55 protein-coding genes, 2 pseudogenes and 1 other annotated feature (1 of these 58 only partly in view) are annotated in these 56,244 nt (G+C 56.2%); of the genes and pseudogenes, 19 read left to right on the top strand and 38 right to left on the bottom strand.

All coding sequences use genetic code 11. The features are described from left to right. Together ACN9MQ_RS00285 and ACN9MQ_RS00280 are read left to right on the top strand one after the other, a co-directional pair. Window positions 1–1,322, top strand: partial view of an efflux transporter outer membrane subunit gene (locus tag ACN9MQ_RS00285; RefSeq protein WP_426021501.1) — the 3' portion only. The gene continues 43 nt to the left of window position 1, outside the view; the window shows 1,322 of its 1,365 coding nt (coding positions 44–1,365); its start codon lies off the left edge, out of view; its stop codon occupies window positions 1,320–1,322. A 131-nt stretch (window positions 1,323–1,453) separates the two neighbouring features. Beyond that, on the top strand, window positions 1,454–1,750 hold the full coding sequence (locus ACN9MQ_RS00280) for a YicS family protein (protein ID WP_020882719.1): 297 nt from the start codon (window positions 1,454–1,456) through the stop codon (window positions 1,748–1,750). 27 nt (window positions 1,751–1,777) lie between these two features. Here ACN9MQ_RS00280 and ACN9MQ_RS00275 read toward each other — a convergent pair whose 3' ends face one another. Continuing rightward, entirely contained in the window at window positions 1,778–2,728 is a 951-nt protein-coding gene (locus tag ACN9MQ_RS00275) for a LacI family DNA-binding transcriptional regulator (RefSeq protein WP_014168010.1), read from the bottom strand. A gap of 293 nt (window positions 2,729–3,021) precedes the next feature. On the opposite strand from ACN9MQ_RS00275, the gene ACN9MQ_RS00270 reads away from it, so the two are divergent. From ACN9MQ_RS00270 to ACN9MQ_RS00245, 6 genes are all read left to right on the top strand, one after another. Next, window positions 3,022–3,336: a PTS sugar transporter subunit IIB gene (locus tag ACN9MQ_RS00270; RefSeq protein ID WP_014830072.1), complete on the top strand. Its 315-nt coding sequence runs from the start codon at window positions 3,022–3,024 to the stop codon at window positions 3,334–3,336. Window positions 3,337–3,347: 11 nt separating this feature from the next. Beyond that, window positions 3,348–4,673 carry a PTS cellobiose transporter subunit IIC gene (locus ACN9MQ_RS00265; RefSeq protein WP_014168008.1) on the top strand — a complete coding sequence of 442 codons (1,326 nt, stop codon included), beginning with the start codon at window positions 3,348–3,350 and terminating at the stop codon, window positions 4,671–4,673. Between the two features lie 17 nt (window positions 4,674–4,690). Beyond that, the gene (locus ACN9MQ_RS00260; protein WP_426262672.1) at window positions 4,691–6,073 is read left to right on the top strand and encodes a glycoside hydrolase family 1 protein; all 1,383 of its coding nucleotides are present in this window, start codon (window positions 4,691–4,693) and stop codon (window positions 6,071–6,073) included. Then, complete coding sequence (locus tag ACN9MQ_RS00255) at window positions 6,073–6,375, top strand: PTS lactose/cellobiose transporter subunit IIA (protein WP_014168006.1); 303 nt, start codon at window positions 6,073–6,075, stop codon at window positions 6,373–6,375. Before ACN9MQ_RS00260 ends, ACN9MQ_RS00255 begins: the two co-directional genes overlap by 1 nt. A gap of 138 nt (window positions 6,376–6,513) precedes the next feature. After that, window positions 6,514–7,893, top strand: coding sequence for a carbohydrate porin (locus ACN9MQ_RS00250; protein WP_014168005.1), 1,380 nt, complete (start codon window positions 6,514–6,516; stop codon window positions 7,891–7,893). 152 nt (window positions 7,894–8,045) lie between these two features. After that, entirely contained in the window at window positions 8,046–8,951 is a 906-nt protein-coding gene (locus ACN9MQ_RS00245; RefSeq protein ID WP_020882723.1) for a DMT family transporter, read from the top strand. Window positions 8,952–8,999: 48 nt separating this feature from the next. On the opposite strand, the gene nepI is transcribed toward ACN9MQ_RS00245, so the two are convergent. After that, window positions 9,000–10,190 carry a purine ribonucleoside efflux pump NepI gene (gene nepI / locus ACN9MQ_RS00240; protein ID WP_073397515.1) on the bottom strand — a complete coding sequence of 397 codons (1,191 nt, stop codon included), beginning with the start codon at window positions 10,188–10,190 and terminating at the stop codon, window positions 9,000–9,002. Between the two features lie 207 nt (window positions 10,191–10,397). Here nepI and ACN9MQ_RS00235 point away from each other — a divergent pair, with 207 nt between their 5' ends. Beyond that, window positions 10,398–11,396 carry an aldo/keto reductase gene (locus ACN9MQ_RS00235; RefSeq protein ID WP_020882725.1) on the top strand — a complete coding sequence of 333 codons (999 nt, stop codon included), beginning with the start codon at window positions 10,398–10,400 and terminating at the stop codon, window positions 11,394–11,396. Window positions 11,397–11,461: 65 nt separating this feature from the next. Here ACN9MQ_RS00235 and ACN9MQ_RS00230 read toward each other — a convergent pair. From ACN9MQ_RS00230 to ACN9MQ_RS00205, 6 genes and pseudogenes are all read right to left on the bottom strand, one after another. Then, window positions 11,462–11,587: pseudogene (locus tag ACN9MQ_RS00230) on the bottom strand (acetyl-CoA C-acetyltransferase); the annotation flags it as partial. After that, window positions 11,581–11,760 (bottom strand): annotated as a pseudogene (locus ACN9MQ_RS00225) (acetyl-CoA acetyltransferase); the annotation flags it as partial. The pseudogenes ACN9MQ_RS00230 and ACN9MQ_RS00225, both read right to left, overlap by 7 nt. Next, window positions 11,757–12,170, bottom strand: coding sequence for a carboxymuconolactone decarboxylase family protein (locus tag ACN9MQ_RS00220; protein WP_025206518.1), 414 nt, complete (start codon window positions 12,168–12,170; stop codon window positions 11,757–11,759). The pseudogene ACN9MQ_RS00225 and the gene ACN9MQ_RS00220, both read right to left, overlap by 4 nt. Beyond that, the gene (locus ACN9MQ_RS00215) at window positions 12,157–13,377 is read right to left on the bottom strand and encodes an MFS transporter (protein ID WP_025206519.1); all 1,221 of its coding nucleotides are present in this window, start codon (window positions 13,375–13,377) and stop codon (window positions 12,157–12,159) included. The genes ACN9MQ_RS00220 and ACN9MQ_RS00215 overlap by 14 nt, the downstream gene beginning before the upstream one ends. Before the next feature lie 21 nt (window positions 13,378–13,398). Continuing rightward, entirely contained in the window at window positions 13,399–13,992 is a 594-nt protein-coding gene (locus ACN9MQ_RS00210) for an HAD family hydrolase (protein ID WP_426021502.1), read from the bottom strand. Between the two features lie 14 nt (window positions 13,993–14,006). Beyond that, a complete protein-coding gene (locus tag ACN9MQ_RS00205) occupies window positions 14,007–14,225 on the bottom strand; it encodes a hypothetical protein (RefSeq protein WP_063157086.1) in 219 nt (72 codons plus the stop codon). A gap of 372 nt (window positions 14,226–14,597) precedes the next feature. Between ACN9MQ_RS00205 and ACN9MQ_RS00200 the strand changes: the two genes are divergently transcribed. Further along, complete coding sequence (locus ACN9MQ_RS00200) at window positions 14,598–15,518, top strand: LysR family transcriptional regulator (RefSeq protein ID WP_063925788.1); 921 nt, start codon at window positions 14,598–14,600, stop codon at window positions 15,516–15,518. On the opposite strand, the gene ACN9MQ_RS00195 is transcribed toward ACN9MQ_RS00200, so the two are convergent. The 9 genes from ACN9MQ_RS00195 to ivbL form a co-directional block, all read right to left on the bottom strand. Then, window positions 15,515–15,967, bottom strand: a complete 453-nt coding sequence (locus ACN9MQ_RS00195; protein ID WP_014167992.1) for a DUF1198 domain-containing protein — start codon at window positions 15,965–15,967, stop codon at window positions 15,515–15,517. The two genes, ACN9MQ_RS00200 and ACN9MQ_RS00195, sit on opposite strands and share 4 nt — an antisense overlap. A 186-nt stretch (window positions 15,968–16,153) precedes the next feature. Then, complete coding sequence (locus tag ACN9MQ_RS00190; RefSeq protein WP_020882732.1) at window positions 16,154–17,158, bottom strand: alpha/beta fold hydrolase; 1,005 nt, start codon at window positions 17,156–17,158, stop codon at window positions 16,154–16,156. Window positions 17,159–17,311: 153 nt separating this feature from the next. Further along, complete coding sequence (gene uhpT, locus ACN9MQ_RS00185) at window positions 17,312–18,703, bottom strand: hexose-6-phosphate:phosphate antiporter (protein WP_020882733.1); 1,392 nt, start codon at window positions 18,701–18,703, stop codon at window positions 17,312–17,314. A 132-nt stretch (window positions 18,704–18,835) separates the two neighbouring features. Continuing rightward, window positions 18,836–20,155, bottom strand: coding sequence for an MFS transporter (locus ACN9MQ_RS00180; protein WP_014167989.1), 1,320 nt, complete (start codon window positions 20,153–20,155; stop codon window positions 18,836–18,838). Then, entirely contained in the window at window positions 20,148–21,653 is a 1,506-nt protein-coding gene (gene uhpB / locus ACN9MQ_RS00175; protein WP_426021503.1) for a signal transduction histidine-protein kinase/phosphatase UhpB, read from the bottom strand. The genes ACN9MQ_RS00180 and uhpB overlap by 8 nt, the downstream gene beginning before the upstream one ends. Then, window positions 21,650–22,243 (bottom strand): transcriptional regulator UhpA, encoded by a 594-nt coding sequence (gene uhpA, locus ACN9MQ_RS00170; protein ID WP_014167987.1) that lies wholly within the window; start codon window positions 22,241–22,243, stop codon window positions 21,650–21,652. The genes uhpB and uhpA overlap by 4 nt, the downstream gene beginning before the upstream one ends. 73 nt (window positions 22,244–22,316) lie before the next feature. Continuing rightward, complete coding sequence (gene ilvN, locus ACN9MQ_RS00165) at window positions 22,317–22,604, bottom strand: acetolactate synthase small subunit (protein WP_014167986.1); 288 nt, start codon at window positions 22,602–22,604, stop codon at window positions 22,317–22,319. Between the two features lie 3 nt (window positions 22,605–22,607). Beyond that, on the bottom strand, window positions 22,608–24,296 hold the full coding sequence (ilvB, locus tag ACN9MQ_RS00160) for an acetolactate synthase large subunit (RefSeq protein WP_020882735.1): 1,689 nt from the start codon (window positions 24,294–24,296) through the stop codon (window positions 22,608–22,610). Between the two features lie 107 nt (window positions 24,297–24,403). Continuing rightward, window positions 24,404–24,502 (bottom strand): ilvB operon leader peptide IvbL, encoded by a 99-nt coding sequence (gene ivbL / locus ACN9MQ_RS00155; RefSeq protein WP_071605430.1) that lies wholly within the window; start codon window positions 24,500–24,502, stop codon window positions 24,404–24,406. 526 nt (window positions 24,503–25,028) lie between these two features. Here ivbL and tisB point away from each other — a divergent pair. The 4 genes from tisB (at window position 25,029) to emrD (ending at window position 27,885) form a co-directional block, all read left to right on the top strand. Beyond that, the gene (gene tisB / locus ACN9MQ_RS00150) at window positions 25,029–25,118 is read left to right on the top strand and encodes a type I toxin-antitoxin system toxin TisB (RefSeq protein WP_020684667.1); all 90 of its coding nucleotides are present in this window, start codon (window positions 25,029–25,031) and stop codon (window positions 25,116–25,118) included. Window positions 25,119–25,182: 64 nt separating this feature from the next. Further along, a complete protein-coding gene (locus ACN9MQ_RS00145; RefSeq protein ID WP_014167984.1) occupies window positions 25,183–25,629 on the top strand; it encodes a GNAT family N-acetyltransferase in 447 nt (148 codons plus the stop codon). Window positions 25,630–25,691: 62 nt separating this feature from the next. Then, entirely contained in the window at window positions 25,692–26,525 is an 834-nt protein-coding gene (locus tag ACN9MQ_RS00140) for an EamA family transporter (protein ID WP_020882736.1), read from the top strand. Window positions 26,526–26,700: 175 nt separating this feature from the next. Continuing rightward, entirely contained in the window at window positions 26,701–27,885 is a 1,185-nt protein-coding gene (gene emrD / locus ACN9MQ_RS00135) for a multidrug efflux MFS transporter EmrD (RefSeq protein ID WP_020882737.1), read from the top strand. Here the strand turns inward: emrD and ACN9MQ_RS00130 are convergent. Beyond that, window positions 27,788–28,876, bottom strand: coding sequence for a cellulase family glycosylhydrolase (locus tag ACN9MQ_RS00130; protein WP_244047562.1), 1,089 nt, complete (start codon window positions 28,874–28,876; stop codon window positions 27,788–27,790). The two genes, emrD and ACN9MQ_RS00130, sit on opposite strands and share 98 nt — an antisense overlap. Window positions 28,877–28,961: 85 nt before the next feature. Next, a complete protein-coding gene (gene dsdC / locus ACN9MQ_RS00125; protein ID WP_025206531.1) occupies window positions 28,962–29,888 on the bottom strand; it encodes a DNA-binding transcriptional regulator DsdC in 927 nt (308 codons plus the stop codon). A gap of 204 nt (window positions 29,889–30,092) precedes the next feature. Here dsdC and dsdX point away from each other — a divergent pair, with 204 nt between their 5' ends. Together dsdX and dsdA are read left to right on the top strand one after the other, a co-directional pair. Continuing rightward, a complete protein-coding gene (dsdX, locus tag ACN9MQ_RS00120; RefSeq protein ID WP_014167979.1) occupies window positions 30,093–31,430 on the top strand; it encodes a D-serine transporter DsdX in 1,338 nt (445 codons plus the stop codon). A 17-nt stretch (window positions 31,431–31,447) separates the two neighbouring features. Next, a complete protein-coding gene (dsdA, locus tag ACN9MQ_RS00115) occupies window positions 31,448–32,740 on the top strand; it encodes a D-serine ammonia-lyase (protein ID WP_032680040.1) in 1,293 nt (430 codons plus the stop codon). Here the strand turns inward: dsdA and ACN9MQ_RS00110 are convergent. The 4 genes from ACN9MQ_RS00110 to ACN9MQ_RS00095 form a co-directional block, all read right to left on the bottom strand. After that, the gene (locus tag ACN9MQ_RS00110) at window positions 32,724–33,071 is read right to left on the bottom strand and encodes a DUF202 domain-containing protein (protein ID WP_014167977.1); all 348 of its coding nucleotides are present in this window, start codon (window positions 33,069–33,071) and stop codon (window positions 32,724–32,726) included. The genes dsdA and ACN9MQ_RS00110 overlap by 17 nt on opposite strands. Continuing rightward, the gene (locus ACN9MQ_RS00105) at window positions 33,061–33,408 is read right to left on the bottom strand and encodes a YidH family protein (RefSeq protein ID WP_020882741.1); all 348 of its coding nucleotides are present in this window, start codon (window positions 33,406–33,408) and stop codon (window positions 33,061–33,063) included. Before ACN9MQ_RS00105 ends, ACN9MQ_RS00110 begins: the two co-directional genes overlap by 11 nt. A gap of 91 nt (window positions 33,409–33,499) precedes the next feature. Then, a complete protein-coding gene (locus ACN9MQ_RS00100) occupies window positions 33,500–34,822 on the bottom strand; it encodes a 6-phospho-alpha-glucosidase (RefSeq protein WP_151712494.1) in 1,323 nt (440 codons plus the stop codon). After that, on the bottom strand, window positions 34,819–36,441 hold the full coding sequence (locus ACN9MQ_RS00095) for an alpha-glucoside-specific PTS transporter subunit IIBC (RefSeq protein WP_426021506.1): 1,623 nt from the start codon (window positions 36,439–36,441) through the stop codon (window positions 34,819–34,821). Before ACN9MQ_RS00095 ends, ACN9MQ_RS00100 begins: the two co-directional genes overlap by 4 nt. Window positions 36,442–36,664: 223 nt before the next feature. Between ACN9MQ_RS00095 and ACN9MQ_RS00090 the strand changes: the two genes are divergently transcribed. Beyond that, a complete protein-coding gene (locus ACN9MQ_RS00090) occupies window positions 36,665–37,411 on the top strand; it encodes a GntR family transcriptional regulator (protein ID WP_014167973.1) in 747 nt (248 codons plus the stop codon). On the opposite strand, the gene ACN9MQ_RS00085 is transcribed toward ACN9MQ_RS00090, so the two are convergent. From ACN9MQ_RS00085 to ibpA, 3 genes are all read right to left on the bottom strand, one after another. Then, the gene (locus ACN9MQ_RS00085; RefSeq protein WP_020882744.1) at window positions 37,379–39,040 is read right to left on the bottom strand and encodes a putative transporter; all 1,662 of its coding nucleotides are present in this window, start codon (window positions 39,038–39,040) and stop codon (window positions 37,379–37,381) included. The genes ACN9MQ_RS00090 and ACN9MQ_RS00085 overlap by 33 nt on opposite strands. Before the next feature lie 152 nt (window positions 39,041–39,192). Beyond that, window positions 39,193–39,621 (bottom strand): small heat shock chaperone IbpB, encoded by a 429-nt coding sequence (gene ibpB, locus ACN9MQ_RS00080; RefSeq protein ID WP_025202652.1) that lies wholly within the window; start codon window positions 39,619–39,621, stop codon window positions 39,193–39,195. A gap of 136 nt (window positions 39,622–39,757) precedes the next feature. Continuing rightward, on the bottom strand, window positions 39,758–40,168 hold the full coding sequence (ibpA, locus tag ACN9MQ_RS00075; protein WP_008500162.1) for a small heat shock chaperone IbpA: 411 nt from the start codon (window positions 40,166–40,168) through the stop codon (window positions 39,758–39,760). Continuing rightward, window positions 40,162–40,234: a sequence feature (ROSE (Repression Of Heat Shock gene Expression) occurs in the 5'-region of heat shock genes and acts as an RNA thermometer to modulate expression.), on the bottom strand. (Overlaps the previous gene by 7 nt.) A gap of 248 nt (window positions 40,235–40,482) precedes the next feature. Between ibpA and ACN9MQ_RS00070 the strand changes: the two genes are divergently transcribed. Further along, window positions 40,483–40,800 (top strand): YceK/YidQ family lipoprotein, encoded by a 318-nt coding sequence (locus ACN9MQ_RS00070; RefSeq protein WP_025202651.1) that lies wholly within the window; start codon window positions 40,483–40,485, stop codon window positions 40,798–40,800. A 10-nt stretch (window positions 40,801–40,810) separates the two neighbouring features. Here the strand turns inward: ACN9MQ_RS00070 and ACN9MQ_RS00065 are convergent, their stop codons facing one another. The 8 genes from ACN9MQ_RS00065 to ACN9MQ_RS00030 form a co-directional block, all read right to left on the bottom strand. Next, window positions 40,811–42,040, bottom strand: coding sequence for a DUF3748 domain-containing protein (locus ACN9MQ_RS00065; protein ID WP_073397608.1), 1,230 nt, complete (start codon window positions 42,038–42,040; stop codon window positions 40,811–40,813). Between the two features lie 51 nt (window positions 42,041–42,091). Continuing rightward, window positions 42,092–43,429, bottom strand: a complete 1,338-nt coding sequence (locus ACN9MQ_RS00060) for an MFS transporter (RefSeq protein WP_080271857.1) — start codon at window positions 43,427–43,429, stop codon at window positions 42,092–42,094. Window positions 43,430–43,501: 72 nt separating this feature from the next. After that, complete coding sequence (gene dgoD, locus ACN9MQ_RS00055) at window positions 43,502–44,650, bottom strand: galactonate dehydratase (protein ID WP_014167964.1); 1,149 nt, start codon at window positions 44,648–44,650, stop codon at window positions 43,502–43,504. Next, on the bottom strand, window positions 44,647–45,264 hold the full coding sequence (locus tag ACN9MQ_RS00050) for a 2-dehydro-3-deoxy-6-phosphogalactonate aldolase (protein WP_014167963.1): 618 nt from the start codon (window positions 45,262–45,264) through the stop codon (window positions 44,647–44,649). The genes dgoD and ACN9MQ_RS00050 overlap by 4 nt, the downstream gene beginning before the upstream one ends. After that, on the bottom strand, window positions 45,248–46,126 hold the full coding sequence (locus ACN9MQ_RS00045; RefSeq protein ID WP_063157093.1) for a 2-dehydro-3-deoxygalactonokinase: 879 nt from the start codon (window positions 46,124–46,126) through the stop codon (window positions 45,248–45,250). Before ACN9MQ_RS00045 ends, ACN9MQ_RS00050 begins: the two co-directional genes overlap by 17 nt. Next, entirely contained in the window at window positions 46,123–46,812 is a 690-nt protein-coding gene (dgoR, locus tag ACN9MQ_RS00040; RefSeq protein WP_006177594.1) for a D-galactonate utilization transcriptional regulator DgoR, read from the bottom strand. The genes ACN9MQ_RS00045 and dgoR overlap by 4 nt, the downstream gene beginning before the upstream one ends. Before the next feature lie 226 nt (window positions 46,813–47,038). Then, the gene (yidA, locus tag ACN9MQ_RS00035) at window positions 47,039–47,851 is read right to left on the bottom strand and encodes a sugar-phosphatase (protein ID WP_032679289.1); all 813 of its coding nucleotides are present in this window, start codon (window positions 47,849–47,851) and stop codon (window positions 47,039–47,041) included. 113 nt (window positions 47,852–47,964) lie between these two features. Next, the gene (locus ACN9MQ_RS00030) at window positions 47,965–48,990 is read right to left on the bottom strand and encodes a zinc-dependent alcohol dehydrogenase family protein (protein ID WP_014167960.1); all 1,026 of its coding nucleotides are present in this window, start codon (window positions 48,988–48,990) and stop codon (window positions 47,965–47,967) included. 109 nt (window positions 48,991–49,099) lie between these two features. Here ACN9MQ_RS00030 and ACN9MQ_RS00025 point away from each other — a divergent pair, with 109 nt between their 5' ends. Further along, entirely contained in the window at window positions 49,100–50,047 is a 948-nt protein-coding gene (locus ACN9MQ_RS00025) for a LysR family transcriptional regulator (protein ID WP_050737667.1), read from the top strand. Between the two features lie 33 nt (window positions 50,048–50,080). Here the strand turns inward: ACN9MQ_RS00025 and gyrB are convergent, their stop codons facing one another. The 4 genes from gyrB to dnaA form a co-directional block, all read right to left on the bottom strand. Continuing rightward, complete coding sequence (gene gyrB / locus ACN9MQ_RS00020) at window positions 50,081–52,492, bottom strand: DNA topoisomerase (ATP-hydrolyzing) subunit B (protein WP_020882753.1); 2,412 nt, start codon at window positions 52,490–52,492, stop codon at window positions 50,081–50,083. 28 nt (window positions 52,493–52,520) lie between these two features. After that, window positions 52,521–53,594, bottom strand: coding sequence for a DNA replication/repair protein RecF (recF, locus tag ACN9MQ_RS00015; protein ID WP_050737668.1), 1,074 nt, complete (start codon window positions 53,592–53,594; stop codon window positions 52,521–52,523). A 147-nt stretch (window positions 53,595–53,741) separates the two neighbouring features. Continuing rightward, window positions 53,742–54,842 carry a DNA polymerase III subunit beta gene (dnaN, locus tag ACN9MQ_RS00010; RefSeq protein WP_014167956.1) on the bottom strand — a complete coding sequence of 367 codons (1,101 nt, stop codon included), beginning with the start codon at window positions 54,840–54,842 and terminating at the stop codon, window positions 53,742–53,744. A gap of 4 nt (window positions 54,843–54,846) precedes the next feature. Beyond that, entirely contained in the window at window positions 54,847–56,244 is a 1,398-nt protein-coding gene (gene dnaA, locus ACN9MQ_RS00005) for a chromosomal replication initiator protein DnaA (RefSeq protein WP_020882755.1), read from the bottom strand.

The raw sequence follows: 56,244 nt of genomic DNA, 5'->3' as shown, positions 1-56,244 counted from the left end.
GCTGTGTTTCGTTAGACCCTACCTACCAGCGTCCTGACGCGCCCGTCCCGGCCACGTTGCCGGGCACCCACGGCGAAGCCACCGCCGTGGTCAGCCAGTGGCAGCAGGTGATGAACGATCACCGCCTGAACAGGGTGGTAACAATGGCACTCACCGGCAACCGCGATGTGCAAAAAGCGATTGCTGATATCGACGCCGCTCGCGCCCAGTATGGTGAGACGCGCTCGTCTCTGTTCCCGTCGGTGGATGCCAGCCTGAGCCATACCCGCAGCCGCACGCTGGCCAGCGGCGTGAGCACCAGCGATGAGGCTAACGGCACCGTCTCCAGCTTCGAGCTGGATCTGTTTGGTCGTAACCAGAGCCTCTCGCGCGCCGCGCGTGAAACCTGGCTTGCCAGCGAGTTCACGGCGCAGAACACGCGCCTGACAATGGTCAGCGAGCTGACTACCGCCTGGATTACTCTGGCGGCAGATAACAGCAATCTGGCGCTGGCAAAATCCACTCAGGAGAGCGCAGCGAACTCGCTCAAGATTGTGCAGCGTCAGCAGGACGTCGGGGTCGCCGCCGCAACGGATGTCAGCGAAGCAATGGCGGTTTATCAGCAGGCCCGCGCCAGCGTCGCCAGCTATCAGACGCTGGTGATGCAGGACAAAAACGCCCTGAATTTGCTGGCGGGCGAGACGGTACCGGAAAACCTGCTACCCGGTACGCTGGAGAGCCTGAGCGATAACGCCATCACCCTGATCCCGGCGGGCGTTAGCTCCGCCACGCTGCTGCGTCGCCCGGATATTCAGGAGGCTGAACATAACCTGTTGAGCGCTAATGCCAACATCGGTGCTGCGCGCGCCAACTTCTTCCCGACGATTTCGCTTACCGCCAGCGCCGGGGTCGGCAGCGATTCGCTCTCGTCTTTGTTCAGCCACGGCATGAAGGTCTGGTCGTTCGCGCCGTCCATCTCCCTGCCGCTGTTCAGCGGCGGCAATAACATGGCGCAACTGCGCTATGCCGAAGCGGAGAAAAAAGGGCTGATTGCCACCTATGAGAAAGCCATCCAGAGCGCGTTCAAAGATGTAGCCGATGCGCTGGCGCGCCGCGAAACCCTGAGTGAAGAGCTTGATGCGCAACGTGAATACGTGGCGGCAGAGCAAAAAACGCTGGATGTGGCAACGCGCAGCTATCAGGTGGGGGCGGGTGATTACCTGACCGTTCTCACCGCGCAGCGCGCCCTGTGGTCGGCACGGGCATCATTGATTGCCCTGCAGCAGACCGACTTTGAAAACCGTATTACGCTGTGGCAGTCGCTGGGCGGAGGGATTCAATAACCGCCGGTGCCGGTCCGGGTGCAGGGTTCTCATACGCAGGAAGACAAAAATTCATACTTTCGGCTGGCGTCGCTACACTGAATGTAACGATATATTTCATGGGAAGCCTGTGACGTCTAAAGGGGATTTTGATGAAAGCTGCACACCTGGTTTGCCTGCTCGTTTGTCTGCTCTTCGCCGCGTTTGTCCATGCCCAGGAAAAAGACGATCCCGTGAAAGAGGCCCAGATAAAGCAGCAGATCCTTAAAGATGTGAAGAAGGCCTGCACGCCACAGAAAAAACAGAGCGATAAGGCCTGGCAGGCGATGATTTTGTCGTCTGAGGCCAATCAACTGTTGATCAAAAACGCCATCACGGCCGTGAAGCGCGACAATCTGGATGCTTACTGGGACGCGGTCAGTCAGGTAGATTGTATGGAAGATTATTAAGCGTGAAGCCGGGCTTCACGCTTTTTTTTAGCGCTTTCGTACATCCGGAATAATCAAATCCCCGCGCAGAACATAGGACCCCAGCATCTGCGTTTTCTCCGTCAGCCAGCCCACAATACGTGCCGCCATAGCATCCATCGAGTATTCAATGGCCGGGATCACCGGGATACCCGGCAGATGCAGCGATCCGGCAAGGCTAAAGACCATAATGTCGTCCGGCACGGATTTATTAAACGCCTGCAGCTGCGGGATCACCCGCTGAGCTTCCTGTTCGTCCGCCACCAGCAGCGCGTTAAAATTCAGCGTGCTCGCATTGTTAAGCAACTCCTGCAGCGCAACGGATGAGGAGGTGGCATCCATAAAGACGAGGTTGCGATTAAAGGGCAGGAAATTTTTCTCCAGCGCGTGTTTATAGCCCAGCAACACCTGGTCGGCGAAACCGCTGCCTTGCGGATGGATCAGGGCTATCTGGCGTCGCCCCTGGCTGGTCAGATAGTTACAGGCGGTTTCGGCGGCAAAGGCGTGATCGAACTGGATGCTGTTGGAATTATCGGACTCCATACAGTCAACGAGAATGACATTGTCCATCTCGACGTCCAGCGGGAAACGCGCGCCAATCACCAGGATGTCATCACATAACCCACAGGAAAGTTCTTCCAGGGCGTGCATCACTTCCGCTTTGGTATGCGCGAAGCGCAACAGCAGATGTTTTTGATGCTGGCTGAGGTGCTTTTCCAGCGCGTAAAGATAACCGGTGGTCTGGTTAATATTCTCCTGCGCGCAAATCACCCCAATACACCCCGTCGACTGGCTCAGCAGCGACTGCGCAATTACATTGGGCCGGTAGTTCAGTTCATCAACCGCTTTTAAAACGGCCTGGCGGCTGGCTTCCTTTACGCCACGCGACCCACTCAACACTCGCGATACCGTGGCTTTAGACACCCCGGCAAGACGTGATACATCATTGATTGTCGACATCTCTTTCCCCTGGCAGGCTTACTTCGCACCTGCAAATTCCATCACCGCTACGGCTCATATTATAGCCAGAATGGAGTATATCCTTTTCCGTTTTTCATGGAAACCGATTTTCCATTTCAACTCAAAATGATGTCAAAACGCGCAAATTATGTGACATGCATCTGGTTAATTAGCGTCATAAGTAGTGGATCTTGATGGTTGTCACACTTCTGTCTTTTATAAATGGAAACCGGTTTCCGTATAATGTCCAATCATCCTCGCAATAACTTTTTACATTTAGAGGATGGTTGTCGATGTTCAAGATTATGCTGTGTTGCTCTGCCGGGATGTCCACCAGCCTGCTGGTCAGCAAAATGGTCGATGTCGCGAAAGAGCGCGGGTTGCCGGTAAAAATAGACGCGTATGGCGTTTCCGAATTTGATACGCAGTTTCCGCAGTACCAGGTTGTCCTTCTCGGACCCCAGGTGAAGTACATGTTACAGACACTCTCAGACAAGGCGGCTACAAAGGGCATCCCGGTCCAACCCATCGACATGATGGATTACGGTATGCAACGTGGCGATAAAGTACTGGACTATGCTCTGTCGCTCATCGAAGCGGCACACTAAAAGGTGTTCACATGAGTTCGTTATATCAATCAATGGTCGCGGTTATTGAGCAGTCAATTACCCCGCTGGCCGCGAAGCTCGGCCAGCAAAAGTATGTGATTGCCATCCGCGACGGCTTTACCGCCGCGCTGCCGTTTATGATCATCGGCTCGTTTATGCTGGTGTTCATCTTCCCGCCCTTCTCCGCGGATACGACAAACAGCTTTGCCCGCGGCTGGCTGGATTTCTCCCAGACTTACCGTGAACAGCTGATGCTGCCGTTCAACCTCAGCATGGGCGTGATGACGTTTTTCATTTCGGTGGGGATTGGTGCAAGCCTGGGGCGTCAGTTTAACCTCGATCCGGTGATGTCCGGTCTGCTAGCCTTTATGGCCTTCCTGCTGGTGGCGGCTCCGTATGCCGACGGCAAGATCTCGACCCAGTACCTCTCCGGCCAGGGGATTTTCACCGCGCTGATTACCGCCATCTACTCCACCCGCGTGTATGCGTGGCTGAAGCAGAACAACGTGACCATCCGTCTGCCGAAAGAAGTGCCGACCGGTGTGGCGCGTTCGTTTGAGATCCTGATCCCGGTCATGGTGGTGATCGGTACCCTGCACCCGCTGAACCTGTTTATCGAAGCACAAACCGGGATGATTATCCCGCAGGCGATTATGCACCTGCTGGAACCGCTGGTCTCTGCATCTGACTCCCTGCCTGCCATTCTGCTCTCCGTGCTGCTGTGCCAGATCTTCTGGTTTGCCGGTATCCACGGCTCGCTGATTGTCACCGGCATCATGAACCCGTTCTGGATGGCCAACCTGTCCGCAAACCAGGCGGCACTGGCGGCTGGCGCGGCGCTGCCACACGTTTACCTGCAGGGTTTCTGGGACCACTACCTGCTGATTGGCGGCGTCGGCTCCACGCTTCCGCTGGCCTTCCTGCTGCTGCGCAGCCGCGTCACGCACCTGCGCACCATCGGCAAAATGGGCGTTGTGCCCAGCTTCTTTAACATCAACGAACCGATTCTGTTCGGCGCGCCAATCATCATGAACCCGATGCTGTTTATCCCGTTCGTGTTTGTTCCGCTGGTGAACGCCTGCCTGGCGTACGGCGCCACCAAAATGGGCTGGCTGGCACAGGTGGTGTCGTTAACCCCGTGGACGACCCCGGCCCCTATTGGCGCATCGTGGGCGGCAAACTGGGCGTTGAGCCCGGTGGTGATGTGTCTGGTGTGTATGGTGATGTCAGCGCTGATGTACCTGCCGTTCCTGCGTGCTTACGAGCGTACGTTGATGAAAAACGAAGAGCAGAAAGCCCAGGCAACCGTCGGTGCCGCTGAAACAGCAAGTCATTAAGTCAAAGAGGAAAGGTCATGAAATACGCATTTCCCGATAATTTCTGGTGGGGCAGCGCAAGCTCCGCCCTCCAGACCGAAGGGACACGAGCGGGTGAAACCACCTGGGATTACTGGTTTACCCGCGAGCCGAACCGTTTTCATAATGGCGTGGGACCGCAGCACACCTCCACGTTTTATCAACACTGGAAAACGGACATTCAGCTGTTAAAGCAGCTGAACCACAACAGCTTTCGCACCTCGATTAGCTGGGCGCGCCTGATCCCCGACGGTATCGGTGAAGTGAACCCGGAAGCGGTCGATTTTTATCATCAGGTCATTGATGAGCTGATTGAACAGGGTATTACCCCGTTTATCACCCTGTTCCACTTCGACATGCCGATGGCGATGCAGGAGATTGGCGGCTGGGAAAACCGCAACGTGGTGGACGCTTACGCCCGCTATGCGCAGATTTGCTTCGATCTGTTTGGCGATCGCGTGCTGCACTGGTTTACCTTCAACGAGCCGATTGTGCCGGTGGAAGGCGGCTATCTGTACGATTTCCACTATCCCAACGTGGTGGATTTTCGTCGTGCGGCCACCGTGGCGTATCACACCGTGCTGGCGCATGCGCAGGCGGTACGCGCTTACCGTGCCGGGCACTACGCCGGGGAGATCGGTATCGTACTGAACCTGACGCCGTCCTATCCGCGCTCGCAAAACCCGGCTGACGTCAAAGCGGCACACATTGCGGACCTGATGTTTAACCGCAGCTTCCTTGACCCCGTCCTGCGCGGCGAATACCCGGCGGATCTGGTGGCGTTGCTGAAATCTTACGATCAGCTCCCCGCCTGCAAACCGGAAGACAGTTTCCTGATTGCGGAAGGAAAAATCGACCTGCTCGGCATTAACTATTATCAGCCGCGTCGCGTGAAATGCCGTGACAGTGCGGTGAACCCACAGGCCCCGTTTATGCCGGAGTGGTTCTTTGATAATTACGAAATGCCTGGCCGCAAGATGAATCCATACCGTGGCTGGGAAATTTATGAGCCGGGTATTTACGATATTCTGATTAACCTGCGCGACAATTACGGTAACCCACGCTGTTTTATTTCTGAGAACGGTATGGGTGTCGAAAATGAACAGCGCTTTATTGAGAATGGTCAGATAAACGATCAATACCGCATCGATTTTATTTCCGAACATTTGGCCTGGCTGCATAAAGGTATTAGCGAAGGGTGCCAGTGTCTTGGCTACCATATGTGGACCTTTATTGATAACTGGTCGTGGTGTAATGCGTATAAAAATCGCTACGGATTTATCCAGCTCGATTTAACTACCCAGCGGCGCACCATCAAGAAAAGCGGCGAGTGGTTTGCCGCCACCGCATTAAATAACAGTTTTGACAGAGAGTCAGTGTAATGATCGCATTAGAAGAAGCCGTAATGGAAATTATCGTCAACGCCGGTCAGTCGCGTAGCCTGTGCTTTGAAGCCCTGCACGCGGCGCGTCAGGGCAACCTTGACGAAGCCAAAAGCCTGCTGCGCGAAGCCGATGGCTACGCGCGCCAGGCGCACAAAATGCAGACCAAACTGATCGAACAGGATGCGGGCGAAGCCCGCCAGCCGATGACCTTAATAATGGTTCACGCGCAGGATCATTTAATGAATTCCCTGCTGGCACGTGAATTATCCGAAGAAATAATCCATTTATATCAGAGATAATGTATGGCGAAAAAACGTTAATGTAATCACTCTGTACCTAAAATAGAAATCCACTTGTTCTGATGATAGCGACAAACTCTGTCAGATCGGAGCGGGATGGTTATTGTCTGAATAAAATTAAACTATATTGAGATAACCATGAATTATATTAAAAAACTTCCATTAACCATGGCGGTTGTCGCCGCGCTTTGCCCAATTTCTGTACTCGCACAAGAATTTACGCAAGAGCAAATCGACGCCATCGTGGCGAAAGCGGTAGACAAAGCGCTGGCCGAACGGCAGGCCAAAATGGACGCCGCCGTCGCGAAAAAAGCGGACGTGGTCACCGAACCGCAAAGCGCGGCGCAATCACCGGACCTCGCGATTCCGTTTGGGGTTAAATTTACCGGCTATGCCCGCTACGGCGCGCACTTCCAGGCAGCCGATCAGAAATACGTGGCGGTAGACGGTTCCTATAACGGCGCATCCGCGATTGGTCGTCTGGGTAACGAAGGCAACGGCGGTGAATTCCAGCTCTCCAAAGCCTTCAAGGGCGACAACGGTGCCATCTGGGACATCAACGTGATGATCGACCACTGGGGCGACGAGGTTAACCTGAAAAAAGCCTATGCCGGTGTGACCAACATTATGGCCTCCAACCCGAACGCCTACTTCTGGGCCGGCCGTGACTTCCACCAGCGTCCACAGCAGGGTATCAACGATTACTTCTGGATGAACCACGACGGCCAGGGTGCCGGGGTGAAGAACTTCGACATCGGCGGCGTGCAGTTTGACGTTGCCGCGGTGGCCGCGGTGGAATCCTGTAGCCCGGAAGTGATGGAAGATGAGGCGAACCCGTCGCGCATTACCTGTACCGGCGGTTCCGGCACGGGCGACAAAGGTAACTACGCTGCGACCTCAAAAATCCACGGCATGAAAGTCGGCCCGCTGGATCTGGAGCTGTACGCGAACTACGGTTTTGACTCCAAAGCCATTGAGAGTGAAGAGCGTCTGAAGGCCTGGCAGGGCGGCGTGGTGCTGAGCCACACCAACGACAGCGGCGTGAATAAGGTGATTGCCCGTTATTCTGATAACGCGGACAACAGCGTATTCAACAAAACCGAAGATCTGACCACGGTCTACGCCAGCTTCGAAGGGCTGTACAAATTCACCCAGGCCACGCAGGTGGAGTACATCCTCGCCTTCCACGACTACGACAACAGCCGCGATAAAACCGACAACCGTAAGAACTACAACGCCATCGTGCGTCCGATGCACTGGTGGAACGACGTTCACTCCACCTGGCTGGAAGCAGGCTGGCAGCACGTGGATTACGACAATGGCGGTGATAACAAAGGCTGGAAGCTGACCCTGTCGCAGAACATGTCTATCGCCATGGGGCCAGAGTTCCGCCCAATGCTGCGCTTCTACGTGACCGGCGGCAAAGTGGATAACGAACGCACCGCCCGTGTGAACGGTACAAAAGATGAGACGCTGGATGATTTCAACGTCGGCGCGATGTGGGAAGCGTGGTTCTAAGCAAGGTAAAAGCAAAACGGCAACGCACGTTGCCGTTTTTCGTGTTTGCACCCTCTCCCTGTGGGAGAGGGTCGGGGTGAGGGCATCAGGCCACACCGCACCCGGCAAGACCCATGTTATGCTACACAAAAACCAACATAACAGGGGAGAACATGGGTTCCACACGTAAAGGAATGCTCAACGTTCTGATCGCCGCCGTTTTATGGGGCAGCTCAGGGGTTTGCGCACAGTACATCATGGAGAAAAGCCAGATCTCGTCCCCTTACCTGACGATGATTCGCCTGCTGTTTACCGGCGTCATCTTGCTGACCCTCTCCTTCGTTCATGGCGACAAGATTTTCTCAGTCATCAAACATCGTAAAGACGCCCTCAGCCTGCTGTTTTTCTCGCTGGTTGGTGCGCTCACCGTCCAGCTCACCTTCCTGCTGACGATTGAAAAATCCAACGCGGCGACGGCCACCGTGCTGCAGTTTCTCTCGCCAACGATCATCGTCGCCTGGTTCGCGCTGGCGAGGAAAAAACGTCCCGGCGTGTTTGTTTTATCCGCCATTTTGACGTCACTTGTCGGCACCTTCCTGCTGGTCACCCACGGCGATCCGACCTCGCTCTCCATCTCCCCTGCCGCCCTGTTCTTCGGTATCGCCTCGGCCTTTGCCGCCGCGTTTTATACAACCTACCCGTCGACGCTTATCGCCCGCTACGGCACGCTGCCGATTGTTGGCTGGAGTATGTTAATCGCGGGGGTCGTGCTGACGCCGTTCTACGCCGGACGCGGGACCACCTTTGTGATTGATGGCAGCCTGCTGCTGGCGTTTTTCTATCTGGTGGTGATTGGCACGGCGCTGACGTTCAGCCTGTATCTGAAAGGCGCGCAGATGATTGGCGGGCCGAAGGCGAGCATTCTGAGCTGTGCCGAGCCGCTGAGCAGCGCCCTGCTGTCGGTGATTTTGCTTGGGGTGGCGTTTACGCTGCCGGACTGGCTGGGCACGCTGCTGATTGTGTCGTCGGTGGTGCTGATTTCGATGGATTCGAGAAGACGGGTTCAGACATCGGCGTAGCCTGATGCCCTCACCCCATCCCTCTCCCACGGGAGAGGGAGAAAAGCATTACTTCGCCTTAACCTTCCCCGCCACCAGCAGCGCCGTCAGCAGCATCAGGGTTCCTGAAATCACCAGCGGTGACGTCAGCCCCAGATGGTCCAGCGCAACGCCGCCGATCGCCGCACCGCAGGTGTTCGCCAGCTGGATCACCGCGACCTGAATCGACCCGGCTTTTTCCGCCTGATCGGCGAGCGAGCGGGTGATCCACGTCGACCAGCCCACCGGCACCAGCGCAAAAGCAAAGCCCCAGATAATCGCAATCGCCGACGCAACCCACTTATCGCTGCCCCACAGCACCAGCACCGCAGCGCTAATTGCCAGCACCAGCGGCGCGCCCGCCAGCGCCACTTTCAGAGAACGCTTCAGGAACGCGGACGACAGCGAGGTGCCGACAAAGCTGGCGATACCGAAGCTCAGGAGCACCAGCGTCAGGCCATCCACATCAAACCCGGCCATGTTCATGAATACCGGGCGGATATAGGTGAAGAAGGCAAACTGTCCGGCAAATGCCATAAAGATGGCGGTCATCCCCGCCAGCACGCCCGGGCGCTTCAGCAGGCTGAACATATTCTGTTTATGGTGTGCCGCTTCCCCCGGTAAGGACGGCAGCGCTTTCCAGACCCAGAGAATGCAAAGCACCCCCATCACCGCGGCAGCGTTAAAGACGTTACGCCAGCCGATGATCCCGCCAAGGAAACTGCCCAACGGCGCAGCAATGACCAGCGCGATCGAAACAGCACCAAAGATCACGGAGAGGGCTTTCGGCACGGTGCGCGCGGGAACCAGACGCATGGTGAGCGAGGCCGACATCGCCCAGAAGCCGCCTAATCCCAGCCCCAGACAGGCGCGACCCAGCAGCAACAGGGTGAAGTTATTGGCAAAAGAGACCAGCAGGCAGGAGAGCGTCAGCAGCACGCTGAACAGAATGACCACTTTGCGGCGGTCGATGGCGCCGATCACCTGGGTAATAAACAGGCTCGCGAACATCGCCACAAAGGCGGTCACGGTGACGGACTGCCCCGCCACGCCTTCGGAAATGCCCAGATCCTGCGCCATCGGCGTCAGCAGGCTCACCGGCAGAAACTCAACGGTAATCAGGCAGGCAACGCAAAATGCCACGGAGAAAACCGCCGACCAGTTGGGGCGAGTGACCTCCTGGGTCTGCGGTCTGGGTGTGGGCTGAATGTGTTCTGTCATGGCGTCACCTGAAGATAAAAACGTGCGGAAAAGTCGCGCAGTTTATCATCAAAAGTGTGACGGATTTAACGATTTGACAACTTTTGTCGTTTTTAATGAGCCTGGAGAGAGCGCGTCGTCGACTGATACCTTTTCTGCATAACGAAAATGAAAATTCAGTATCCACATTTGAGGTGAAACAATCATAGCGTCTGAAAAGGAGAAACTATGAAAACACGTAATTTATCTCAAAATCTTACCGTCAGTGCCGTCGGCTACGGTGCCATGGGGCTGAGTGAATTTTATGGCCAGACTGATGACAACGCCTCGCTGCGGGTATTGCATAGCCTCATCGATCTGAACGTGACGTTTATTGATACCGCAAATTTATATGGCCGTGGTCATAATGAAAGACTAATCGGTCATTTTCTTGCCGGGCTGGATAAAAGCACTCGCGAGCAGTTCAAAATAGCCACGAAATGCGGCATCGATCGCTCTCCCGACGAGTCTTATGCCCGCACCATCAACAATACGCCTGACTATATCATCCGCTGCTGTAATGAGTCCCTCAAGCGGCTTGGCGTGGAGCGAATCGACCTCTTTTATCTACACAGACTGAGTAACACCACCCCGGTCGAAGAGAGTATGGATTGTCTGCGCACCCTTGTGAAAGAGGGCAAGATCAACCACATAGGCCTTTGCGAAGTGTCGGCGTCAACGCTGCAACGGGCCCATGCGGTACATCCGGTCACCGCGCTGCAAACGGAATATTCTCTGTGGACACGCGATATCGAGGAAAGCATTCTGCCGGTCGTGAAAGCGTTAGGCATTGGTCTGGTGCCCTACTCGCCTCTTGGCAGAGGCTTCCTGACGGGAAAATACCTGAACAATAGCGAATTTGCAGAGGGTGATTTCCGTAAAAATAACGAGCGCTTTATGCAGTCCAGCCTCGATCATAATCGCCAGCTGCTCGATGTCATCCACCCGCTGGCGGCGAAATACGGCTGTACCGCGGGTCAGATTGCCCTTGCCTGGCTGTTAGCGCAATACGATCGGCTGGTTCCCATCCCGGGCACTAAGCACACCGGCTATCTGGCCGAGAACGCGCGCGCTGCCAACATTGAGCTTGAGAAGAGCGATATTGAATCATTGAACAACCTGCATCGCCGGATAGCGATTAAAGGCGATCGCTATTCTGCCGAGGGTATGAAGGGCGTGAACGCCTGATACCTCATCAAGAAAATAAAAAAACCGGGTTTTCCCGGTTTTTTTATATCGGATACGCCGTGCCGTTAGCGATAAACGCTCAGCGCGGCGACGCCACACTTGCCGTCATTACGGACCAGGGCATGAACCAGCGTCATCAAAATCCGGCAGCCGGATGCGCCTATCGCATGCCCAAGCGCGATTGCCCCGCCGTAAGAACCTGACCCATAATGACCTGAGAGATATTACTGGCCTCTACGCCAGATTCTTTCAGGAGCGCCTGAATGACCCAGCTTCCCAGGTCAGCGGCGGAATGCTCCGCAAGCGCGCCCAGAAATGCGCCCGTCGCCGTGCGGCGGGCAGCAATAATGACAACCTCGCTCATGCGTCACTCCCTTTCAGTCCCGGCAACGTATGACCCGTCGCAGCGATTGCCGCGCGGTAGGCGGTAAGACCGTTCATACAGGCGGGAACGCCGGCATACACCGCCATCTGTATCACAATTTCAAGCAGCTCTTCCGGCGTCACGCCGGTGTTGAGCGCGCCTCTCATGTGCAGTTCCAGCTGCGGCATAGCATTACCCAGCGTCACAAGCGAGGCGACAGTCAGCATTTCGCGCGTTTTGAGTTCCAGTCCCGGACGTCCCACCACATCCCCGAACGCATAGTCGGTTATCAGGGCGGGCAGGCCCGGGTCCAGTTCGCTCAGGCGGCGGGTAACTTTATCCGCGAGCCCTGCTTCAAGACGGTCCATGATCTCTCTGCCATAGCGCGTGCGGTCATTAATTTGACTCATAAGATTTCTCCATACGGGATTGTTTTGCGGTCAAGGTTGCAGGAATAACCGCGACAAGCAGAACGGACAGGCCGATAGCCGTGCCGGCGACGATATACAGGAGCGGCATTGAAAATGATGAAACCATCCAGGCACCGACCGACGCGCCGATACCAATGGCGGTATTGAAAAACGAAACGTAGATTGCGGAGGCCGGGAAGGCTTTATCTTCAGCCATACGTAAAACCCACGTCTGGAAGCCGACAAATATTCCTGACACGGCAACGCCCCAGATAATCATGCTGGTGAATATCAGCGCAGCAGAGAGCGAGGAACCTGACAGGCCCAGGAACAGCAGCACTGCACAGATCAGCAGTACAGACAGCGAAACCGTCAGCTTGAGATACTTATCAATCATCACGCCGGTCAGGAAATTACCGGCCAGACCCGCGATGCCGTAAACAAAAAGCACGGCGGGAATAAAGGCGGTGGACAGTAAACTCTGCGTGTGAAGCCAGGGTTCAATGTACGTAAAGGCGGCAAAGTGCGCCGTAACAGCCAGTAGGGTTGCTGAGTAAATTTTCCACAGGGTAGACGATTTCAGCACGCCCTTAAGCGCATCCAGGCCAAGCGCGCTTTTGCTGGCGATCTGGGGAACAAGCACGCTAATACCCACAAAGGCAATTACGCTCAGCGCGGCCATCAGCCAAAATGCCTGCCGCCAGCCGAAGTGGATACCAATGTAGTTGGAAACCGGTACGCCAAAAACGCTTGCTGCGGAAACGCCACCAAATACGATTGACGTCGCCGCACCAATATATCTGGCAGGAACCATGGCAACCGCCGTTGCGCCGATCATCGCCCAGAATGCACCGTGAGCAAGCGCGCCCAGCACGCGGGCACTAAGCAGCATTCCGTAGGTGTTTACCGTCGCGGCCATGACGTTAGAGATCAGAAGCACCACGGTGAGCACGAGTAAAAGCCGCTTCTTAGCCACATTGCCTAAAAAGACGGAGGCAAACAGCGCACTCAACGCCCCCACCCAGGCATAAAGCGACACGGTCATGCCCACCGCGGATTCCGAAGACCGTAATCCCTCTGCGATTGGCGTTAATAATCCGACCGGCGCCAGTTCGGTAGTGACAATAGTAAACGTTGAAATAGCCAGAATGAATAACGCAAGCCATGACCTTAACGTCATATTTTGCGGAGAGAGTTCTGAAGTCATACTACTTACCTCAATAATGGTTTAAATAATGTGCCAATTTTTTTCTGCTGCATATCGGGTAAGCGCGGAATGCTCCCCCACACAGACGGGATGCCCAATGGCTTCGAGCATTGGAATATCCGAAAGATCGTCACCGTAGGCATAACAATCCGCTGGATTAATCTCCTTATCCCGGCAAAACGTCATCAGGGCGTCTTTTTTACCCGCTCCAATTGTTTCGGGCAGGCCGATTTCCCCCGTCAACTCGCCTGCGTCATTTATTATTAACGGAGCACAGAGTATGTCCGTTACCCCAAGATATTTCGCAATGGGTGACAGAATCGGAAGCATAGAGCCCGATATAAATACGGTGTACATGTTCTTTCTCTGATGGCTTTTAAGTGCTGAAACGGCACTCTCAATAAAAAATTCGTTTTCTGGCTTACGCCTGAACCATTCATCGCCCATTTCTTCCAGATAACGACAAGACACACCTTTAAACTGGCGATAATACTCTCTGTTCAGCGTCTCCCCTGGCACACCGTTTTTTACGTCGACGCGAAAGCGAGACATATAGCGTTGAAGACGATCGTTTTGATTATTTCCCCTGCACCAGAAGTCATAGAAATCAAACATGCTTTTAATATTTATTAGCGTCTCATCAACGTCAAAAAATGCGGCGTGGTTTCATCGCGCCCCTGACGATACTGCTGATAGTTATGGGCGGGCACCTCAACGTGACGAAGCTGAATATAATTTGATTCGGGTAAACTCTTTTTATTATCGATAGAGGATTCAACAAACTTAAGCAGTTCGCGACGAATATCGGCAGAAAGAACAACAGAGAAACGATGGAATATGGATTCCATTTCACTCTCAGCACACGCAATTTCTTTAATGTCATTGACAGCGCGCAGTTCCAGCAGTTCATTAACACCGTTTTCTTCACAGGAAAACTAGCGAACGTTTTCATTGCTTTTTAAGGAGATAAAATCTTTCTCTGTAAAAGTATTTTTTAACGGGAAGCGTGATACCAGTACATATTTAGATGACATAATTACTCCGAATATTGATTGAGTGAGGATTCTGGTAGAAATTTATCAATATAGGAAACAATTGGAATTGTTAAATTTGTAATATATTTTTGGTATTACTGTTGAAATGGGTTTACTGCCCGCATTTAGCGTGTAATATCGAAATGGAAAAAAGACGAAATACCTTTTCGCATTCAGGACCCACGTATGGCCACAGCAGAACATTTAATCAGCAATAACCTGCCCAGTATCAAACAATTACAATGCTTTCTCGCTGTCGCACATGAACTGAACTTCCGTAAGGCTGCCGAACGCCTACGCATGACTCAACCGCCATTGACGCGTCAGATAAAATGCCTTGAAGCGGTTCTGAAACGTCAGTTGTTCAGCCGCAACACGCATGACGTTAGCCTCACAGAAGCAGGCCGTGCGCTGGTTGTTCAGGCTGAAAAAATACTCAAAGACATCAGTAACCTAAAAGTAGATCCTCTCTCTTCTGAAACGAGCCTGCGTATTGGACTCACGCGGACCCTTAATTTTGAATATATTGAACCCGTGAATTCCCAGCTTCAAAAAATGAACGCGGGAGATGATGTCGAAACGCCGGACCTGACGTCAGCCCAACTGCTGCAAAGCTTGTCTAAAAACATGCTGGATCTGGTGCTGACCGGTGAAAAAGGAACGGGTCACGAAGACATTGTTCAATACCGCTGGGTCTGCCAGGAACCGTTGCTCATCGCAATGCCCTCTTTACACCCTGCCAGCCTGAAAGAGAAAGTCGCGCTGGAGGATATTAGCGATCTTCCCATTTTCTGGTTTTCCAGAAGTGCCAACCCGTCATTTTACGACAAATGCGAAAGCTACTTTGATACGCTGAAAACGCCTCTGAAGCGGATAAAAGAGCCGGATGATACCCTTGTGATGCTAAGCCGTATCGCAAGAGGGAAAGGATTTGCGCTGCTGCCTCAGTCGAAATGCACCTTTAATCAGGAAGGACTTTGCTACCGTGAACTCACGGACGCCGAGGCAAAAAGGTTAAACATAGATATCTATGCCGCCACTCGCCTCAATGAAAATAGAGAGGAGATCCTTAACGCACAGAATGTGTTATGCGGGAAAACGGCTTAATGCAGGTAAAACACGCCCTCTTCCGGCAGGAAAAGCTGGTTATAGCGTAACTGGAAGGCGTTTAGCTCCTGCGGATCGGGCTCCATTTCACGCATAAAACCCAGCGTCAGACGGACCTGCGCGTCCGTGATCGGCGCGGCCAGACGGGCTTTACGCAGCATGCGATGCCAGGCAAGCAAATTCTCTTCACTGCCATCGACAATGCAGACCTGCCAGATAAGCAGCACCTGGGCGGCATTTTGCAAATGCGCTTCGTCCGGGCGTTCAAGGTAGCGGATAAACTCATTGCCGGGCGTTTTTCCGAACTGATCGATCATCGATTCTACAGGAACCGGGGTGATCCCCAGCCGCTCGCTCAGGCGTTTAATTGCGCGACGTGAATCTGAGGTCAGGACCCGAAATCCCACCACAAACACCACGGCAAGCGTTGCCAGCATTATCCAGACCATGCGTTCTCCTCTACGTCAGCCGCTCATCATAGCGGGAAACGCGCGGCGTCGACAGCGGGCAAGGCCATAATAGTGCAGTGAAAAAAGGTGGAAAATCGTTATGAGGGCAGCGCCAGGCGTGCTGGCGTGTAGTGCGCCGAAGACAGCCCGCGCAGAACGGGCTGCGGGGCTGTTGCTTTAGACCGGTCAGCGTGCCTGCAGCCCTTTCAGCAGCGCGTCATGGAAGCGCTGAGGGTCCTGCATCTGTGGCGCATGGCCCATGTCGTTAAACTCAACCAGCGTCGCATGCGGAATGCGTTTTTCCGTCTCCTTACCCAGTACTGCATAGTTGCCCAGCGTCTTGCGGATCGCCGGCGGGGCGAGGTCTTTCCCGATGGCGGTGTTGTCTTTGGTGCCGATCATCAATAATACCGGCATCTTCAGTTCACCAAATTCGTAGATCACCGGCTGGGTATAAATCATGTCGTAAAGCAGGGCTGAGTTCCAGGCGACACGCGTTTTGCCCGGCCCATTGTTCAGCCCTGCCAGCATCGTCACCCAACGCTCATACTCCGGCTTCCATTCCCCGGCATAGTAGGTATTTTTCTCGTACTGACGAATACCATCGGCGCTGGTTTTAAGTTCACGCTGATACCACTGATCGACCGTAATATGCGGTACGCCGCGGGCTTTCCAGTCTTCTAAACCAATCGGGTTGACCATCACCAGCTGTTCCACTTCCTGCGGCCACATGAGCGCGTAGCGGGTCGCCAGCATGCCGCCGGTCGAGTGCCCAATAACCGTCACGCGATCGACGCCGAGCTGCTTAAGCAACGCGTGGGTGTTATCCGCCAGCTGCTGGAAGGTGTACTGGTAATGCTCGGGTTTGGTGGATTTACAAAAACCAATCTGGTCTGGTGCCACCACGCGGTATCCGCTGGCGGAAAGCGCGCGGATAGTCCCCTCCCACGTTCCGGCGCAGAAGTTTTTACCGTGCATCAGCACCACGGTGCGGCCGTTGGGTTTTTCTGGCTTAACGTCCAGATAGGCCATATCAAGCGGCTGATGTTGCGAGGTAAAGGTGAAATGCTTAACCGGCCAGGCGTAATCAAACCCTTCCAGCTTCTCGCCGTACGTCGGCGCATCCGCCGCCAGGGCGGGGGAGGCAAGCGCCACCAATAGCGCAAGACAGGATAGTCGTCGGTTTACCATGCAAGCTCTCCATAACAAAACGGACAAAAGCCGCGGGGTGCGGCAGCAAAATTAAAATGTAGAGCATTGCAGGGAGCGGGTCTGTAAAGGGGGGTAAAGGTGGGATGTAAAAAAAGCCCGGCGGTCAACCGGGCAAAGAAGTTACCTGCACACTCAGGCTACTTTTAATTTCTGCATCCGATTTTCACGGCGGATCTTACGTTCTTCCAGCACCGCGACCATCGCCATCAGGACGATACAACCGATGGCGGCGGCATCCAGCGCGGCAAAGGTCCCGGCCCAGCCGGTGAGGCCGAAAATCGGCGTGCCGTCGGCGATCATACCCAGACCCAGCTTGGCGAAGCTGTCACCGATCAGGTAGGCGAAGGTGCCTTTAATTCCATCGGCAGCGCCGATCGCTTTTTTCGGTACGAAGCCGACTGCCGCCACGCCGATCAGCAGCTGTGGACCAAACACCAGGAAGCCGAGCGCGAACAGGGACGCCAGGTAAACGTACTGGTTGCTGGCGTGCTGGTAGACGCCGAGCGTGGCGATAATCAGCGCCAGCGCGACGCAGGCCACCAGCGCGCGGCGACCATTGGCGAGGTCCGAGAGCCAGCCCCACAGCAGCGTGCCGACCAGCGCGCCCACTTCGAACAGGGTGAAGCCCTGAATCGCAACTTCTTTGGAGAGCTTCAGCTCCTGGAAGGCATACACGGTGGACCACTGGTCGATACCGATACGCACCACGTACAGGAAGATGTTGGAGAAACAGAGCAGCCAGATCACTTTGTTTTTCAGCACGTACTCAACAAAGATCTGCCATTTGGACATCTCGTTTTCTTCGGTCTCTTTGTCCTCTTCGCTGATCTCCTCGCCGAACAGCTCTTCGGCTTTGCCGAGGCCGTACGATTCCGGGGAGTCGCTGCCGTAGCGCAGGCCGATAAAGCCGACAATCAGGGCGATAATCGACGGGAAGATAAACATGCCGATCACGTGGCCGTCGAACAGGTAGTTTGCGCCGAACAGCGCCACGCCTGCCGCACCCGCCCCACCGAGGTTGTGGGAGATGTTCCACATGCCAAGGTACGAACCACGCTTGCGGCGAGGGGTCCATTTGGTGATGGTGGAGTAACTGCACGACCCACCGGTACTCTGGAAGAAACCGCTCAGGGCGTAGAAGGCGATCATCATGAACAGGCTGACGGAGCCCGCGCCCATGCTGGCGCTGAAGCCGAGCATACAGATGGCGGAGAGGATCAGCATAAACGGCAGGAACTGCTTGGTGTTTTTGCCGTCCGCGTAGTAGGAAACGACGGTTTTGCCCACGCCGTAGGTGATAGAGAAGCCCAGGCCAATCATCCCCAGCTGCGTCATGCTCAGCCCGTAGGTTGAGATCATGTCGTTCTGCGCGATGTTAAAGTTTTTGCGGATCAGGTACATGGTCAGGTAGCCGATAAAGACCACCAGGTAAGACTGCATGAACGGTTTGAACCACATTTTACGCCGCACATCGAGCGGCAGATCCAGGGTCGGTTTGCGCACCTGATTTAAGAAGGCCAGCATGATTGGTTTACTCCTGAGCTGATTTTTGCAGCATTGTAAAAACCAGCCGGGAGCGACGCCTGAGACAGCGTCCAGGTGAAACCAGGAAAATTTCTTAGTTTTGCGCCATTCGGGATGAAAAGGTGAAGCACATCACGCTTCGTGTGCCTCGCGCGGCGCCTGCGCATGCAGGAACGGCAGCAGCAGCAGGGCCGAAATTCCTGCCGCGATGGCGATCACGGCGAAGAAACCGCTCCAGTGCCAGACGTCGATCACCCGCGCCAGCGGCCAGCCGGAGAGCGAAGCGCCAAGATAAGCAAACAGCCCGACAAAGCCCGTGGCTGCTCCCGCGGCGTCTTTGTGTGAACACTCCGCCGCCGCCATGCCGATCAGCATCTGCGGGCCAAAGACGAAAAAGCCGGTGGTGAAGAAACACGCCGCCTGCATCACGTAGCTGGCAAACGGCATCAGCCATAGCGAACCAACGGAAAGTAAAATCCCGGCGGCGAAGATCAGGTTCATCGGCCCGCGGTTACCGTTGAAGAGCTTATCCGAGCCCCAGCCCGCCACCAGCGCGCCGATAAAGCCGCCCAGCTCGAACATCGTCACCGCCGAGTTGGCGGTCACCAGATCGACGCCCAGGGTTTCGGACATATACAGATTGCCCCAGTCGTTGATCGCCGCACGCACCACGTAGACCAGCACGTAGCAGAGGGAGAGTAACCAGATATAGGGATTTAACAGCACATATTTGGTGAGGATCTCTTTACGCGTCAGCCCTGCACCTTCCTGCTGTTGAGCGACTTCCATCTCGTCGTGCCGCCAGTCGCCTACCGCGGGCAGGCCCACGGTTTGTGGCCTGTCACGCAGTCGCCAGCAAAGAAACAGCCCGGCAACGATCGCCAGCCCGCCGGCAATCATCATTCCCGTGCGCCAGCCGTAGTGCAGCGCCGCCGCCCCGACCACCATCGGAATAAGCGCCCCCCCGACGTTATGCGCCGTGTTCCAGATAGCCCACCAGCCGCCACGCTCGTTGCGCGAGTACCAGGCGGTAAGCAGACGGGCACACACCGGCGCGCCCCATCCCTGGAAAAAGGCGTTCAACGCCCACAGCAGCGCAAAGGCCCAGAGTGAGGTGGAGAAGCCAAACAGAATGTTCACCACCCCGGTGGCAATGAGTCCAGAGCCCATAAAATAACGGGCATTCGAGCGGTCGCTGACGATACCGGAGAAGAACTTCGACAGGCCGTAGGTGATGTAAAACAGCGTCGCCAGCAGGCCAATATCGGTGCGTGTCATCACCCCGCTGGCGAGGATTTCCGGCGCGGCGGCGTTGAAACTTTTGCGGGTAAAGTAAAAAAGCGCATACCCCAGCCAGATGGTGATCAGGATATGGCGACGCCAGTAACGATAGCGGGCGTCAATTTCACGTTTATCGTTTAGCGGGGCGGCATTCGCCGGGGTTTTAAACATGCTGACTCCTCAGCGGTAAACTGACGCTGACGCGCGTGCCGTGGGTGCAGGAGATGGTCAGGGTGCCACCCAACGCCTTGACGCGCTCACGCATGCCCGCCTGGCCAAAACCCAGCTGGCCGGAGCCCGGCGGCAGACCGCAGCCATCATCTTCAATCACCAGCATCAGGCGTTCATCCTGTTGCCATCCCTGCAGCATTACCGCGCTGGCGCTGGCGTGCTTAACAATATTATTCAGCCCTTCCTGACAGACGCGGAACAGCGTGACGCGCTGACCCTCGCTCAGCAAAGATTCATTGATGCGCCAGTCAAGATGGCTGACGATCCCGCGGCTTTCCAGCTCCATCTCGCGCATCAGAGACCGTACCGCCTGCTCAAGCGTAAGATCGTCCAGCTGGCGCGGTCGCAGCCTGCCAAGCAGTCGCCGCACCGAGTCATACACGCCAAGAGAGAGCTGTTCGATATGTGCCCCGCCCTGCTTTACGCCAGCGTTTTCGGCCGCCAGACGCTGAACGATGCCCGCCTGAGTGCGAATGGCGGTAATGGTCTGGCCGATGTCATCGTGCAACTCGCGGGCCACCTCCTGCCGGACGCTCTCTTCCGTTTCCAGCAGGCGTTCTGCCAGACGGCGATTACGCGCCAGCTCGGTTTGTAATGAGTGGTTAAGTTCACGCAGGCGCTGAATCCCGGCCCCCAGCAGCAGCCCGGTCAGGCTCTGGGCCAGCAGGGAGAGCAGTAAATCGACGGGGTGATCGTGCCAGGTCTGGCTGGCAATCAGCGCGATAGCGTTCATCAGGGTGGCAATCAGCGCGCCCTGCCAGCCGTAGTGCCACGCAAGGGCAATAATCGGCAACGCCAGGCAAAACGGGGTAAAGCGCGACAGCTCATCGGGCAGGCCAAGCTGCAGCCACAGGCTGATCGCAAACAGCAGCAGATACCAGATAAGATGCCGGGCGCGCCAGTTTACCGGCTGAGAGACCAGCGCCGGTCCGAGCGGCTGCCAGACGGTACTGGTGAGGTAGTGCCAGATAACCAGGCAGGTGGGAGCCAGCGTCAGACCGCCGGTCAGCGTCAGCAGAAGGGCGTTAAGCATCTCCTCCTCGCCGGTCCACGGCAGGGACTGCAACAGCGCGGCGGCAATCAGCGCCGCCCCCTGACGCAGCAGCGTGCGCCAGTCGCGCTGGTGACGATAACGGGAGATCAGCGCCACCGGGATCAGCGTGAGTACGCTGCCCGTCAGCAGTAAAGGCAAGTGCGCCAGCGCCACCTCCTGCGCCAGCCAGACCAGCATCAGCCATTCGGCGCCCAGCAGTACCGGCCAGAAACCGCGCGGGCATTGCAGCATCAGCCCCAGACGCAGGCCAAACGGGAAAAGCAGCACCGCCAGCTCCGGGCGTTCAACCAGATGCAGGCTGATGCTCCACAGGCAGAACCAGGCGGCGGAGAAAATGGAAAAACTGGCAGCAACGGCGATCAGCCGTGAAAACAGCGGGTTCATTGCCAGCTGTCGAACATGCGGCGCGCCAGTTCAACGTCATTACTGACGCCGAGTTTTTCCATCAGGTTAGCGCGGTGAACGTGAACGGTTTTTGGCGACAGCCCCAGGTCCACGGCAATCTCTTTCACCGACATCCCCTGCGCCAGTTTTTCTGCCACCTGACGTTCGCGTCGGGTGAGTGGGTCTTGTCGCCCTGCCGCCAGCTTGATGGCGATATCCGGCGTCAGGTAGCACCCGCCGGTGGAGACCGTGCGCACGGCAGCGATCAGTTCGTCCGGGCTGCAGCGCTTGGAAAGAAATCCGCGTGCGCCTGCGTTCAGTGCCTGCTCCACCAACGCCGGGCTGTCATGGACCGAGAGCATCACGATCGCCATCCCTTTCGGCAACTGGCTCAGCAGCTCAAGTCCGGAGAGATCCGGCATCGAGATATCGCAGATACAGACCTGGACACCGCGCCCGGGCAAACCTGCCAGCGCCTCGCGACCGGAGCCGAACTCCGCCACCACCTGAAAATCAGGCTCAAGGTTCAGCAGCTGGGCAAATCCGGAGCGGACGATGAGGTGGTCGTCGATAAGGGCGATGGTGGTCATGGCGCGTTCCTGGCGGGTTAAAAAACGCGCTTACCTTAACGATAAGCGCGTGGGGGTTCAAGCTTTGCGCTATTTACTCGAAGAACACCGCAATTTTGTTAAACATGGTGGGATCGGACTGGTTGCGCACCACTTTCTCGACATCTTCCAGCTTGTCGATCTGCGCAATCATCTGCTCCAGACGCTGATCGTCATTCACCAGTAGCCAGATGCGGCTGTGCTCGCTGCCCTGGATGGGCAGACAAAGGATACCTTCCACGTTAAACGCGCGGCGGGCAAAGAGCCCACAGACGTGCGTCATCACGCCTGGGTGGTTGCGGACGGTGAGTTCCAGAATGACGTTATCATGTTGTTTCTGCATGGCTTATTCCCCCACCATCTCAGTATTTGCCGCACCTGGCGGCACCATCGGGTACACTTTTTGTTCAGGATCGATACGCACGTGGATCAGCGCCGGGCCAGGACGAGAAATCGCCGCCTGCAGCGCCGCATGAGGGTCCGCTTCGGCGTTCAAATCGCAGGTATGCAGGCCAAAACCGGCGGCAATCTGCATAAAGTTAATCGTTCCTGGATAGGTCGCGGCAAACACGCCCTGCGTATAGAACAGACTCTGCTGCTGGTGCACCAGCCCCAGCGCCTGGTTGTTCATCAGGATGATTTTCACGTCTAACTGGTTTTCGGCTGCCGTCGCCATTTCCTGAATGTTCATCATCAGGCTACCGTCACCGGAGAAGCAGATCACCTTGCGATCGGGATTGGCCAGCGCCGCGCCCACTGCCGCCGGCAGGCCAAAGCCCATGGTCCCCAGCCCACCCGAGGTCAGCCACTGACGCGGACGGTTCAACGGGTAGGCCTGGGCGGTCCACATCTGGTGCTGACCCACGTCGGTGGTGATAATCGCGCTGTCATCAACGCAGGCGGCCACCGCGTTAATCAGCCCGTAATGGCTCAGCGGGTCCCCCTCGGTTGGGATAGCGCCCGGGAACTCTTTTTGCAGATCGGCAACCAGCTGACGCCAGTCGGCGCGATCGGAAGCGTCCGTTTGCGGAATCAACTGCGCCAGCACCTCGGCAACATCACCCTGAATCGCCACGTGCGGCTGCTTGATTTTACCCAGCTCGGCACGGTCGATATCCACATGAATGATTTTGGCGTTCGGGCAGAACTGCTCGGTCTTGCCAATCGCCCGGTCATCAAAACGTGCACCCAGAACAATCAGCAAATCCGCTTCTTGCAGAATGTAGTTCGTGCTGCGCGCGCCGTGCATCCCCAGCATACCCAGCGACAGCGGGTGCGCTTTTGGCAACATACCCAGCGCCATCAGGGTCATGGTGGTGGGCAGGCTGGCTTTCTCTGCGAGCTGGCGTACCGCGTCGGAGGCATTAATCGCCCCGCCACCCAGATAAAGCACCGGGCGTCTGGCGGCGTTAATCATCGCCGCTGCAGCCTGCACGCTCTCTGCGCTGAACTGCGGCGCTGGCGCACGTTCACCCGGCTCCGGCAGCACGTCAATCTCGATCTCTGCGGTCTGAACATCCTTAGGAATGTCTATCCACACCGGGCCGGGACGGCCGGATTGCGCAATACGAAACGCATCGCTGATAACCTGAGGAAGCTCGGCGATATCGCGAACTAAATAGTTATGTTTAGTGATGGGGATAGAGATGCCGTAGGTATCCACTTCCTGAAACGCATCGGTACCGATCATGGAGGACGGCACCTGGCCGGTGATGCAGATCAGTGGAATTGAGTCCAGGCGCGCGTCGGCGATAGCGGTGACCAGGTTAGTCGCACCCGGGCCACTGCAGGCCATACAGACCGCGGGTTTGCCCTGCGTACGCGCCATACCCTGAGCGATGAAACCCGCACCCTGCTCGTGACGCGCCAGAACGTGACGAATCTGCGTGCTTTGGCTTAACGCATCATACAGCGGCAGCACCGTGCCGCCCGGGATCCCCGCAACCGTGGTGATGCCCTGTCGTTCCAGCAAATGAACGATTAACTGCGCGCCCGTGAAACGCGTTTTGGTGGATGTTGTGCCCGAACTTGCCATGCTCCAGTCCTTTTCTTCTGAGCCGACTTTCCGGGGAGGGTCCTTAAACGAAAAACCCCGCCCGGTTTGCGCCGGCGGGGTTTTGGATTCGTGTGTTGATCCAGTCCCTACGGCGCATTGCCGACGACCACCACCACACGCACGACGACCACTGCGGCTGGTTGCGCAGTTGCTAGTAGGGTCGAGGTGAACATGGATGCTGTCATTGGGGACCTGTGTTTGGAATCTATTGATAGAATTTATACAAACACAGCTTTTCGGGCATGACAATGGAAATATTTTCATCTGCGCAAAAATGCGTCGAAGATCACGTTTCGTTTGTTGCGTGCAGAAAACAAAAAACCTCGCCTGAGCGAGGTTTTTTTTCAGAGGTTTTGCGGTTGGTCGCCGCAGAACACACTGTGTTACGTCAACGCAAAAAGTATACGCGATCGAAGACGAACGCGCAATTCAGGCACGGATTTTGACGTTTTTGAGTATGGACCGCCTTCTGAATTTTGTCCAAAAAAATACTGTTCATGCATACAGTACTTATCTATACTGAGGGTGTTCGCAGTGAGCGAGGGGGCCGCAGTTCTACCGGCGCAACGAAGTCCTGGCTGAAACGGGTGGTGCCGTCAGTGCCTTAACCCCCTGAAGTGAGCACACTGTGTTACGTCAATCCAGGTGCTGGTCACAGGCGGCGGAAAGGTACGCCAGCATCGTGCTCCTTTTAACCAAAAGGAGACGCGTATGAGCGTAGTGGATATGGTGATACTTATCCTCAAACTCATTGTTGCTGTACTGCAACTACTTGATGCTGTCCTGAAATACCTTCGGTGATTCAGGTTCAAGTCGCACCTGAGAGGGGCGGGCAACCGCCCCTCTTTAATAACGAGGGAATGCTATGTCGCGTCTGTTAATTGAGCCTGTCACGCCAGAAGAACCAGGCTATATCGCCTTAAAGGCCGAAAGTATCGCATCGAATTTCAACATGCTGCGCCGGCTGGAAGAGAACTGGCAGCGCGGTGAAAACCGTTTTAACGCACCGGGTGAAAAGCTGCTGGGCGCCTTTTTGAACGGCAAGCTGGTGGGCGTATGCGGTCTTAACCGCGATCCCTTCAGCCAGCAGCCGCGCGCCGGCCGCATTCGTCATCTCTACGTCAGCGAGAAGTGCCGCGGGCTGGGCATTGGTAAGCAGCTTCTGACTGTGGTAATGGCCGATGCCAGCATCTGGTTTGATTTTCTCAACACCCACGCGCCGGACGCTGCATACGGGTTTTATCATCAGGCGGGCTTTACGCTGGTCTCGGATGAACCACGGGTCACACACCGTCTGTTTTGCGCGGTGTGACCGGCTGGCAGCATCAGGTTGCGAATGTTACAGTTGAGTGACAATTCACCGCCAGATACGCCATGACCATTACCGTCTTCTGCATTTTACTGTTCGCCGCGCTGCTGCATGCCAGCTGGAACGCCATTGTTAAAGCCGGTACAGACAAGCTCTATTCAGCAATCAGTGTTAGCGGTTCCGCCGCGTTTATCGCCCTGGTATTACTGCCCTTCTCCCCACAGCCGTCTGCTGCCAGCTGGCCGTTTTTAGGGGTCTCCTGCGCGCTGCAGGTGGTGTACACGGTGCTGGTTGCAAAGACCTACCAGGTCTCCGATATGAGCCAGACCTATCCGCTGATGCGCGGTACGGCACCGCTGCTGGTGGCATTGATAAGCGTGCTGGTGCTGGGAGATAGCCTGTCATGGCTCGCGTGGTCCGGCATCGCCGTGATCTGCCTGTCGATTCTGGCTATGGCCATGAACGGCCGCATGACGTCGCGTAAGGGGGTCTGGCTTGCACTGCTCAACGCCTGCTTTATCGCCGGGTATACGCTGGTCGACGGCACCGGCGTGCGGTTATCAGACACCGCGCTGGGCTATACGCTGTGGACCTTCTTTATGAATGGCTTCTGCCTGCTCTTCTGGGCGATGATGGCACGCCGACGCGAAGCTTCCAGATACCTGCGTACGCACTGGAAAAAAGGGCTGCTCGGGGGTATCGGCACCATGGGCTCTTACGGCCTGGCGCTCTGGGCGATGACCCAGGCTCCGCTGGCCGTGGTCGCCGCCCTGCGTGAAACATCCATTCTCTTCGGGGCGCTGATCGCATTTGTGCTGTTAAAAGAGAAGGTTGCGGGCCTGCGTATCGCGGCCGCAGTGGGAATTGCGGGCGGGGCGATCCTGCTGCGCCTGGCATAAATCACTGGCAACATTAGTTGCCGATCTTGTTTACAAATCCTGCCTTTATCCCTTCTGACATTCATCACAGGAATGCTTAATTTGTCATCTCTCTGTGGTAGATTCCTCGCGCATTTATGGGAATGCGTAGTCACTTATTCTTTATTTCTCTCTTTTGGCAAAAGTATTCAGCGACATGAAAAAACACAGGAACGTTAACTTATTGTTGATGCTGGTGTTACTGGTGGCCGTCGGTCAGATGGCGCAAACCATCTACATTCCGGCGATCGCCGATATGGCAAAGGAACTTAACGTCCGCGAGGGCGCAGTACAGAGCGTAATGGCAGCTTATCTGCTGACCTATGGCGTTTCGCAGCTGTTCTATGGACCGCTGTCTGACCGCGTCGGGCGTCGCCCGGTGATTCTGGTCGGTATGTCCATTTTCATGGTGGCGACGGTGATTGCCATTACTACCCATAACCTGACCATATTGATTGCCGCCAGCGCCCTGCAGGGTGTCGGCACCGGCGTCGGAGGGGTGATGGCGCGAACCCTGCCACGCGATCTCTATCAGGGCACCCAGCTCCGCCATGCCAACAGTTTGTTAAATATGGGGATTCTGGTGAGCCCGCTGCTGGCGCCGCTGATTGGTGGCCTGCTCGATACGATGTGGTCCTGGCGTGCCTGCTACGCTTTCCTGCTGGTGCTGTGCGTAATTGTGACCTTCAGCATGGCGCGGTGGATGCCGGAAACCCGGCCAACGGACGCGCCACGCACCCGCCTTATCACCAGCTATAAAACGCTGTTCGGCAACGGCGCGTTTACCTGTTATCTGCTGATGCTGGTTGGTGGCCTGGCGGGTATTGCCGTGTTTGAAGCCTGCTCCGGCGTGCTGCTGGGTGCCGGGCTTGGCCTGAGCAGCATGGTGGTCAGTATCCTGTTTATTCTGCCCATCCCGGCCGCGTTCTTTGGTGCCTGGTTTGCCGGCCGTCAGAACAAGCGTTTCTCAACGCTGATGTGGCAGTCGGTGATCAGCTGCCTGCTGGCAGGTCTGATGATGTGGATCCCGGGGCTGTTTGGCGTGATGACCGTCTGGACGCTGCTGATCCCGGCGGCGCTGTTCTTCTTCGGCGCGGGGATGCTGTTCCCGCTCGCCACCAGCGGCGCAATGGAGCCGTTCCCGTTCCTCGCAGGCACGGCGGGCGCACTGGTGGGGGGACTGCAGAACATCGGTTCCGGCGCGCTGGCCTGGCTCTCGGCGATGATGCCGCAAACTGGCCAGGCTAGTCTGGGGTTGCTGATGACGCTGATGGGGCTGCTGATTTTACTGTGCTGGCTGCCGCTGGCGTCGCGTGTTCCCCATCACGAGCAGCCGGTTTAACCGCATGATGGCCCGGCTTCTCGCCGGGCTTTTCACAAACAGGCGCGATCATGGCCTGCAGCAGCGGCTCTGGTGCAGGACGCCAGGCACCCTCTTCCCCGTCGTAAAACTGAATATCCGCGTTGATAGCGTAGGGAACTTTGGCCTTTTGCAGTTCGCAGGCCATAAACGAGGCAAACGCCATTTGCGATGCGGTGGGGGTGAAGTGAGTTGATTCACCCACGCCCCAGCCGCCCACCCAGCTGACGTGACCGGTTTTTTGCTGCCAGTGCAGCGCGGTCGCAATGCGATTATGGATAGCCGCTTTCTCCGCCACCGTCCCGGACGTCCAAGGATATTTACCGTTACTCTTTAGCGGACCCCACGGGAAAATGTGCCACTCCGCCAGCAGATAATTTTGGCTGTGCGCCGGGAGTTTCAGGCTGGGGAGATCCTCTGGCGCAGCCCGCAGACGTGGCGCGATGAAGATCATGCGATTAGCATCAATTGCATGAATGTCTTTGACAGTTTTCTCGTAAACCCGGTTAAGTGACGCGGCGTTATGGTTGAGCTTGTCCGCCGGTTCATAAATCAGGTCAAAACCCAGCAGGGGATAGCTTTGGCCGAAGTAGTGCGCCACGGCAATCCACCAGTTAATCACCTCTTTTTCCGTCTCGGCTTTCGGGTCGTTTTTATATTCATCGGCCTGATAAGCGATAATCGGGATCACCCCGTATTGCTCGCAGGCTTCCACCAGCTTACGCAGATGAATCAGCCGCGCCTCCGTCGGTTCATCGGCCACGCGGATACGCACATGGCTGATACCCTTCGCACGAAAATCGCGAACCACCAGCGGATCGAACTCCCGAATGCCGCGCTCGGTGCGCGCCCAGTCTACGTCCATCCCCACGCCCAGCTTTTGCGCATAAAGCGCAGCCGTCAGCGGGGGCTCAGCGGCAATCACCCAGCCGGAAGAGAACAGTAACGCAGTGGCAATCAAAGGCTTTAACACGGTGTACCTTGCGAGAAATCAAAAGCATTACCTGTATTTAGCACGCTTTTTCACATTTGGTGTAGCGCCAAAGCGTAATAATTCTTCAGCCAGCCAGTTCTCTCAGCCAGCTAATAAAGGCATCAATTTTCGGCCACTGTCGTCCTGGCAGGGTCGACATGTAGTAATGCTGATGGCATTTAAGCGTTTTCTCCCCAAACGGTGCAATCAACTCACCGCGTTCGAGCCGCTTTTGTACCAGCCGTTTTCGCCCCATCGCGACCCCGACATGGTTCATTGCCGCGACAATCGCTAAATCAGAACGATCGAAGCCAATGCCCGATGATGATGGCATGTTCACTGCAAAATGTGCCGCCCAGCTGAGCCATTCGTCGGTACCGGAATCGTTGCTCCAGGCCTGGCGATCGTGCAGGAGCGTACAGTGGCTGAGGTGGGCGGGATTTTTCAGCAGGTCATGCTCCCGGGCATACGCCGGCGAGCAGACGGGTAAAATCGCCTCGTCCATCAGGAAGTGATGCGTCAAATTGGCTGGCGGCGTATCGTCGAAATAGAGCGCCAGATCGATACCGGTTCGCTGCATATTGACGTTTTCATTGCCGGTCAGGATGGTCAGCGAGATCGCGGGATAACGCCGGGTGAAATCCCCGAGCATGGGCACCAGCCAGCACTGGGCAATCGACGGACGAGAGTAAACCGTCAACGTACCGGACAGCGCCTGGTTCTTGATATCCAGGATCTCCTGGTTCAACGTATCCAGCGACGATTTCAGCGTCCAGTAGACGCGTTTACCCTCCTGCGTCAGCTCCACTTTACGGTGGGAGCGGACAAACAGCGCTATCCCTAATTCCTCTTCCAGCAGGTTGATACGGTGGCTCACCGCACTGGGGCTGAGCGACAGCTCCTCCGCCGCCAGCGCGAAGGACTCGTGGCGGGCGGCCACTTCAAACGTATACATTTTTGACAGCTGCCAGCCGTTTAACAGCCGGTTTCGGCCTTCATTTGCGTCATTCATCGCACTTCTCACACAGACTTTTGCTGCTCAGGATACCGCTCAAAGTTGAATTTATGTGAACCAAACACGCATTAAGTGCGCTTTTTTGAGTCCAGTCACGCGTTTGATCCAATCTGGCTCATCTGAAAGGCAATTTATATCGTTTGTCAGCACCCGCTGATTTTTCGTCCAATACCCGTAAATAACATAAGGGTGAGGTGAGATATGGGTGCTCAGGTCTGGGTTGTGGCGACGCTGCTCATCAGCATCGCGTTAATCGTATTAACTATCGTAAAACTGAAGTTTCACCCGTTCCTGGCGCTGCTGCTGGCGAGCTTTTTTGTCGGTGCCATGATGGGAATGCGCCCGCTGGACATGGTGAATGCCATTGAAAGCGGTATTGGCGGCACGCTCGGCTTCCTGGCGGCGGTGATCGGGCTTGGCACCATCCTCGGCAAAATGATGGAGGTGTCCGGTGCGGCAGAACGCATTGGGATAGCGCTTCAGCGTTGCCGCTGGCTGTCAGCCGATGTCATCATGGTACTGGTGGGGCTTATCTGCGGCATTACGCTGTTTGTTGAAGTCGGCGTCGTCCTGCTGATCCCGCTGGCCTTCTCCATCGCCAAAAAGACCCATACCTCGCTGCTGAAGCTGGCCATTCCCCTCTGTACCGCGCTGATGGCGGTGCACTGCGTGGTTCCGCCGCACCCGGCGGCCCTGTTTGTCACGAATAAACTGGGGGCGGACGTGGGGACGGTTATCGTCTACGGTCTGATGGTTGGCCTGCTGGCCTCGCTGGTTGGCGGCCCGCTGTTCCTGAAATTGCTGGGCGATCGCCTGCCCTTCAAAGCCGTCCCGGCTGAATTTTCTGACCTCAACGTTCGTGAAGAACATACGCTGCCCTCGCTGGGAGCCACGCTGTTTACCGTGCTGCTGCCCATTGGCCTGATGCTGGTGAAGACCCTCGCCGAGCTGAATATGGCAAGAGAAGGCACGCTGTATACGCTGCTGGAATTTATCGGTAACCCGATCACCGCCATGTTCATCGCCGTGTTCGTCGCCTATTACCTGCTGGGGCTGCGCCAGCATATGGGGATGGGTACGATGCTGACCCATACCGAGCACGGCTTTGGCGCCATCGCCAACATTCTGTTGATTATCGGCGCGGGCGGCGCGTTTAACGCCATCCTCAAAACCAGCGGCCTGGCCGATACCCTGGCGCACATTCTGTCGAACCTGAATATGCACCCGATCCTGCTCGCGTGGCTGGTGGCGCTGGTTCTGCACGCGGCGGTGGGGTCGGCCACGGTGGCGATGATGGGCGCAACTGCCATCGTCGCACCCATGCTGCCGCTCTATCCCAACGTCAGTCCGGAGATCATCACCATTGCCATCGGTTCCGGTGCCATTGGCTGCACGATCGTGACCGATTCCCTCTTCTGGCTGGTGAAGCAGTACTGCGGTGCCAGCCTGAACGAGACCCTGAAGTACTATACGACGGCGACGTTTATCGCCTCGGTACTTGCACTTGGCAGCACATTCCTGCTTTCTTTCATTATCTGAGCGCGAAGAGACGTACTATGGAAAACGCAACTATCAGCACCTTAACCGCACAGTTCCCTCTGATTGAGGATCTGATTGCCCTGAAAGAGACCACCTGGCTAAACCCGCGCACCACCTCGCTTGCTGAAGGGTTGCCGTATGTCGGGCTGAGCAAAGCCGATGTGGACGATGCGCATGCACGCCTTAACCGCTTTGCGCCGTATCTGGCAAAAGCGTTCCCCGAAACGGCGGCCACACAGGGGATTATCGAGTCCGAGCTGGTGGCTATCCCGGCGATGCAGAAAAGGCTGGAGAACGAATCGGGGGTGGCCATTCCCGGCACGCTGCTGCTGAAAAAAGACAGTCATCTGCCTATCTCTGGCTCCATCAAAGCGCGCGGGGGCATCTATGAAGTGCTGACTCACGCCGAAAAACTGGCGCTGGAAGCAGGGTTGCTGAGCGTCGAAGACGATTACAGCATCCTGCTGGAACCGCGTTTTAAAGCGTTCTTCAGCCAGTACAGTATCGCGGTGGGATCCACCGGCAACCTCGGGATGTCCATTGGCATCATGAGCGCGCGCATCGGCTTTCAGGTTACGGTGCACATGTCTGCCGATGCCCGTGAGTGGAAAAAAGCCAAACTGCGTAGTCACGGTGTGATCGTCGTGGAATATGAGCAGGATTACGGCGTGGCGGTGGAGCAAGGACGTAAGGCCGCGGAGAGCGATCCGAACTGTTTCTTTATCGACGATGAGAACTCCCGCACGCTGTTCCTCGGCTATGCGGTGGCAGGCGAGCGGCTAAAAGCGCAGTTTGCTGCGCAGGGCCGCGTGGTGGATGCGGAACATCCGCTGTACGTCTATTTGCCCTGTGGCGTCGGTGGCGGCCCTGGCGGCGTGGCGTTTGGCCTGAAGCTGGCCTTTGGCGACAACGTACACTGTTTCTTCGCCGAGCCGACGCACTCCCCGTGCATGCTGCTGGGCGTCTACACCGGGCTGCATGATGCCATCGCCGTGCAGGATCTGGGTATCGACAACGTGACGGCCGCCGACGGGCTGGCGGTTGGACGCGCGTCTGGCTTTGTGGGCCGGGCGATGGAGCGGCTGCTTGACGGGTTCTATACCCTTTCCGATCAAAGCATGTACGACATGCTCGGCTGGCTGGCGCAGGAAGAAGGCATTCGCCTTGAGCCGTCGGCGCTGGCGGGCATGGCCGGGCCGCTGCGTGTTCCTGTCGCATCCGCGAACGCGACCCATCTGGTCTGGGCAACCGGCGGCGGAATGGTGCCGGAAGACGAGATGGCGAAGTACCTGGCTAAAGGGAAAAAATAAACTGCAGATGGGTGACCGCAAACAGCAGTGACAACGACAGCACCGCGAGGGCGATCAGGAACTTATCGCGCACCGCCTTCGGCTGTACAAAATCGTCCTGCGTCACATCCATTACGTTGCGACTGCGGGTATAGCGCCACAAAACGATCGCCACAAGCGCCAGCACGACCAGTGAGATCCAGAATGGCACGCCTGTGCGATGCCAGTTGTGCTTGATGGCGAGGGCAATCAGCGCGCCATACCCCAGTAACGTACGCAGCCAGGCCAGCGACGTCCGCTCCGGCTGCAGGCCGGGGTCGGCTTCGCGTCGCGCTTTGCGGTTATCCACCATACAACACCAGCACCATCACCACGCCCGCTACCGCCAGCAAAATCATGCTGATGATGAGTAACCCACGCGTATAGGGGAGATCCTGCTTGAGCCGCATCGCCTTTTCGTTACGCAGCCAGCGCAGGTAGCCGTAAATGGCCAGCACGCCGGCAAACAGGCACAGCAGCAACGCCAGCACTTCACGGATCAGCGGCGTGGCAAAATCAGGCGCGAGCTGGTCAAGCCCCACACCTGCGGCGAGAAAGCCCAACGCGGTGCGGATCCATGCGAGGAACGTACGCTCATTAGCCAGCGAGAAGCGGTAGTCAGGGGCTTCACCGAGGCGGGAAATTTTCATGAAGATTCCTTGTCTGCTACAGGCAGGTTCCAGCATAGCGTAAATCGACAAGGACAAGGAGACCGGCATCGGGCGATGCCGGTCAGGACGATTAATGCAGCGCTGGCCAGTACGCTTTGTTGGCCTCGATCAGGTCATCCAGAATCGCTTTCGCAACGGAGGCGCTCGGCACCGTTTTCGACAGCGTAATCGCCTGCCACAATTTCTGGTACGAGCGCTGCTCCCAGGCATCCACTACCAGTTTTTCCACCGCTACCTGTTGGCTCATCAACCCTTTCTGGAAGTGTGGAATATCGCCCACCGTTAACGGCTCCGGCCCGTTATGACCGACCAGGCACGGAATTTCTACCATCGCGTCGGCATCAAAGTTATGAATGGCACCGTTGTTGGGCACAATCAGCAGCATGCGCTCCTGAGTGTTGAAGGCAATCGCAGTCGCCAGATCGACGATGTACGACGCATGTTCGTCGATTTCCAGCTCCCCGGCGGACGATATACCGGCTTCGATAATCGCCCGGCAGGCGCTGAACACATGCTTCTCACGATGATCCATCACCTCGTTAGCGCGCGTGCGTTCCGGATTGGAGTGCGCGACCACGTAGTCCGGGAACAGGTAATATTTCAGATAGGTGTTTGGCATGGTGTCCGGATCCAGCGCCTGCACATCTTTTGCCTTCGCGAACGTGTCGTTCCAGCTGGCTTCGGTATGGGCATTGTCAGAGGGCGGCACATAGCCATTTTTCGCGACATATTCGCGCAGTTTCGGCATTAAATCATTGCCGTTTGCATCTTCAATGGATGTCCACCATCCGAAGTGGTTCAGCCCGTAGTAACGCACGCGCATCTCTTTACGGTCTTTAAGGCCGACTATCTGCGCCATACGCCCTTCAATGCCGATGGGCATATCGCAGATGTTGAGGATTTTGGCGTTGGGTCGCAGGCGACGGGTCGCTTCAGCCACGATGGCCGCCGGGTTCGAGTAGTTCAGCATCCACGCATTCGGGGAGTATTGCTCCATATAATCGACCAGCTCCAGCACGCCGCCAATAGAGCGCATGCCGTAGGCGATCCCGCCGGGTCCGCAGGTCTCCTGACCCAGCACACCGTGACGCAGGGGGATTTTCTCGTCTTTTTCACGCATCGGGTATTTCCCCACGCGGATATGTGCCATCACAAAATCGACGTCGGTAAAGGCCGCTTCAGGATCGGTGGTGTAGCTAAACTCAATCTCCGGAGCCTGCTCTTTAAGGATGATCTTGCACGCCTCGGCGATGGTCTCCTGACGTGCGCCGTCGTTGTCATAGAATTTCAGCGCGCGCAGCGAAAAACGGTCGCGGTTGGCTAACAGCATCAGGACGATACCCGGCGTGAAGGTACTGCCGCCGCCTGCAATGACAACTGAGAATTTTTTCATGATATAGCCTCTGTCAGGGTAGTTTGTTCGTTTGTTGAAGGGGTTTTCATCAGCGATTCAAGCTGGTCTCGCACCTGAGGAACGTGCAGTCCAACAATCACCTGAATGCCGTTGCCGCGTCGCACCACACCGTGTGCGCCCAGGGCCTTAAAGACGTCGTCGCGTTGGGTTTGCGCCATGTCGACCAGCGCGATACGTAAGCGGGTGGCGCAGTTATTAATGCTTTCGATATTGGCCGCGCCGCCCAGCGCCTGCAGGAATCCGGCGGCTTGCCCAACCTGCTGGCTGGCGGCAGCCGGTGCGGTGGTTTGCCCGCGTGCCGCTTTATAATCCGCCTTGCTGTAAAGTTTGACTTCGCTCTCTTCACGGCCCGGGGTTTTAAGGTTCAGCCGTTCAATCAGCGTTTTGAAGACCACGAAATAGAGGCCGGTGAAGCAAAGACCGATACCCATCTGGGTGAATACCGTCGAGGCGTGGTTGTGGAACATGGGGATCCAGTTTTGCGGCAGGAACTGGTCCAGCAGTCCGCCGCCCATGTTGCCCACGACGCCGAAGATGTACATCACCGTCGCCATCGTGGCAGCCAGAACGGCGTGGACGGCAAACAGCAGCGGCGAAATGAACAGGAAGGTGAATTCCAGCGGCTCGGTAATGCCCACCAGCACGGCGGTCAGCGTGGCCGGGATCAGCAGGCCTGCCACTTTGACGCGGTTTTCCGGTGACGCGGTGTACCAGAGCGCCAGCGCAATCCCGACAGAGCCAAACACTTTGGCGTTGCCATGAAGCGCAAAACCGCCTTCCGGGAACAGGGTTTTCAGCGGCAGCGTGCTTTGGCTAAATTCCTGAAGATGCTGCGCCCAATAAACCTGGATGCCGCCCTCGACCGCTGCCGGGCCAAAGATAAACGGACCGTAGACAAAGTGGTGTAATCCGGTAGGGATCAGAATGCGTTCCAGGAAGGTATAAACCCACACCCCCAGCGCCCCGGCAGAACGTAAAAAGGCCTGCAGGGACTCAATGCCGAGCTGCACTTTCGGCCAGCCCATCAGCGTCAGCCAGGCGCAGGGGATCATCACAAAGAACGCGAGGATAACGACAAACGAGGTGCCCTGAAAAATCCCCAGAAAAACAGGCAACTGCTTGTCGAAATAGCGGTTGTGGATAGCGGTGACAATCCCCGAAATCACAATCGCCCCAATGATGCTGGTATCGAGCGTTTTGATACCGGCAATCATGGCCAGTCCGCTGCCGGCAGTGGGCTCAGCGGCGAAGTCGACGCCAAAGAAATGACCCCATGTCATCCCCATCGCATTGATAAAGTAGTTCCAGGCCAGAAAACTGATCAGCACCGCCAGACAGGCGCGGCCCTGCACCTGCTTCGCCAGACCAATCGGTAAACCCACGGCAAAAATCAGCGGCATATTGCGAAACACCGCCCAGCCGCCCTCTTCAATGATGTGAACAATTTGCGCGAACAGATTATCGGGGGCGGTTAAGGCCTCGCCCACAAACAGCGGGTTGCGAAGCATGATGGCGATTCCGACCACGATCCCGGCAAAGGGAAATAACAACACCGGGGTAAACATGGCACCGCCAAATCGTTGTATTTGACTGAGCATTTTTAAATCCTCACGTAACAACCTGTAGGGGGTAGAGGCCTTTATGATTTTTTGCTGGGCCTGAAGTGAGCATAAGAATTTACCCATGGGCGAACATGACGTGCCGCTGCGATTCGTGATCGCATTCATGGTTTTATTTTGACCAATCAGGTCTACTTTTCGTGGTTAATATGGACATGTCAGGACGCAAGCCACGCGTTAATACGGGCAGAGAGGTCTACTGGTGATCTACAAATCTATCGCTGACAGGTTGCGGCTGCGGCTGAATTCGTCGGACTACAATATCGGGAGTCCGCTGCCGGGTGAGAAAGCGCTGGCGCAGGAGTTTGGCGTGGCGCGGATGACCATTCGAAAGGCGCTGGATCTGCTGGTGAACTGGGGGCTGGTTGAACGCCGACACGGTAGCGGGACATTCGTGGCGCGTAAAGATGTCCACCACGAAACCACCAATCTGACCGGGCTGGTGGAGGTGCTGCGCCAGCAGGGAAAAGAGGTGCAGAGCAAGGTGCTACAGTTCGAAGTGATGCCCGCCCCGCCCGCTATCGCCAGCCAGCTCCGCATTCAGGTGGATGAGCGCATCTACTTCTCGCGCCGGGTGCGTTATGTCGACGGAAAACCCCTGATGCTGGAGGACAGCTTTATGCCCGTGAAGCTGTTCCGCACGCTTTCACTGGCACATCTGGAAGGGTCGAAGTTTGATTACATCGAGAAGGAGTGCGGAATAACCATCAGCGGCAACTACGAGAGCCTGACGCCGGTGCTGGCAGATAAACAGCTCGCCGGTTACCTGAACCTGCCGGAACAGACGCCGCTGCTGCGGATAACGTCTCTTTCCTACAGCGACAGCGGCGAATTTCTCAATTATTCCGTGATGTTCCGTAATACCCGTGATTACCAGGTGGACTACCATCTGCGGCGCATCCACCCGGACGATCTGCTAACTCATCCCCCAGAACAGCACCGCCAGTAGCTGCGGGGTAATAATGCGCAGGAACATCACCAGCGGGTAGACCGTGGCGTATGACAGCGCCGCCGCGCCGCTGGTGGCGTGCAGGTTGTTGGCAAAGGCCAGTGCGGGTGGGTCAGTCATTGATCCGGCGAGCATGCCGCAGAGCGTCAGATAGTTCATTTTGGCGAACATCCGCGCCAGGATCCCCATCGTCAGGAGCGGAATCGCCGTGATAAATATCCCGTAGCCGACCCAGCTCATCCCCTCGCCCTTCACCAGGGTATCGATAAAATCGCCCCCGGATTTCAGGCCGACCACCGCCAGAAACAGCACAATTCCCAGCTCGCGCAGCGCCAGGTTGGCGCTTGGCGGCATAAACCAGTAGAGCTTACCGATACAGCCGATACGCCCGAGGATCAGCGCCATAATCAGCGGTCCACCCGCCAGGCCCAGCTTGAGCGCGACCGGAAAACCTGGGACATACAGCGGAATGGAGCCAAGCAGCACCCCCAGCCCGATACCGATAAAGACCGGCAACATTTGCACCTGCTGCAGTTTTTGCTGGGCGTTACCCACCATGTCCGCTACCGCATCAATGGATGACGGGCGTCCGACCAGGTTCAGGATATCGCCGAACTGCAGGCTGGCTTCCGGGCTGGCGACCAGTTCCACCCCAGCACGGTTAAGACGGGAGATCACGACGTCATAGCGCTCTTTAACCTGCAAATCGCGTATTTTCTTGCCAAGCACGTGCTCGTTGGTCACCACGACGCGCTCTACACGCATATCGGTGCCGCGCGTGGAAAGCGAGGTCTCCACCTCCTGACCAATCACCAGCCGCGCGTTGTTTAAATCCCCGGGCTGTCCGACCAGGTGCAGCAGGTCACCCTGCTGAATAATGGTCCCGGGCGCGGGTACCATCAGCATATCGTCACGTTTAAGGCGCGAGCAGATAATATTGGCGCTGTTCAGGATCGGCACATCCTGAATCGCCATATTGTTGAGGTTGGGGTTATCGACGCGAATGTTGATGGTTTTGATCGGCATATGGCCGTTGGTGAGCGTAGTTTCGTGGTCTTTCGCCTCGTTTTCGACGTTAATGCGAAAGAGTACCCGCACCAGCCACATGGAGAGCAGAATGCCGCAAATCCCAAACGGATAGGCCATGGCGTAGCTCATCCCCATCTGGTCGACAATACCGGGAGAGATGCCAAGGTCGCGCAAAATTTGCTGCCCTGCACCCAGTGCAGGCGTATTGGTGACCGCCCCGGAGAAAATACCCAGCACCACCGGCAGAGGAATATCGAAGAGCTTATGCAGAATGGCGGTGACCAGCCCTCCCATCACCACAATGCCGAAGGCAAACAGGTTCAGCCGTAATCCGGAGACCCGAAGGGAAGCGAAAAAGCCAGGCCCCACCTGAATACCGATGGTGTAGACGAAGAGGATCAGACCGAATTCCTGGATGAAATGGAGCATTTCGGCGCTGAGCACCAGCCCAAGCTGGTCGGCAAAATGGCCGACAAAAATCCCGCCGAACAGCACCCCGCCTATCCCAAATCCGACGCCGCGGATTTTAACATTGCCAATCCACAGACCCACCACTGCGACCAGGGCCAACACGCTAACGGTTAACGCGATATCACTCATGATCCACTTCCTGTGCATAACCTTAGTTATGCTACGGATTCTCTCAGAGCCGCACGCGGTTGTATGGGCGATGGCGCACAAAAAAGCCCTGCCGGGGCAGGGCGTTATCTTTTCATCCTCTCCCTGTGGGAGAGGCAACAACCCGCAGAGGGTTAACTGTTCAGCGCAGGACGCTCGCTAATGGCGATACGCTGCGGTGCAATGGCTTCCGGCACGTTGCGGGTCAGGTCGATATGCAGCAGCCCGTTGGTAAATGTCGCGCCGGACACTTCCATATGGTCAGCCAGAGTAAAGCTCAGGCTAAACGGCTGATTAACCAGGCCCTGGTGCAGCCATTTGGTCTCGGTTTCTTGTTTTTCCGGCGTACCTTTCACGGTCAGGCGCGTGCCTTCGAGCTGAATATCCAGATCGTCCTGGCGGAACCCGGCCAGCGCAAGGGTGATGCGATAGTGGTTGTCATCGCTTTTTTCGATGTTGTACGGCGGAAACGTCTGTTGCTCGGTGGTGCTTTGCAGGGCATTAGCCAGTTTGTCAAAACCAATCCACTGACGCAGCAGGGGGGATAAATCGTAGTTACGCATACTAAATCTCCTTCTGAGAAGCGAGTTCGGCACAGTTTATTTTTGTGCGCAGTTGTTCCTGCAAATCCTCATGGATTCACATATGCTCCCATTACGGCAAGCAATTCTGGGTGGGCCGCTCGCGCGACCCGCATAATCAGTTGATCTCGATACGGCGCGGTTTTTTCTCTTCCGGAATCACCCGTTCCAGTTCGATAAACAGCAGGCCGTTGACCAGGTTCGCGCCTTTCACGTGAATGTTCTCGGCTAACTGGAACTTGCGTTCAAAGTTGCGCTCGGCGATACCCTGATAAAGGTAGGTGCGTTCTTTCTGCTCAGCCGTATGTGAACCTTTCACCACCAGCAGGTTGTCCTGCGCGGTGATCTCCAGTTCGTTCTCTGCAAAACCGGCGACGGCAATGGCGATGCGGTAGTGGTTTTCATCCACCAGTTCAACATTGTATGGAGGGTAGCCGTTGCTCTGGCTTTGGTTATTTTCTAAATGGTTAAACAGGCGGTCAAAACCAATTGCAGAACGGTATAGCGGGGAAAGATCGAAGTTACGCATAAATAAAAGCTCCTGAAATCAGCGAGAAATTGTAGCCTTCCACCATGGACAGGCCAGTGTGCCCCTGAACACCCCGCAGGCGTGTTCGTTATCGGGTTACATTCTTAAAATGGGTCTGGAACCGGTCTTTTCAAGCGCAGCGGACGCACTTTTTTTTGCACTTTCGTGCATCTCGCTTAGACTGGGACAACAGCACAAAGGGTTAAATTGCGATGGCTGCCACAGTGCGGGGTTATCGGGCTATCCATTTTGAACGAGGCTCGCTATAACCCTGAGTTGCAGGTTTATGCAGTGCCATTAACGATGACTGAGTGATGATGAAAAATGTTCTGATAAAGCTGACGACGTTCAGCGGGGTTGTTTTACTTTGCGGGTGTTCGAGCGTGATGTCTCACACCGGCGGTAAAGAAGGAACATATCCGGGGACGCGTGCCAGCGCTGAGATGATCTCCGATGACGATACCAACTGGGGCACAAAATCCCTGGTCATCCTGGATATGCCGTTTACGGCTGTGGCCGATACGCTTTTGCTGCCGTGGGATATGTTCCGTAAGGACAGCTCCGTGCGCTCGCGGGTAGAGAAAAGCGAGCAGCAAAATCTGGCCACCAATTCCGTCATTCCACCCGCTTAACGCCAACGCGTTAACGCTGCCCGGTTTCCGTTAGCCAAAGCTGACGGAAACCTTCTGTCTCTTCCATCCATGCAATAAAACGCCCGTCCGGGGAAAACACGACCGCATCACCAGACGGTGGATTGCCGTGATCGGACGTCAAAAACGTCACCTCTCCGGTTTGCGCATCACAGCAGGCAATCCGCTCTTCCAGCACAAATCCCAGACAGTGACCGGCTGGGTGCCAGGTAAATGCCGACTGAATGTCACTTTCGTTATGCGTCAACTGGCGTGGTTCGCCGCCTTCTGGAGCGATAAGCCACAGCTGCACAATGCCCTTATCATCACGCATCAGAAACGCAATCTGCGTCCCCTGCGGGTTGCAGCGCACCCAGTGACGCGGCACGTTTACCAGCCCCGGGAATGCCCGCTGGTGGGTAAAGGTCAGCCGGCGCTGCATGACACCCGCCGGGGGCGCAGGCAGCGTCTCAGGAGTCCCCTGCAGCGGCGCATCGCCCGCGCGTTTCCATCCCTGCTCGTCGTTGGGCAGATCCACAATAAACAGTTCTGGCACTTTCTCGCCTGTCGCAGACACGGTATCGCCGATAAACGCCAGCCTGTCATTGCCCACCCAGCCCTCTTCATAGGCTCGGTTGATCTCATCGCTGCCGGGCTGAGGCGCGGGCGTCGTGCGGCTCACCAGCACGCTCCAGAAGGTGCCGGAATATTCACGTGGATGCGTCCCTTGCGGCGTCACCGGGCCAAAAGGCGCTGCGACGCCGACGTTACGTAAATCGAGCTTCGGGTCACGCTCATGCAATACATGGTCGTTGTAGGTAAAGCTCACGAACTGTCCGTCAGGGCTAAAAACGTGCACGTGGCTGCCGCCACGCAGCGCGCCTGCGGTATAAGGCGGCGTGATATCCATGGCATCCAGGTTACTCACCTGACCGTTGTGTACAACCACGCCCTGACGATGATGAAAATCGTAGTGCCAGTCTGCATCCGGGTTTTCCGGGCCGTGGATAAAGACATATTTGTCCTGCTGCGGATGAACGGTCACCACGCCAACATGCGCACCGTGACTGGCGCGATAGATCACCTCGACGTCACCCGTAATAACATTGACCCGCTCAATGGTTTCACCGGTAAACGATGCGCCGGATGGACGCACATCGTACGCCAGCCACTGGCTGTCCGGCGTCCAGGTATTGATATTGGTAAGCTGGTGATGACGGGAGGCGAAGGTGATTTGTTTCATGGCGTTACCCTGATGCGCAGTTATCGCATCAGGGTAAAACATTGCGGGGAATTAGCCTACACGTTTGACGTCACCTACCAGCAGGATATAGGAGAGCGCACCGAGCAAGGCCACTGCGGAGATATAGATCAGTGCCGGGCCAAAGCCATAGTCCTGAGCCAGATAACCGATGACCAGCGGAACCGTGATCCCCCCCAGGCCGCCGACAAAGTTGAACACGCCACCGGTCAGACCAATCAGGCGCATCGGGGCCAGCGAGGAGACCAGCGACCAGGTGATGGAGGCAAAACCGTTACCGAAGAACGCAATCGCCATCAGCGTCATAATCCAGACCGGATCGTTGGTGTAGTTTGCGCCCATGATGCAGGTGGAGATCAGCAGCCCGCAGATAATAGGCGTTTTACGCGCGACACCCAGCGAGAACCCTTTTTTCACCAGCCTGTCCGCCAGCCAGCCGGAAAGCAGCACACCAAAGAAGGCCGCCAGGAACGGTACGGTGGTCATAAAGCCTGCCTTCAGCGCGGTGATGCCTTTTTCCTGGGTCAGATAGTTCGGGAACCAGGTCAGGAAGAACCACAGCGTGGAGGTCACCGCGAACTGCCCCAGATAAACCCCCACCAGCTTGCGGTGGAAAACCAGCTTCCAGTCGGCTTTGGTCAGCGGCTGACGCGCCTCTTTTTTCACCGGCGCATCGCCATCCACCAGGCCGCCACCGTCGCGGATATAGTCCAGTTCAGCTTTGCTGATACTTTTGGTGAGACGCGGCGGTTGATAGACCTTGAACCAGATCAACGACCAGATAATGCCGATCCCCCCGGTCACAATAAAGACCCAGTGCCAGCTCAGCAGTTCCTGGATCCAGATCAGCAGCGGCGTCAGGAACGCCAGGCCGACAAACTGCCCGGAGGTGTAGAACCCAACGGCCGAGGCGCGTTCATGCTCCGGGAACCAGCTGGTCACCATGCGGTTATTGGTCGGAAACGCCGGGGCTTCGAAAATCCCGGTGATCGCACGCAGGCCAATCAGCGACATCAGCCCGGTGGCAAAGCCCTGGAACAGGGTCGCCACCGACCAGCCGAAGATGGCAATGAAATAGGTCAGGCGCGAGCCGACGCGGTCAAGGAACCAGCCGCCGGGGATCTGGCACAGCGTATACAGCCAGGCAAACGCCGAAAAGACGTAGCCCATTTCCGCTTTGCTGATCCCAAACTCCTCCTGAATATGGGCTGAAGCCACGGCAAGGTTGGCGCGGTCAACGTAACAGATGACCACAGTAATAAAAATCATGACCAGCGTCAGGTAGCGCCGACGCCCGGTTTTTGCAGCAGTAACAGGAATATCCATCGCAATCTGTCTCCAGATTTTGGGCATAGCGAAGCCGCTCACCATGCCCTGTAATTTACAGAGGGTGTGTTTGTTATTGTTGAAATTACTTTTTAGTGGCGATGTGCTTAGGCTGAATTACCACTCAGCGACAGAGCCATCTTCATGACGCCATAACGGGTTACGCCAGTCCGGCGCGTTTTTACTCAGCTCAATGACTTTGGCTTCGTCGATATCCACGCCAAGGCCCGGCTTCGTTAACGGTTTAAAGAAACCGCCTTCCATGCTGAAATCATCTTTGTTTTTCACAAAGTCGAGCAGTTCCGCGCCCTTGTTATAGTGAATGCCCATGCTCTGTTCCTGGAACACCGCGTTGCGCGAGACAAAGTCGACGTGCAGACAGGCTGCCAGTGCGATCGGCCCCAGCGGACAATGCGGTGCCAGCGCCACGTCGTAGGCTTCCGCCATCCCGGCGATTTTGTAGCATTCCGTGATGCCGCCGGCATGCGACAGATCCGGCTGCAATATCGCCAGGCCGCCAGCTTCCAGCACGCGTTTGAACTCGAAGCGCGAGAACATGCGCTCACCGGCGGCAATCGGGATATGCGTCTGTGCGGCCAGTTTCGGGTAGTACTCCGCCTGCTCGGCCAACACCGGCTCTTCGATAAACAGCGGACGGTACGGCTCCAGCTCTTTAATCAGCACTTTGGCCATCGGCGCGCTGACACGACCGTGGAAGTCCAGGCCAAACTCAATCTCGTTGCCGAACGCTTCACGGATCTGCGCCACGGTATTTACCGCGCGGTCTACCGCCCGTGCGTTGTCGATGACGCCCATCTCTTCGCAGCCGTTCAGTTTAAAGGTGTCAAAACCAATATTGCGCAACTGCCTGATACCGTCGATCACTTCCGCGGGACGGTCGCCGCCTACCCAGCTGTAGGCTTTGATTTTGTCGCGCACCAGGCCGCCCATCAGCTGCCAGACCGGCGCATTCAGCACTTTGCCTTTGATATCCCATAACGCCTGGTCGATACCGGCGATGGCGCTCATCAGAACCGGTCCACCCCGGTAGAAACCCGCGCGGTACATCACCTGCCACAGGTCGTTGATGCGGGCAGGATCTTGTCCTGTCAGGTACTCGCCCAGCTCATGCACCGCCGCTTCCACGGTACGCGCACGCCCTTCAATGACCGGTTCGCCCCAGCCGACCACGCCTTCATCGGTTTCGATTTTCAGGAACAGCCAACGCGGCGGTAAACGGTACGTGGTGAGTTTGGTTATTTTCATTTCACTGCCTCTCGATACGCTTTCACAAATGCGGCCGCCTGCTGTGCGGTACGTTCGACGGATTGCCCGGCGCGATAAAGATCGCTGCCCAGACCCGCCCCGACACAACCTGCGTTGATCCACTGCGCCAGGTTTTCTGGCGTCACGCCCCCCACGGCAAAGACCGGTACGCTGGCGGGCAATACCGCTTTCAGCGCGCTGATATAGGCCGGACCAAAAGCCGATGACGGGAAAATTTTGAGCGACTGCGCGCCCGCATCGAGAGCCGCGAACGCTTCTGTTGCCGTTGCGCATCCCGGGCAGACTGTCATGCCGTAGCCCACTGCGCGGCGGATCACCTCAGGGTGAATATTTGGCGTCACAATCAGCCTGCAGCCCATCTGCGCAAGCTGGTCCACCTGCTCCGGTTGCAGAACGGTGCCAGCGCCAATCAGCGCCTTATCACCAAACGCGTCCACGACCGCCGGGATGCTCTTTTCCCACTCTGGGGAATTAAGCGGTATTTCCACGGCGTCAAAACCGGCGTCGATCGCCGCACCTACGTGCGCTAATACCTCGTCGGGCGTGACGCCGCGCAGGATAGCGATGAGGGGAAGATTAGTTTGCCACTGCATGAGCGATGCTCCTTATTCCTGCCTGAAATGCCGTGTCGCCCTCTACCGCCGCCACGTCCCGCCCGATGGCATCGAACGCCTGGCGGTAGCGAGAGGTCAGCGATGAACCCGCGACGAGGGTGATGGTCTGTTGCCCGGCGAACTGCTCGCTCAGGCTGGCGACTTCCGCGCCAATCAACAGGCCCGATAAAAATTCGCTGACCTGCGTACGGGGAAGCGTGCCCAGTACATGCGAAGCGCGAACTTCAAAAAGTTGCGGCAAAACGGCAGGGCTGGCGATACCCCGCTCCAGCCCGGCGGCAAAGGCCTCGGGCGAAGCGTCCTGCTCCGGCAACCCCGCGCCCACCAGCGAGTGCGTCAGCAGCAAGTGGTGCAGCTCACCGGTCATCACGGTGCGAAAATCGTGGATGTGCTCAGCGTCGGCCTGCACCCATTTACAGTGCGTGCCGGGCATGACGTAGACAGAAGAAGGAGAGAGCGTGCGCGCGCCAAGGAGCTGGGTCTCTTCGCCGCGCATCACATTGTGGTTATCGTTCCGGGAAACGCACAATCCTGGAATAATCCAGATATTGTCACCAACGGACGTTAACTGCTCGCCAATGGCAGCGAACGCGGCAGGTACGGGCAGATAAGGCGCGACCTTCCAGCCCACGTTACTGCCCACCATGCCCGCCATGACCACCGGCGTGGCGCCCTCGCGCCAGTTGTGTGTCACCTCTGCTAACACCGCCTCGGGGGATTTACCGTTCAGGCGCGTCACGCCTGCTTCTGATTGCCTGCTTTCCAGGCACTGCTCGCCCTGATACAGCCAGGCGCGCAGATTGGTCGATCCCCAGTCAATAGCGATGTAGCGAGATGTCATGTGATTTCCTTCAACCTTCGTGTCGAGCTGGCGATCATCGTGAGTGCCGCCTGCTCTGCCGCATCGCCGTCCTGATGCCGGATAGCATCGAACAGCGCTTTATGTTCCTGGAGCGTTTTTGGCATGTTGGCCTCATCGCCCATCCAGGTTCGTTCAAATACCGCGCGCTGTAGCGAGCTGATGGCAACGCTAAGCTGCTGTAATACCGGGTTATGGACCGACTGCAGCACCGCTTCGTGATAGCGGATGTCCGCTTCGTTGAACGCATCCCGGTTCTGGTTATTGGCAATCATGTCGTTCAGGGCGGACTCAATCTGAGCCAGGTCTCCTGACGTTGCACGTTCCGCAGCCCAACGGGCGATGGCCGGCTCTACCAGGTTTCGTACCTCACTCATCGCGCCAATCAGCCTTGGATCGTAGTCGTTTTCCAGCACCCACTGCAGGACATCGGTGTCGAGGTAGTTCCACTGATTACGCGGGGCGACAAAGGCGCCGCGGTAGCGTTTCATTTCAATCAGCCGCTTTGCCATGAGCGAGCGAAACACTTCCCGAATGATGTTGCGCGAGGTTTCAAACTCCTCACACAGCTCTGCCTCAGCAGGCAGCGGTGAACCGGGAACGTACTTTCCACCCACGATCTGGGTGCCCAGCGTGATGACGATGCGATCGGTTTTATTGAGAGTCATGGAGAGTCCTTATGCTCTGTATGTTCAGGACTACTTTACCTCGACCGCTGAATTTCGCCTCACTTTTGCAGTACAAACGTGACACCTTTCGTCATTACCGTGGCTGTAATGTAGTACAATCAATTAATGTTGTACTACAATCAAGATCACAAAAAGAACAATTCGATAAATTCAGCGCAAAAAAAAGCCCCGGTTGATAATCGAGGCTGATGAGCGTGAAACGCTGTTACTGCAGAACAAATTTCTCGATCGCGTAGGCAACGCCGTCTTCGAGGTTAGATTTGGTCACGAAATTGGCCACGTCTTTCACCGACGGGATCGCATTGTCCATTGCCACACCCATGCCCGCATATTCAATCATCGCAATGTCGTTTTCCTGATCGCCCAGCGCCATGATCTCGTCCGGTTTGATGCCCAGCGTATCTGCCAGCGATTTCACACCGGTGCCTTTATTGACACGTTTATCCAGGATTTCGAGGAAGTACGGCGCACTTTTCAGCACGGTGTATTTCTCTTTTACCTCAGCCGGAATGCGCGCAATCGCTTTATCCAGGATGTCAGGCTCATCAATCATCATCACTTTCAGGAACTGGGTGCTCGGATCCATTTTCTCAGCTTCGCAGAACACCAGTGGGATCGTCGCGACATAGGATTCATGTACGGTGTAATAGCTGATATCACGGTTAGCGGTATAGAGCGTATTGCGATCGAGCGCGTGGAAATGGGAACCGACCTCGCGGGACAGTTTTTCCAGGAACAGGTAATCGTCATAGTTCAGCGCGGTTTGCGCTACCGTGCTGCCATCCGCCGCCTTCTGTACCAGCGCACCGTTATAGGTAATGCAGTAATCGCCCGGCTGATTCATGTGCAGCTCTTTCAGGTAGCTGTGCACGCCCGCATACGGACGACCGGTGGTCAGTACCACATTCACGCCTTTTGCGCGCGCAGCGGCAATCGCGTTTTTAACGGCTGGAGAAATAGTGTGGTCTGGCAGCAACAGCGTGCCGTCCATGTCGATAGCAATAAGTTTGATAGCCATAGGGTCCCCGGGATAAATGAGTGCTGCCTCATGCTAACGCGATTAAGCCCACAAAAATAGAGCTACATTGCGCAACAAAAGCCCCCTTTTACGTCTGTCCCGGGGATAGCGGCTTACTCGCGGGTGAGGACTATTTTGCCAAAAGCACCGCGGTCGAGGTGTACAAGCGCCTCTTCAAGCTGGTTAAAACGGTAGCGGTGTTCAATCACCGGTTTCAGCCCCGTGACATCGACTGCGCGGACAAAATCTTCCAGCGCACGGCGGTGCCCGACGCCAATCCCCTGAATCACCGGTGATTTCAGCAAGAGTTCGCTGGCAGGCAGCGAGATTTCACTCCCGGCCAACACGCCAATGACGGATATGCGCCCGTGAACGGCAACGGCCCGCAGGGAATGTCTCAGGTTCTCCCCGCCAACGGTTTCAATAATATGGTCGATACCGCGATCCTGCGTCAGCGCGTAAATCTCGTCAGCCCAGTTCCCTTTAAGCCGGTTGATGCCCCGATCGGCACCGAGCGTTTTAGCCAGCGCCAGTTTTTCATCACTGCCCGACGTCACAAAAACTTCTGCACCGTGTGCTTTGGCGATTTGCAGCGCGAAGATTGCGACACCGCCAGTGCCTTGCACCAGCACCGACTGTCCGGCACGTAACTGTCCGCGCTCCACCAGCGCAAACCATGCGGTAAGCCCCGCGCAAGGTAAGGTGCTGGCCTCTGCGTCATCCAGCGTTTCCGGGGCGGCCACCAGCCAGTTTTCACGCATGATCACGTATTCAGACAGCATCCCCTGGAAGTAACCGCCCAGCGTCTGGTAGGGCAAATTGCGGGCGTCGCCTTTCGGTTTACCGTCTACCCACTCCGGAGAGAAGGTGGAGATGACGCGAGCTCCGGGTTTAAAGCGGGTAACGCCTTCACCCGTACTGTCCACCACGCCTGCCATGTCAGATGCCGGAGTAAACGGGAAGGTGAGCGCGATCGGCATGTTGCCTTCAATGACCATTTTATCGCGATAGTTGAGCGCAACAGCGTTCACCCGCACGCGCACTTCACCCGGGCCCGGCTGGGGAACAGGCGCCTGAGTGAGTCTGAGGTTTTCACGCCCAAGGGCGTCCATTGACCAGCGTTGCATCATCTCTGTCATCTTTTTCTCCTATTATCAAATGCACTTCAGTACTGACAGTCTAACGTTGACTCATGGTCGCCAGTGGCGATACATTTTCCCACTATTGATTCCTGAAGAACGACAATCCATGACCGATACGCTGAAGGATATTCCCGTTTTTGTCGCCGCCGTAGAGGCAGGCAGTTTTGCTCAGGCCGCGGTGCGTTTGCATTTGTCGCGCTCGGCGGTAGGGAAAAGCATTGCTCGCCTTGAAGCGCGGCTGGGAGTACGCCTGTTTCAGCGCACAACGCGTAGCCAAAGCCTGACCGATAACGGTGCCCTTTTTTATGAACGTTGCCTGCGAGCACTCCAGGAAATCCGTGGCGCGGAGTCGCTGCTGGAAACAGGGAAACATCAGGTGAGTGGCCGTCTGCGTGTTGCCATGCCGGTGCTGTTTGGTCGCCAGTGCATCGCCCCGCTGCTGATAGCCTTGACGCAGGAACATCCTGCCCTTGAGCTGGAAATGTCATTCAGCGATCGCGTAGTGGATATCGTCGAGGAAGGGTTTGATATGGCGGTGCGAAACGGCGCACTGCCGGACAGCACCATGCTGGTCGCCAGACGCCTGGGGGAACACCGAATGGTGCTGTGCGCCGCGCCGGAGTACCTGAGGAATAACGGCCAGCCTGAAACCGTTGCCGATTTACGCCAGCATAAGGCCATTAACTACCTGCGTGCCGGCAGGGTGTTACCGTGGGAACTGGCGGACCACGAAGGCACGCAGCACACCCTAATTCCCCGCTCATCCCTCAATATGGACGATCTGCAGGCTATCTGCGACGCAGCGCTGGCCGGGCATGGTATTGCATGGTTACCCTGCTGGATGGTGCGCAAAGAGCTGCAGAATGGAAGGCTCATCCCACTCTTAAAACAGGCGCCGGATGTGCGTTTCGACGTTCACGCGGTCTGGCAGCAGACGCCGCATCTGCCCCTGCGAGTCAGGATTGCGGTCGACATGCTAGTCAGCCGGTTACCGTCAGTCCTGTCACTGGAGCTGGATGCTGATAATTCTGCGCCCACAAAAAAGCCGCGCTAAACGCGCGGCCTCTGACTTGCGGTGTAACCACCCTTAGATATCGATATTCGCCGCTTTCAGGGCGTTCTCTTCGATAAAGGCACGACGTGGTTCAACCGCATCGCCCATCAGGGTTGTGAACAGCTGATCGGCTGCAATCGCATCTTTAACGGTCACGCGCAGCATACGACGGCTTTCCGGATCCATGGTGGTTTCCCACAGCTGATCCGGGTTCATTTCACCCAAACCTTTATAACGCTGAATAGACAGACCACGACGGGACTCTTTCACCAGCCATTCCAGCGCCTGCTCGAAGCTTGCTACCGGCTGACGACGTTCACCACGTTCGATAAACGCATCGTCTTCGATAAGACCACGGAGCTTCTCACCCAGCGTACAGATACGGCGATATTCCGGACCGGTCACAAACTCGTGCTCCAGGGGGTAATCGGTATCAACGCCGTGAGTACGCACGCGCACAATCGGTTCGAACTGCTGCTGAGCATTCTGCTGGACATCAAACTTCCACTGGCTGCCGTGCTGCTCTTTCTCGTTCAGCTCGGTTACCAGGGTGTTCACCCAGCGGGTAACAACCTGTTCATCGCTCAGATCGGCTTCCGTCAGGGTTGGCTGATAAATCAGCGCCTTCAGCAGCGATTTAGGATAACGACGCTCCATACGACCAATCATTTTCTGCGCCGCGTTAAACTCGGACACCAGACGCTCCAGCGGCTCACCGGCCAGTGCAGGGGCGTGAGAGTTCGCATGCAGGGTCGCACCATCAAGCGCGATCGCGATTTGGTACTGATCCATCGCTTCGTCGTCTTTGATGTACTGTTCCTGTTTGCCTTTCTTCACTTTGTACAGCGGTGGCTGTGCAATGTAGACGTGGCCACGTTCAACAATTTCTGGCATCTGACGATAGAAGAAGGTCAACAGCAGCGTACGGATGTGCGAGCCGTCGACGTCCGCATCGGTCATGATGATGATGCTGTGGTAGCGCAGTTTGTCCGGGTTGTACTCGTCACGGCCGATGCCGCAACCGAGCGCGGTGATCAGCGTTGCCACTTCCTGAGAAGAGAGCATCTTGTCGAAACGGGCCTTCTCCACGTTGAGGATTTTACCCTTCAGCGGCAGGATAGCCTGATTCTTACGGTTACGGCCCTGCTTCGCAGATCCGCCCGCGGAGTCCCCTTCCACAAGGTACAGTTCGGACAGCGCCGGGTCGCGTTCCTGGCAGTCAGCCAGTTTGCCTGGCAGGCCAGCTAAATCCAGCGCGCCTTTACGACGGGTCATTTCACGGGCTTTACGCGCCGCTTCACGGGCACGTGCCGCATCGATAATTTTGCCAACCACGATTTTCGCGTCTGACGGGTTTTCCAGCAGGTATTCGCTCAGCAGTTCGTTCATCTGCTGTTCAACCGCCGATTTCACCTCAGAAGAGACCAGCTTGTCTTTAGTCTGAGAGGAGAACTTCGGATCCGGCACCTTCACGGAAACAACCGCAATCAGGCCTTCACGGGCATCATCACCAGTGGCGCTGACTTTCGCTTTCTTGCTGTAGCCTTCTTTGTCCATGTAGGCATTCAGGGTACGGGTCATCGCCGCACGGAAGCCCGCAAGGTGAGTACCACCGTCACGCTGTGGAATGTTGTTGGTGAAGCAGTAGATGTTTTCCTGGAAACCGTCGTTCCACTGCAGCGCCACTTCCACGCCAATACCGTCTTTTTCGGTAGAGAAGTAGAAGATATTCGGGTGAATGGGCGTTTTGTTCTTGTTCAGATACTCAACGAACGCCCGGATACCGCCTTCGTAGTGGAAGTGGTCTTCTCTGTTGTCGCGTTTGTCACGCAGACGAATCGAGACGCCGGAGTTCAGGAACGACAGTTCACGCAGGCGTTTCGCCAGAATCTCATATTCGAACTCGGTAACGTTGGTGAACGTTTCAAGGCTCGGCCAGAAACGCACCATGGTACCGGTTTTGTCGGTGTCACCCGTAACAGCCAGCGGTGCCTGCGGCACGCCGTGCGTATACAGCTGACGGTGAATTTTGCCTTCGCGCTGGATAACCAGCTCCAGTTTCTGCGACAGGGCGTTAACCACGGACACACCTACACCGTGCAAACCGCCGGAAACTTTATAGGAGTTATCATCGAACTTACCGCCTGCGTGCAGAACGGTCATGATAACTTCCGCAGCCGATACGCCCTCTTCCGGGTGAATACCGGTTGGGATGCCACGACCGTCATCGGTGACGGAGACGGAGTTGTCCGCATGGATCGTGACCACGATGTCTTTACAGTGACCCGCGAGCGCTTCGTCGATAGCGTTATCTACCACCTCGAATACCATGTGGTGCAGACCGGTGCCGTCATCCGTGTCGCCGATATACATACCCGGGCGCTTACGCACCGCATCCAGCCCTTTCAGGACTTTGATACTGGAGGAGTCATAAGAATTCGACATCAACGTTTCTCGCTCATTTCAACTTGGGTTAATCCGTTATTTTACCCTTTTCCACGGTAAACATCTTCGAATTTTCGTCCGACATGTCTATAACGTGTTCAGCGCTAATCGCACTGACGAAAACCTGTGACTGCGTGGCTTTTAAGCGGCTGGCAAGCAGCCCGCGCCGCGCGTCGTCAAGTTCCGAGGCAAAATCATCTATCAGGTACAGGCAGCGTCGCCCGCTCTCGCGGGTCAAAAACTCTCCCTGCGCCAGGCGCAGCGCACACATCAAAAGCTTGAGCTGCCCACGCGACAGCGTGTCTTCCACCGGCGCACCGTCGGCACGAATGCGGAAATCCGCCTTGTGCGGGCCATGTGCGGTGTAGGTCAGCATGCGGTCGCGCTCGAAATTTCTCTCTAACACTTCGGCATAATCTGTCTCTTTCTCCCAGCCGCGCTGGAAGGAGAAGGTGAGAGAGAATTCAGGTAAAAACTGTCTGCAGGTGTCGGCCATATCGTCGGCGATACCCGCGCTGTATTCGGCACGCCAGCAGCTGATTTGTTCCGCAAGGGGAATTAATTCCTTGTCCCACGGGCGCAGCTGGGCGTAGCGTGTCACCTGGCGCAGTGCAGCGTTACGCTGCTTAAGCAGGCGCTTCAGGTTGCTCCAGGCGTTAAAGAAACCGGCTTCGTTGTGAAAGCATCCCCAGTCAAGGAAGGCTCTTCTGTATTTGGGGCCGCCATTGAGTAAAGTAAACCCCTCCGGCGTAATCAGCTGCATTGGCATCAGCAGCGCGAGCTCAGCCACTTTGTGGCCGTCAGTACCGTCAATACGAACCTTGCTGTCGCCCTGCTTGTCTTTGGTCAGACCGATGGCCGTTTCACGCTCCTCGCCCTGCAAACGCCCGTGCAGAACAAAGGCTTCCTGTTCGTGGCGAATGACGCGGCCAATTTGCAGACTGCGAAACGCCCGTCCGTGGCCGAGCGTGTAGATGGCCTCAAGCACGCTGGTTTTACCGCTGCCGTTCGCGCCAACCAGGAAATTAAAGCCAGGGGATAAAGCGAGATCCGCGTTTTCGATATTGCGGAAATCTTTGATTAAAAGGCGCGTCAGTGACATATCTGGATTTCTTCGGGCCAGGGCGTAATCGGCTCAGCCCGTTTCAACGCGGACTGCACGCAGACCCTGGCGCGTACACGAAGTGCGAGACAGGGGCGAGCACAGCCCGGGTTGAAAAAGGCAAGTAAGATAGCCCGATAGCGTTCACTACAGCCTCATCGGCATGACAACATAAGCCGCACTTTGGCTGGCCGCATCTTCAATCTGTACACTCGAAACGGAGTCGGTCAGCAGAATGCGAACGTTCTCGCATTTAAGCGCGTTCAACACATCCAGCACATAGCTGACGTTAAAGCCGATTTCCATCTCAGTCCCGGCATAGGTGACGTCCAGAATCTCTTCTGCCTCTTCCTGCTCCGGGTTGTTGGCGGTGATTTTGATCTGATTTTCGCTCACATACAGACGCACCCCGCGGAATTTCTCGTTAGAGAGAATCGCGGCGCGGGCAAAGGCCTGCTTGAGGCTGTCGCAACCGGCTTCCAGCGTTTTGTCCGGATTCTTCGGCAATACGCGGCGATAATCGGGGAAACGACCGTCAACCAGCTTCGATGTGAAGACAAAATCACCCACATGAGCACGGATGTTATTGCTGCCGATCTGCACGCGCAGTGGCGTATCACCACCGTCGAGCATACGCATCAGCTCAATCACCCCTTTACGCGGTACGATCACCGAATGGTTTGGCAGCGAGTCGCCAATGGGCATAGAACAGACTGCCAGTCGGTGACCGTCGGTAGCCACGGTACGCAGCTCTTCACCTTCGGTTTCGAACAGCATGCCGTTTAAGTAGTAACGAACGTCCTGATGCGCCATTGAGAACTGCGTGGCTTCAATCAGACGCTTCATCGTTGCCTGCGGCAGGGTGAATTCAACTTCACTCTGCCAGTCGTCCAGGTTCGGGAAGTCCGCGGCTGGCAGCGTGGAGAGCGAGAAACGGCTGCGGCCAGAGCGCACCAGCATACGGTCGCCTTCCAGCTGCACGGCAATTTCAGCGCCTTCCGGCAGCCCGCGGCAGATATCAAAGAATTTACGTGCCGGAACAGTGGTCGCGCCCGCTTCATGCGGCTGAGACAGCGTAACGCGCGCGATCATTTCCATTTCCAGATCTGTGCCGGTCAGCGACAGCGTACCGTCCGCGACCTGAAGCAGCAGGTTTCCGAGAATTGGCAGCGTTGGGCGGCCACCTAATGGGCCACTCACCTGTTGCAGCGGTTTTAATAAATGTTCACGTTCAACGGTAAATTTCATAGCGTCACGATGATAATGTTCTGATTAAATTGGAAAAATCTTCTTTTATGTCGTGGCTTTCTTCGCGTAACTGCTCAATCTTACGACAAGCGTGCAGCACGGTCGTATGGTCACGGCCACCAAACGCATCGCCGATCTCCGGCAGACTGTGGTTGGTTAACTCCTTTGCCAGCGCCATCGCCATCTGACGCGGACGCGCCACCGAGCGGGAACGACGTTTAGACAGCAAATCTGCCACTTTGATTTTGTAGTACTCGGCCACCGTCTTTTGAATATTGTCGATAGTGACCAATTTTTCCTGCAGTGCCAGTAAATCGCGCAGTGCTTCACGCACAAAATCGATGGTGATCGCACGGCCGGTAAAGTTGGCATTGGCAATCACGCGGTTCAGTGCCCCTTCAAGCTCACGGACGTTGGAGCGCAGACGCTTGGCAATAAAGAACGCCACTTCACCCGGCAGGCGAATATCGTTTTCATCGGCTTTCTTCATCAGGATCGCGACGCGGGTTTCCAGTTCCGGTGGCTCGATCGCCACGGTCAGGCCCCAGCCAAAACGGGATTTCAGACGATCTTCAACGCCGTTGATCTCTTTTGGATAACGATCCGACGTCAAAATGATCTGCTGATTACCTTCCAGCAGCGCATTAAAGGTGTGGAAAAACTCTTCCTGGGATCGTTCTTTGTTGGCAAAGAACTGGATGTCATCGATAAGCAGTGCGTCAACAGAACGGTAGTAGCGTTTAAACTCTTCGATCGCATTGTTTTGCAGGGCTTTTACCATGTCCTGAACGAAGCGCTCGGAGTGCATATACACCACTTTCGCATTTGGCTTACGCGCCATAATGCCGTTGCCTACCGCATGCAGAAGGTGCGTTTTACCCAAACCCGTGCCGCCATAAAGGAACAGCGGGTTGTAGGCACCACCGGGGTTATCTGCAACCTGGCGTGCCGCCGCGCGCGCCAGCTGGTTCGATTTACCTTCAACGAAGTTATCGAACGTGTGTTTAACATTGACGTTAGAACGGTAGGTTTGCTCTGCCGGAGCAGGCACGTTGTCCCAGCCCGAACGGGTCGCCGGAAGGGCGCGCGGTGCCGGAGCGGGGGCTGCCTGAGCAGGTATTGCCACATTTACCGTTTCACGCACGGTCTGCGTGACCGGTTTTGTTCCCACTTCAAAGCGTAGCTGTGGCGCATCGGATCCGCAGAAATCATTCAGCAGTCCATTGATGTTATTAAGGTATTTATCCCTTACCCAATCGAGCACAAAACGGTTTGGCGCATACAAAGCCAGCGTGTTATCGCTCAGTTCCGCCTGCAAGGGGCGGATCCACATACTGAATTCTGTGGCTGGTAACTCATCCTGCAATCGGGCAAGACACTGCTGCCAAAGCGAAAGTGACAC

Origin of the sequence: Enterobacter sp. R-25, assembly GCF_049913205.1 — a bacterium.
Classification (GTDB): domain Bacteria; phylum Pseudomonadota; class Gammaproteobacteria; order Enterobacterales; family Enterobacteriaceae; genus Enterobacter; species Enterobacter ludwigii.
This window is presented reverse-complemented; position numbering and strand designations above follow the sequence as displayed.

Bases quoted from the DNA above. Each gene is read 5' to 3' on its own strand.
- ACN9MQ_RS00280 (WP_020882719.1), top strand. From the start codon at position 1,454: ATGAAAGCTGCACACCTGGTTTGCCTGCTCGTTTGTCTGCTCTTCGCC.
- ACN9MQ_RS00275 (WP_014168010.1), bottom strand. From the start codon at position 2,728: ATGTCGACAATCAATGATGTATCACGTCTTGCCGGGGTGTCTAAAGCC.
- ACN9MQ_RS00270 (WP_014830072.1), top strand. From the start codon at position 3,022: ATGTTCAAGATTATGCTGTGTTGCTCTGCCGGGATGTCCACCAGCCTG.
- ACN9MQ_RS00265 (WP_014168008.1), top strand. From the start codon at position 3,348: ATGAGTTCGTTATATCAATCAATGGTCGCGGTTATTGAGCAGTCAATT.
- ACN9MQ_RS00260 (WP_426262672.1), top strand. From the start codon at position 4,691: ATGAAATACGCATTTCCCGATAATTTCTGGTGGGGCAGCGCAAGCTCC.
- ACN9MQ_RS00255 (WP_014168006.1), top strand. From the start codon at position 6,073: ATGATCGCATTAGAAGAAGCCGTAATGGAAATTATCGTCAACGCCGGT.
- ACN9MQ_RS00250 (WP_014168005.1), top strand. From the start codon at position 6,514: ATGAATTATATTAAAAAACTTCCATTAACCATGGCGGTTGTCGCCGCG.
- ACN9MQ_RS00245 (WP_020882723.1), top strand. From the start codon at position 8,046: ATGGGTTCCACACGTAAAGGAATGCTCAACGTTCTGATCGCCGCCGTT.
- nepI (WP_073397515.1), bottom strand. From the start codon at position 10,190: ATGACAGAACACATTCAGCCCACACCCAGACCGCAGACCCAGGAGGTC.
- ACN9MQ_RS00235 (WP_020882725.1), top strand. From the start codon at position 10,398: ATGAAAACACGTAATTTATCTCAAAATCTTACCGTCAGTGCCGTCGGC.
- ACN9MQ_RS00220 (WP_025206518.1), bottom strand. From the start codon at position 12,170: ATGAGTCAAATTAATGACCGCACGCGCTATGGCAGAGAGATCATGGAC.
- ACN9MQ_RS00215 (WP_025206519.1), bottom strand. From the start codon at position 13,377: ATGACTTCAGAACTCTCTCCGCAAAATATGACGTTAAGGTCATGGCTT.
- ACN9MQ_RS00210 (WP_426021502.1), bottom strand. From the start codon at position 13,992: ATGTTTGATTTCTATGACTTCTGGTGCAGGGGAAATAATCAAAACGAT.
- ACN9MQ_RS00205 (WP_063157086.1), bottom strand. From the start codon at position 14,225: ATGGAATCCATATTCCATCGTTTCTCTGTTGTTCTTTCTGCCGATATT.
- ACN9MQ_RS00200 (WP_063925788.1), top strand. From the start codon at position 14,598: ATGGCCACAGCAGAACATTTAATCAGCAATAACCTGCCCAGTATCAAA.
- ACN9MQ_RS00195 (WP_014167992.1), bottom strand. From the start codon at position 15,967: ATGGTCTGGATAATGCTGGCAACGCTTGCCGTGGTGTTTGTGGTGGGA.
- ACN9MQ_RS00190 (WP_020882732.1), bottom strand. From the start codon at position 17,158: ATGGTAAACCGACGACTATCCTGTCTTGCGCTATTGGTGGCGCTTGCC.
- uhpT (WP_020882733.1), bottom strand. From the start codon at position 18,703: ATGCTGGCCTTCTTAAATCAGGTGCGCAAACCGACCCTGGATCTGCCG.
- ACN9MQ_RS00180 (WP_014167989.1), bottom strand. From the start codon at position 20,155: ATGTTTAAAACCCCGGCGAATGCCGCCCCGCTAAACGATAAACGTGAA.
- uhpB (WP_426021503.1), bottom strand. From the start codon at position 21,653: ATGAACCCGCTGTTTTCACGGCTGATCGCCGTTGCTGCCAGTTTTTCC.
- uhpA (WP_014167987.1), bottom strand. From the start codon at position 22,243: ATGACCACCATCGCCCTTATCGACGACCACCTCATCGTCCGCTCCGGA.
- ilvN (WP_014167986.1), bottom strand. From the start codon at position 22,604: ATGCAGAAACAACATGATAACGTCATTCTGGAACTCACCGTCCGCAAC.
- ilvB (WP_020882735.1), bottom strand. From the start codon at position 24,296: ATGGCAAGTTCGGGCACAACATCCACCAAAACGCGTTTCACGGGCGCG.
- ivbL (WP_071605430.1), bottom strand. From the start codon at position 24,502: ATGACAGCATCCATGTTCACCTCGACCCTACTAGCAACTGCGCAACCA.
- tisB (WP_020684667.1), top strand. From the start codon at position 25,029: ATGAGCGTAGTGGATATGGTGATACTTATCCTCAAACTCATTGTTGCT.
- ACN9MQ_RS00145 (WP_014167984.1), top strand. From the start codon at position 25,183: ATGTCGCGTCTGTTAATTGAGCCTGTCACGCCAGAAGAACCAGGCTAT.
- ACN9MQ_RS00140 (WP_020882736.1), top strand. From the start codon at position 25,692: ATGACCATTACCGTCTTCTGCATTTTACTGTTCGCCGCGCTGCTGCAT.
- emrD (WP_020882737.1), top strand. From the start codon at position 26,701: ATGAAAAAACACAGGAACGTTAACTTATTGTTGATGCTGGTGTTACTG.
- dsdC (WP_025206531.1), bottom strand. From the start codon at position 29,888: ATGAATGACGCAAATGAAGGCCGAAACCGGCTGTTAAACGGCTGGCAG.
- dsdX (WP_014167979.1), top strand. From the start codon at position 30,093: ATGGGTGCTCAGGTCTGGGTTGTGGCGACGCTGCTCATCAGCATCGCG.
- dsdA (WP_032680040.1), top strand. From the start codon at position 31,448: ATGGAAAACGCAACTATCAGCACCTTAACCGCACAGTTCCCTCTGATT.
- ACN9MQ_RS00110 (WP_014167977.1), bottom strand. From the start codon at position 33,071: ATGGTGGATAACCGCAAAGCGCGACGCGAAGCCGACCCCGGCCTGCAG.
- ACN9MQ_RS00105 (WP_020882741.1), bottom strand. From the start codon at position 33,408: ATGAAAATTTCCCGCCTCGGTGAAGCCCCTGACTACCGCTTCTCGCTG.
- ACN9MQ_RS00100 (WP_151712494.1), bottom strand. From the start codon at position 34,822: ATGAAAAAATTCTCAGTTGTCATTGCAGGCGGCGGCAGTACCTTCACG.
- ACN9MQ_RS00095 (WP_426021506.1), bottom strand. From the start codon at position 36,441: ATGCTCAGTCAAATACAACGATTTGGCGGTGCCATGTTTACCCCGGTG.
- ACN9MQ_RS00085 (WP_020882744.1), bottom strand. From the start codon at position 39,040: ATGAGTGATATCGCGTTAACCGTTAGCGTGTTGGCCCTGGTCGCAGTG.
- ibpB (WP_025202652.1), bottom strand. From the start codon at position 39,621: ATGCGTAACTACGATTTATCCCCCCTGCTGCGTCAGTGGATTGGTTTT.
- ibpA (WP_008500162.1), bottom strand. From the start codon at position 40,168: ATGCGTAACTTCGATCTTTCCCCGCTATACCGTTCTGCAATTGGTTTT.
- ACN9MQ_RS00070 (WP_025202651.1), top strand. From the start codon at position 40,483: ATGATGAAAAATGTTCTGATAAAGCTGACGACGTTCAGCGGGGTTGTT.
- ACN9MQ_RS00065 (WP_073397608.1), bottom strand. From the start codon at position 42,040: ATGAAACAAATCACCTTCGCCTCCCGTCATCACCAGCTTACCAATATC.
- ACN9MQ_RS00060 (WP_080271857.1), bottom strand. From the start codon at position 43,429: ATGGTGAGCGGCTTCGCTATGCCCAAAATCTGGAGACAGATTGCGATG.
- dgoD (WP_014167964.1), bottom strand. From the start codon at position 44,650: ATGAAAATAACCAAACTCACCACGTACCGTTTACCGCCGCGTTGGCTG.
- ACN9MQ_RS00050 (WP_014167963.1), bottom strand. From the start codon at position 45,264: ATGCAGTGGCAAACTAATCTTCCCCTCATCGCTATCCTGCGCGGCGTC.
- ACN9MQ_RS00045 (WP_063157093.1), bottom strand. From the start codon at position 46,126: ATGACATCTCGCTACATCGCTATTGACTGGGGATCGACCAATCTGCGC.
- dgoR (WP_006177594.1), bottom strand. From the start codon at position 46,812: ATGACTCTCAATAAAACCGATCGCATCGTCATCACGCTGGGCACCCAG.
- yidA (WP_032679289.1), bottom strand. From the start codon at position 47,851: ATGGCTATCAAACTTATTGCTATCGACATGGACGGCACGCTGTTGCTG.
- ACN9MQ_RS00030 (WP_014167960.1), bottom strand. From the start codon at position 48,990: ATGACAGAGATGATGCAACGCTGGTCAATGGACGCCCTTGGGCGTGAA.
- ACN9MQ_RS00025 (WP_050737667.1), top strand. From the start codon at position 49,100: ATGACCGATACGCTGAAGGATATTCCCGTTTTTGTCGCCGCCGTAGAG.
- gyrB (WP_020882753.1), bottom strand. From the start codon at position 52,492: ATGTCGAATTCTTATGACTCCTCCAGTATCAAAGTCCTGAAAGGGCTG.
- recF (WP_050737668.1), bottom strand. From the start codon at position 53,594: ATGTCACTGACGCGCCTTTTAATCAAAGATTTCCGCAATATCGAAAAC.
- dnaN (WP_014167956.1), bottom strand. From the start codon at position 54,842: ATGAAATTTACCGTTGAACGTGAACATTTATTAAAACCGCTGCAACAG.